Source organism: Pseudomonas sp. GW460-LB5, from assembly GCF_059423245.1.
In genome coordinates this window covers 1-45948 of sequence record NZ_JBWKXT010000053.1, presented here as the reverse complement: position 1 = coordinate 45948, position 45948 = coordinate 1, and the positions used below count along the sequence as shown (strand labels likewise).

38 protein-coding genes and 2 tRNA genes are annotated in these 45948 nt (G+C 61.5%); 28 read left to right on the top strand and 12 right to left on the bottom strand.

Going from position 1 to position 45948, the window contains the following annotated elements:
- Positions 1–229 precede the first annotated feature (229 nt).
- From AC07XM_RS24835 to AC07XM_RS24825, 3 genes are all read right to left on the bottom strand, one after another.
- Positions 230–3040, bottom strand: coding sequence for an FAD-binding and (Fe-S)-binding domain-containing protein (locus AC07XM_RS24835; RefSeq protein WP_023047601.1), 2811 nt, complete (start codon positions 3038–3040; stop codon positions 230–232).
- A 75-nt stretch (positions 3041–3115) separates the two neighbouring features.
- Positions 3116–4261: an FMN-dependent L-lactate dehydrogenase LldD gene (gene lldD, locus AC07XM_RS24830; RefSeq protein WP_019470436.1), complete on the bottom strand. Its 1146-nt coding sequence runs from the start codon at positions 4259–4261 to the stop codon at positions 3116–3118.
- A 63-nt stretch (positions 4262–4324) separates the two neighbouring features.
- Positions 4325–5995: a lactate permease LctP family transporter gene (locus AC07XM_RS24825; protein ID WP_016489185.1), complete on the bottom strand. Its 1671-nt coding sequence runs from the start codon at positions 5993–5995 to the stop codon at positions 4325–4327.
- A 254-nt stretch (positions 5996–6249) separates the two neighbouring features.
- Here AC07XM_RS24825 and AC07XM_RS24820 point away from each other — a divergent pair, with 254 nt between their 5' ends.
- Positions 6250–7017: an FCD domain-containing protein gene (locus AC07XM_RS24820; protein ID WP_016489184.1), complete on the top strand. Its 768-nt coding sequence runs from the start codon at positions 6250–6252 to the stop codon at positions 7015–7017.
- A 133-nt stretch (positions 7018–7150) separates the two neighbouring features.
- On the opposite strand, the gene smpB is transcribed toward AC07XM_RS24820, so the two are convergent.
- Complete coding sequence (gene smpB, locus AC07XM_RS24815; protein WP_016489183.1) at positions 7151–7633, bottom strand: SsrA-binding protein SmpB; 483 nt, start codon at positions 7631–7633, stop codon at positions 7151–7153.
- A gap of 163 nt (positions 7634–7796) precedes the next feature.
- Here smpB and AC07XM_RS24810 point away from each other — a divergent pair, with 163 nt between their 5' ends.
- Positions 7797–8231: a type II toxin-antitoxin system RatA family toxin gene (locus tag AC07XM_RS24810; RefSeq protein ID WP_016489182.1), complete on the top strand. Its 435-nt coding sequence runs from the start codon at positions 7797–7799 to the stop codon at positions 8229–8231.
- 63 nt (positions 8232–8294) lie between these two features.
- On the opposite strand, the gene AC07XM_RS24805 is transcribed toward AC07XM_RS24810, so the two are convergent.
- Complete coding sequence (locus AC07XM_RS24805) at positions 8295–8831, bottom strand: outer membrane protein assembly factor BamE (RefSeq protein WP_024717412.1); 537 nt, start codon at positions 8829–8831, stop codon at positions 8295–8297.
- Between the two features lie 97 nt (positions 8832–8928).
- Between AC07XM_RS24805 and fur the strand changes: the two genes are divergently transcribed.
- Positions 8929–9333, top strand: a complete 405-nt coding sequence (gene fur, locus AC07XM_RS24800) for a ferric iron uptake transcriptional regulator (protein WP_003249922.1) — start codon at positions 8929–8931, stop codon at positions 9331–9333.
- A gap of 107 nt (positions 9334–9440) precedes the next feature.
- Here fur and recN read toward each other — a convergent pair whose 3' ends face one another.
- Positions 9441–11114 (bottom strand): DNA repair protein RecN, encoded by a 1674-nt coding sequence (gene recN, locus AC07XM_RS24795; RefSeq protein ID WP_016489180.1) that lies wholly within the window; start codon positions 11112–11114, stop codon positions 9441–9443.
- 192 nt (positions 11115–11306) lie between these two features.
- Between recN and grpE the strand changes: the two genes are divergently transcribed.
- The 8 genes from grpE (at position 11307) to AC07XM_RS24755 (ending at position 21726) form a co-directional block, all read left to right on the top strand.
- Positions 11307–11864, top strand: coding sequence for a nucleotide exchange factor GrpE (gene grpE, locus AC07XM_RS24790; RefSeq protein ID WP_016489179.1), 558 nt, complete (start codon positions 11307–11309; stop codon positions 11862–11864).
- A gap of 101 nt (positions 11865–11965) precedes the next feature.
- The gene (gene dnaK / locus AC07XM_RS24785; protein ID WP_003249929.1) at positions 11966–13891 is read left to right on the top strand and encodes a molecular chaperone DnaK; all 1926 of its coding nucleotides are present in this window, start codon (positions 11966–11968) and stop codon (positions 13889–13891) included.
- 196 nt (positions 13892–14087) lie between these two features.
- The gene (gene dnaJ / locus AC07XM_RS24780) at positions 14088–15212 is read left to right on the top strand and encodes a molecular chaperone DnaJ (RefSeq protein WP_016489178.1); all 1125 of its coding nucleotides are present in this window, start codon (positions 14088–14090) and stop codon (positions 15210–15212) included.
- A gap of 13 nt (positions 15213–15225) precedes the next feature.
- Positions 15226–16029, top strand: a complete 804-nt coding sequence (gene dapB, locus AC07XM_RS24775) for a 4-hydroxy-tetrahydrodipicolinate reductase (protein WP_016489177.1) — start codon at positions 15226–15228, stop codon at positions 16027–16029.
- A 327-nt stretch (positions 16030–16356) separates the two neighbouring features.
- Entirely contained in the window at positions 16357–17493 is a 1137-nt protein-coding gene (carA, locus tag AC07XM_RS24770; protein ID WP_016391781.1) for a glutamine-hydrolyzing carbamoyl-phosphate synthase small subunit, read from the top strand.
- 105 nt (positions 17494–17598) lie between these two features.
- Complete coding sequence (gene carB, locus AC07XM_RS24765) at positions 17599–20820, top strand: carbamoyl-phosphate synthase large subunit (RefSeq protein WP_016489176.1); 3222 nt, start codon at positions 17599–17601, stop codon at positions 20818–20820.
- Positions 20821–20822: 2 nt separating this feature from the next.
- Positions 20823–21299 carry a transcription elongation factor GreA gene (gene greA / locus AC07XM_RS24760; protein WP_024717413.1) on the top strand — a complete coding sequence of 159 codons (477 nt, stop codon included), beginning with the start codon at positions 20823–20825 and terminating at the stop codon, positions 21297–21299.
- Positions 21277–21726, top strand: a complete 450-nt coding sequence (locus AC07XM_RS24755) for a hypothetical protein (RefSeq protein WP_019470448.1) — start codon at positions 21277–21279, stop codon at positions 21724–21726. The genes greA and AC07XM_RS24755 overlap by 23 nt, the downstream gene beginning before the upstream one ends.
- 12 nt (positions 21727–21738) lie before the next feature.
- On the opposite strand, the gene AC07XM_RS24750 is transcribed toward AC07XM_RS24755, so the two are convergent.
- On the bottom strand, positions 21739–22047 hold the full coding sequence (locus tag AC07XM_RS24750; protein WP_016489174.1) for a YhbY family RNA-binding protein: 309 nt from the start codon (positions 22045–22047) through the stop codon (positions 21739–21741).
- 102 nt (positions 22048–22149) lie between these two features.
- Between AC07XM_RS24750 and rlmE the strand changes: the two genes are divergently transcribed.
- The 16 genes from rlmE (at position 22150) to AC07XM_RS24670 (ending at position 38116) form a co-directional block, all read left to right on the top strand.
- Positions 22150–22776: a 23S rRNA (uridine(2552)-2'-O)-methyltransferase RlmE gene (rlmE, locus tag AC07XM_RS24745; RefSeq protein ID WP_012274251.1), complete on the top strand. Its 627-nt coding sequence runs from the start codon at positions 22150–22152 to the stop codon at positions 22774–22776.
- Positions 22777–22979: 203 nt separating this feature from the next.
- Positions 22980–24884 carry an ATP-dependent zinc metalloprotease FtsH gene (ftsH, locus tag AC07XM_RS24740; protein WP_016489173.1) on the top strand — a complete coding sequence of 635 codons (1905 nt, stop codon included), beginning with the start codon at positions 22980–22982 and terminating at the stop codon, positions 24882–24884.
- Positions 24885–24892: 8 nt separating this feature from the next.
- On the top strand, positions 24893–25744 hold the full coding sequence (gene folP, locus AC07XM_RS24735) for a dihydropteroate synthase (RefSeq protein WP_016489172.1): 852 nt from the start codon (positions 24893–24895) through the stop codon (positions 25742–25744).
- A 16-nt stretch (positions 25745–25760) separates the two neighbouring features.
- Entirely contained in the window at positions 25761–27101 is a 1341-nt protein-coding gene (gene glmM, locus AC07XM_RS24730) for a phosphoglucosamine mutase (RefSeq protein ID WP_016489171.1), read from the top strand.
- 65 nt (positions 27102–27166) lie between these two features.
- Complete coding sequence (tpiA, locus tag AC07XM_RS24725) at positions 27167–27922, top strand: triose-phosphate isomerase (protein WP_016489170.1); 756 nt, start codon at positions 27167–27169, stop codon at positions 27920–27922.
- A 4-nt stretch (positions 27923–27926) separates the two neighbouring features.
- Positions 27927–28325: a preprotein translocase subunit SecG gene (gene secG / locus AC07XM_RS24720; protein ID WP_016489169.1), complete on the top strand. Its 399-nt coding sequence runs from the start codon at positions 27927–27929 to the stop codon at positions 28323–28325.
- 21 nt (positions 28326–28346) lie between these two features.
- Positions 28347–28432, top strand: a tRNA-Leu gene (locus AC07XM_RS24715).
- A 100-nt stretch (positions 28433–28532) separates the two neighbouring features.
- Positions 28533–28609, top strand: a tRNA-Met gene (locus AC07XM_RS24710).
- A 130-nt stretch (positions 28610–28739) separates the two neighbouring features.
- A complete protein-coding gene (gene rimP / locus AC07XM_RS24705) occupies positions 28740–29198 on the top strand; it encodes a ribosome maturation factor RimP (RefSeq protein ID WP_024717415.1) in 459 nt (152 codons plus the stop codon).
- 59 nt (positions 29199–29257) lie between these two features.
- Positions 29258–30739 (top strand): transcription termination factor NusA, encoded by a 1482-nt coding sequence (gene nusA / locus AC07XM_RS24700; RefSeq protein WP_016489167.1) that lies wholly within the window; start codon positions 29258–29260, stop codon positions 30737–30739.
- Positions 30740–30766: 27 nt separating this feature from the next.
- Positions 30767–33295, top strand: a complete 2529-nt coding sequence (infB, locus tag AC07XM_RS24695; RefSeq protein ID WP_070086914.1) for a translation initiation factor IF-2 — start codon at positions 30767–30769, stop codon at positions 33293–33295.
- A gap of 116 nt (positions 33296–33411) precedes the next feature.
- Positions 33412–33810 (top strand): 30S ribosome-binding factor RbfA, encoded by a 399-nt coding sequence (rbfA, locus tag AC07XM_RS24690; protein WP_016489165.1) that lies wholly within the window; start codon positions 33412–33414, stop codon positions 33808–33810.
- Positions 33811–33813: 3 nt separating this feature from the next.
- Positions 33814–34731 carry a tRNA pseudouridine(55) synthase TruB gene (gene truB, locus AC07XM_RS24685; protein WP_016489164.1) on the top strand — a complete coding sequence of 306 codons (918 nt, stop codon included), beginning with the start codon at positions 33814–33816 and terminating at the stop codon, positions 34729–34731.
- A 147-nt stretch (positions 34732–34878) separates the two neighbouring features.
- Positions 34879–35148 carry a 30S ribosomal protein S15 gene (gene rpsO, locus AC07XM_RS24680; protein ID WP_016489163.1) on the top strand — a complete coding sequence of 90 codons (270 nt, stop codon included), beginning with the start codon at positions 34879–34881 and terminating at the stop codon, positions 35146–35148.
- Positions 35149–35397: 249 nt separating this feature from the next.
- Positions 35398–37503 (top strand): polyribonucleotide nucleotidyltransferase, encoded by a 2106-nt coding sequence (pnp, locus tag AC07XM_RS24675; RefSeq protein WP_060518476.1) that lies wholly within the window; start codon positions 35398–35400, stop codon positions 37501–37503.
- A gap of 262 nt (positions 37504–37765) precedes the next feature.
- Positions 37766–38116, top strand: coding sequence for a BON domain-containing protein (locus tag AC07XM_RS24670; protein WP_016489161.1), 351 nt, complete (start codon positions 37766–37768; stop codon positions 38114–38116).
- 77 nt (positions 38117–38193) lie between these two features.
- On the opposite strand, the gene AC07XM_RS24665 is transcribed toward AC07XM_RS24670, so the two are convergent.
- A complete protein-coding gene (locus AC07XM_RS24665) occupies positions 38194–38496 on the bottom strand; it encodes a heme-binding protein (protein WP_016489160.1) in 303 nt (100 codons plus the stop codon).
- Between the two features lie 60 nt (positions 38497–38556).
- On the opposite strand from AC07XM_RS24665, the gene AC07XM_RS24660 reads away from it, so the two are divergent.
- Positions 38557–38970 (top strand): VOC family protein, encoded by a 414-nt coding sequence (locus AC07XM_RS24660; protein WP_010955354.1) that lies wholly within the window; start codon positions 38557–38559, stop codon positions 38968–38970.
- 59 nt (positions 38971–39029) lie between these two features.
- On the opposite strand, the gene AC07XM_RS24655 is transcribed toward AC07XM_RS24660, so the two are convergent.
- The 4 genes from AC07XM_RS24655 to AC07XM_RS24640 form a co-directional block, all read right to left on the bottom strand.
- Positions 39030–41966 carry a DUF748 domain-containing protein gene (locus AC07XM_RS24655; protein WP_102689861.1) on the bottom strand — a complete coding sequence of 979 codons (2937 nt, stop codon included), beginning with the start codon at positions 41964–41966 and terminating at the stop codon, positions 39030–39032.
- A 78-nt stretch (positions 41967–42044) separates the two neighbouring features.
- Positions 42045–42914 carry an oxygenase MpaB family protein gene (locus AC07XM_RS24650; RefSeq protein ID WP_016489159.1) on the bottom strand — a complete coding sequence of 290 codons (870 nt, stop codon included), beginning with the start codon at positions 42912–42914 and terminating at the stop codon, positions 42045–42047.
- 42 nt (positions 42915–42956) lie between these two features.
- Entirely contained in the window at positions 42957–44891 is a 1935-nt protein-coding gene (acs, locus tag AC07XM_RS24645) for an acetate--CoA ligase (RefSeq protein ID WP_016489158.1), read from the bottom strand.
- Positions 44892–45089: 198 nt separating this feature from the next.
- Positions 45090–45948 (bottom strand): glucose-6-phosphate isomerase (locus AC07XM_RS24640; protein ID WP_495045681.1); only part of this gene is annotated, 859 nt, incomplete at its 5' end.

Below are 45948 nucleotides of genomic sequence, written 5' to 3'. Positions count from 1 at the left end.
ATGTTGGGGTGGGGGATGGCACCGGCTTTGCCGGTGTTCGCGGCTGAAGCCGCTCCCACAGGGATCGTGCTTGGCTCGGGTATGCGCTGTACCTGTGGGAGCGGCCTTGTGTCGCGAAAGGGCTGCAGAGCAGCCCCGGGGATCTATGCAGCGCTGCTGAGAACCTGGGGCCGCTTTGCGGCCCGATCGCGACACAAGGCCGCTCCCACAAGGGTGAAGGTGTCTGCCTTTAGATGCTGCGTGGCCGGGTAACACGGTCTACCAGGTAGACCAGGCCGTGGTAGTCGATGCCGCTGTGGCTCGACAGGCCTATTTCGCAGGTGCGGCTGGTGGAGATGCCTTCGCTGCAATACTGCACCGCATCCTTCAGGCTGCGCAGCGAGTGGGCGTTGAGCTCGGGGGTGGTGAAGCCTTTGTCACCGGCAAACCCGCAGCAATGGATGCCTTCGGGGATTACCACCTGTTTGCTGCAGCGCCGCGCCAGGTCGATCAAGGCCTGGCTTTCGCCCAGGTGTTGGGTGCTGCAGGTCACGTGCACGGCTACCGGCTCGTCCTGGGGGGTGAACTCCAGGCGGTCGAGCAGGTGGGTGCGGATGAAGCGCACCGGGTCGTACAGGTCCAGCCGGGTTTCGCCCAGGTCTTGCACCAGGCGCAAGGTGCAGGGGCTTGTGTCGCAGTAGATCGGGTCAAGGCCGCCGCGGCTGGCGTGCAGCAGGGCGGTGATCAGCTCCTGGCGCTTGTGCTCGGCCTGCTCGGGGTAACCCTTGGAGGCGAAGGGCTGGCCGCAGCACAGGCTGTCGGCGTTGTCGGGGAACACCACCTGGTAACCGGCCTTTTCCAGCAGGGCGCGGGTTTTGTCCAGCAGCGAGCTTTGCTCGCGGTCGGCATAGGCCGGGCCCATCACCCGTGACACGCAGGCGGCCAGGTACACCACGCGGGGGCGGGCGTCGTTGCTGGCCGGGCCGAAGCTGATCGGGCGCAGGGGTTGTGGCATGGCCGGGGTCCACTGGGGCAGGCGGCCTTTGCTGGCTTTGCTCAGCGAGGCGCTAAGGCGGCCCAGGCGCGGGGCGCCGAGCAGCTTGCGTGCAGTGTTGGCGGCTGTGAGGGTAAGGCGGGCGCCACCCAATGCGGTGTGGAAGTGCTCGGCCAGCCAGTCGGCGGTCTTGTTGTGCTCGGCGGCCTGGCTGCGCAGTTTTTTCACCAGCTCGCCGGTGTTGATACCGACCGGGCAGCGCTGGGCGCACAGGCCGGTGGCGGCGCAGGTGTCGATGCCTTGGTACTGGTAGGTCTGCATCAGTTCGCGGGTGTCGATGCCGGCGCGTTGCTTGGCCTGGATGTCACGCCACATGACGATGCGCTGGCGTGGGCTGAGGGTAAGCCCCTTGGACGGGCACACCGGTTCGCAGAAGCCGCATTCGATGCACTTGTCGACGATTTCGTCGGCGGCAGGCAGCGGCTTGAGGTTTTTCAGGTGGATGTCCGGATCGATGCTCAGCACCACGTCGGGGTTGAGGATGCCGTTGGGGTCGAGCAGGCGCTTGAGCTTCCACATCAGCTGGTAGGCGTCATGGCCCCACTCCAGTTCCACGAACGGTGCCATGTTGCGGCCGGTGCCGTGCTCGGCTTTTAGTGAACCGCCAAACTCCACGGCCACCAGGTGCGCCACGTCGTCCATGAAGGCCTGGTAACGGGCGACTTCCTCGGCGCTGTTGAAGCCTTGGGTGAAGACGAAGTGCAGGTTGCCTTCCAGCGCGTGGCCAAAAATGATCGCTTCGTCATAGCGGTGCTTGTCGAACAGCAGGATCAGGCGGTTGACGCCTTCGGCCAGTTGCTCGACGGGGAAGGTCACGTCTTCGATGATCACCGTGGTGCCGGTCTGGCGCACGGCGCCGACGGCGGGGAAGGTGTCCTTGCGGATTTTCCACAGCTGGTTGTACACGGCCGGGTCTTCGCTGAAGTCCACTTGCTGTTCCAGCGGGAAGTCGGCGATCGAGGCCATTACCTGGTGCAATTGCTCGTGCAGCAGGCTCTGGCTGGCGGCGCGGGACTCGATCAGCAGGGCGCAGGCGTTGTCTGACAGGCCTTTTACCCACAGCGGCATGCCGGGCATGTTCTGCACCGAGCGCAGGCTGCGGCGGTCGAGCAGTTCCACGGCCGAGACCGGCTGCTGCTTGAGCACGGGTACCGCGCGGCAGCAGCTTTCGACGCTGGGGAACACCAGCAGGGCGCTGGCCTTGTGCGGGTGGTCGGGCACGGTGTTGTAGGTGACGGCGCTGATGAAGCCCAGCGTGCCTTCGGAACCGACCAGCAGGTGCTGCAGGATGTCCAGCGGCTGGTCGTAGTCCACCAGTGCGTTCAGCGACAGGCCGGTGGTGTTCTTCAGCCGGTATTTGTGCCGGATGCGCTCGGCCAGCGCGGTGTTGGCGCGGGTCTCGCGGGCCAGGCGGGCCAGCGATTCCAGCAGCGCGGCGTGGCTTTTTTCAAAGGCGGCGACGCTGGCCGGGTCTTCACTGTCCAGGCGGGTGCCGTCGGCCAGCACCAGGCGCAGGCCGGCCAGGGTGTGGTAAGTATTCTGCGCGGTGCCGCAGCACATGCCGCTGGCGTTGTTGGCAACGATGCCGCCAATTTTGCAGGCGTTGATCGAGGCCGGGTCGGGGCCGATCTTGCGCCCGAAGGGGGCCAGCCAGGCGTTGGCCTGGGCGCCGATCACGCCGGGTTGCAGGCGGATCTGCTCGCCCTGGCCACGGATTTCGCGGCCGTTCCAGTTATCGCCGAGCACAATCAGCACCGAGTCGGTGATGGCCTGGCCAGACAGGCTGGTGCCGGCGGCGCGGAAGGTGACCGGCACCCGCTCGCGCTGGGCCAGTTTGATCAGGCCGACCACTTCGTCCTCGGACTCGACGCGCACCACCAGCTTGGGGATCAGCCGGTAGAAGCTGGCGTCGGTGCCAAAGGCCAGGGTGGACGTGGGGTCGTCGAAGCGGCGTTCGGCGGGTATCAGGCGCTCGGCATCACGCAGGAACGCGGCGGGCAAGCTCATGCAGTCTCCTCGCGGGGCTGTGGCGTCTGTGCGCCACATGCCCCGGGTCAATCAGGCGGTGTTTCTTGCAGGCGGTCAGGCGCCCAGTTCGCGTACCAGCGAGTCACGGGTGATCTCGCTGATCGACTTGGCGCCGGTCAGCACCATGGCCACGCGCATTTCCTTCTCGAACAGCTCAAGCAGGTTCTTCACCCCGGCCTGGCCGTGCACGGCAAGGGCATAGAGGAAGGCGCGGCCGATCAGTACGGTGTCGGCACCCAGGGCGATCATGCGCACCACGTCGAGCCCACTGCGGATGCCGGAGTCGGCCAGAATCTTCAGGTCACCTTTGACGGCGTCGGCAATGGCCGGCAGGGCGCGGGCGCTGGACAGCACGCCATCGAGCTGGCGGCCGCCGTGGTTGGACACCACAATGCCGTCGGCGCCGAACTTGACCGCATCGCGGGCGTCATCGGCATCCAGAATGCCCTTGATGATCATCGGGCCGTCCCAGTACTCGCGGATCCACTCCAGGTCTTTCCAGGAGATGGACGGGTCGAAGTTGTTACCCAGCCAGCCGATATAGTCGGCCAGGCCGGTGGGGTTGCCGCGGTACTTGGAGATGTTGCCCAGGTCGTGCGGGCGGCCCATCACCCCAACATCCCACGCCCACTCGGGGTGGGTCATGGCTTGCAGCACGCGGCGCAGCGGGCCGTTGCGGCCGCTCATGCCCGAGTGGGCATCGCGGTAGCGGGCGCCGGGTACCGGCATGTCGACGGTGAACACCAGGGTCTTGACCCCGGCGGCCTTGGCCCGCTCCAGGGCATTGCGCATGAAGCCGCGGTCCTTCAGCACGTACAGCTGGAACCACATCGGCCGGTCGATGGCCGGGGCCACTTCTTCGATCGGGCACACCGACACGGTAGACATCGTGAACGGGATGCCGTGGGCGGCCGCTGCACGCGCCGCCTGCACTTCGCCACGGCGGGCGTACATGCCGGTGAGGCCGACCGGGGCCAGGGCCACCGGCATGCTCAGGGTTTCGTCGAACAACTTGGTTTCCAGGCTGAGCTCGGACATGTTGTTCAGCACGCGTTGGCGCAGGGCAATACCGGCCAGGTCCGACACGTTGTGGCGCAGGGTGTGCTCGGCGTAGGCGCCGCCGTCGGCGTAGTGGAACAGGAAAGGAGGCAGCTTGCGTTGGGCCGCGGCGCGATAGTCGGTAGAGGCAGAAATGATCATGGATTCTCGCAGCGTTGCTTGTGGGGAGTGCCGGGCGCGCGATGGCGCCCGGCCCCTTTCACTTTAGTGATGAACCAGCATGCCGGTCAGCCAGTAAGCCTGCACCAAGGTGATCAGGCCCACGATGGTGGCAAAGAACAGGCTGTGCTTGACGGTGAAGCGGAACAGGTCGGATTCCTTGCCCACCAGGCCGGTGGCGGCGCAGGCCACGGCAATGGACTGGGGCGAGATCATCTTGCCGGTCACGCCGCCGCTGGTGTTGGCCGCTACCAGCAAGGTGTCGTTGACGCCGATCTGGTGTGCGGTGGTGGCCTGCAGCGAGCTGAACAGGGCGTTGGACGAGGTGTCCGAACCGGTCAGGAATACGCCCAGCCAGCCAAGGAACGGCGAGAAGAACGGGAACGCGGCACCGGTGCCGGCCAGTACCAGGGCCATGGTCGAGGACATGCCCGAGTAGTTGGTGACGAAGGCGAAGGCCAGCACCATGCCGATCGACAGGATAGGCCAGCGCAGCTCCCAGAAGGTCTCTTTGAAAGTGGTCAGACCAGTTTTGAAGTTGATCTTCAGCACTGCCATGGAAATCAGCGCCGAGAGGAAGATCGCGGTGCCGGTGGCGGAGATCGGGTCGAGCTTGAACACTGCTGGCATGGCAGTGGGCGCGGCAACGATCGGTGCGGTCTTGATCACCAACTGGTCGAGGTGCGGGATGGCGAAGTTGAACACGAAGTTGTACATCGCGCCGCCCGGGGCGAACGCTGCCTTGAACGGCTTCAGGGTCCAGATGGTGACCAGTACGGTCAGGATCAGGAACGGCGACCAGGCCTTGAAGATTTCGCCAAAGCTGTAAGGGCTAGGCTGGCTGCCGCTTGGCTGCACAACGGCTGCGCCGACGCTGCCTTTGGCTTCGCTGAACGAACGCTTTGGCTGCCAGACTTTCAGGAACAGGGTGAGGCAGATCAGGCTGGCCAGCGCCGAGGTGATGTCGGGCAGTTCAGGGCCGATGAAGTTCGAGGTGAAGTACTGGGTGACGGCGAAGCTCAGGCCGGCGACCAGGGCGGCAGGCCAGGTTTCTTTCACGCCACGTAGGCCGTCCATCATGAACACCAGCCAGAACGGCACGAACAGCGACAGCAGCGGCAGCTGGCGGCCAGTCATGGCGCCGATGTGGAAGGCGTCGATGCCGGTGACCTGGCCGGCCACGATGATCGGGATGCCCAGGGCGCCGAAGGCCACGGGGGCGGTGTTGGCGATCAGGCACAGGCCGGCGGCGTACAACGGGTTGAAGCCCAGGCCCACCAGCAGCGCGGCAGTGATTGCCACGGGGGCGCCGAAGCCCGCCGCGCCTTCGAGGAAGGCACCGAAGCAGAAGCCGATCAGCAGCACTTGCAAACGCTGGTCGTCGGTAATCGACAGCACCGAGCTGCGGATCACTTCGAACTGGCCGCTCTTCACCGTGAGTTTGTACAGGAACACCGCGGCAACGATGATCCAGGCAATCGGCCAGAGGCCGTAGAGGAAGCCGTAACCCGCGGCGGCGAGGGCCATGTCGACAGGCATCTGGAAGGCGAAGATCGCCACCAGGATCGACAGGGCAAGGGTGATGCTGCCCGCTACGTGGCCTTTCAGGCGGAACACGGCGAGGGCAAGGAAGAAGAACACGATAGGGATGACTGCCGCCAGTGCGGACAGGCCAAGACTACCAAGCGGGCTATAGAGTTGTTGCCAGGTTTGCATATGGGGTGGCCCCTAATTGTTGTTGGTCAGCACTGGCATTGGATAATTGGTAAGACCAATTTACAATGGCTGGTCGCTAGGTTAAAAGCGCTGTCGTGGGTGTGTCAATTTGTCCTGTGCAAAACTTTGGTCGCGTGCCGATGAGCGGGCGCCTGATGCGCTGGCAAAATCGCGGCTTGATGGGTGTTTGCGCGGCCTGGATCGGCGAGAATAGGCGCCCCTGAAATTTGCCGGGGGTTTGTGGAGAGCATGTGATGGTTTTTGATCAGGTCCGCCAACGGCGCCTGTCCGACGACATCGTCGATCGGTTGGAAGGGATGATTCTGGAAGGCACGCTGACCTCGGGGCAGCGGCTGCCGGCCGAACGCGCCCTTGCCGAGCAGTTCGGCGTGTCCCGCCCGTCACTGCGTGAGGCGATCCAGAAGCTGGTGGCCAAAGGGCTGCTGGTCAGCCGCCAGGGCGGGGGCAATTTTGTTGCCGAGTCGCTGGGCTCTACCTTCAGCGACCCACTGCTGCAGTTGCTTGAGCACAGTGCCGAGGCGCAGCGCGACCTGCTCGAATTTCGCCATACCCTGGAGGCGTCGTGCGCCTACTACGCCGCCCAGCGCGCCACCGACCCGGACCGGGCGCGTTTGAAGGCGGCCTTCGATGCGTTGCAAGACTGCTACACCCGGGTCGATGAAGTGACCCGCGCGGAGGAGGGCGCGGCGGATGCACGCTTTCACCTGGCGATTGCCGAGGCCAGCCATAACGCGGTCTTGCTGCACACCATTCGGGGCTTGTTCGACCTGCTCAAGCGCAACGTGGTGACCAACATTGGCGGCATGTATCAGCAGCGCACCGAAACCCGGGACATGCTGATCAGTCAGCACCGGGAGCTGTACCTGGCGATTGTCGAGGGCAGGGCGGAAGATGCGCGGGAAGTGTCCAGCCGGCACATTCTGTATGTGCAGGAGGTGCTGGAAGAAGCGCATGAAGAGGCGCAGCGCGTGGCGCGCGCGGAGCGGCGCAGCGGGCGCTGAGGTTTGTATAAGCAGTGCTGGCCTCTTCGCGGGGCAAGCCCGCTCCCACAGGACCCTCACAGCTTTCAAGGGCTGTGAAGGCCGTGTGGGAGCGGGCGTGCCCGCGAAGAGGCCGGAACAGGCTAAAGACCGATTAGTCTTCCTTGCCCTTGTTCCGCACAACCCGCTGCAGCTCGCGGTTGGAATCGCGTTCGCGCACGGTGTCGCGCTTGTCGAATTCCTTCTTGCCCTTGCCCAGTGCGATTTCGCACTTGATCAGGTGCTTGCTCCAGTACAGCGACAACGCCACGCAGGTGTAGCCTTTTTGCGCTACAGCCGCTTCCAGCCGCTCGAGCTCACGCTTGTTCAGCAGCAGCTTGCGGGTGCGGATGGGGTCGGCGATGACGTGGGTGCTGGCAGTGGTCAGCGGGGTGATGTGGCTGCCGAACAGCCAGGCCTCACCGTCCTTGAGCAGCACGTAACTGTCAACGAGGTGCGCCTTGCCAGCTCGCAGGCTTTTTACTTCCCAGCCGGAAAGGACCAGCCCGGCCTCGAACTTGTGTTCGATGAAGTAATCGTGTCGCGCTTTTTTATTCTGCGCGATGGTCCCGGTCGGATGTTTTTTTTGCTTAGCCATAGGGGCGGCATTATAGGCAAAGCCGCGCGTCGTTCGCTATGGGATTTCGGTGTGCTTGAGCCACCGGAATGAATACCGGACAATACAAACCCTGTCATACGCACAGAACCTGTTTTCGGCACGCTGCGAAGCGAAGCCACCCAGCCTTGGAAGTGACGCCTGGATGACTACCCATATTCAACGCTCCGCCCTGCTGCCATACCCCGCCCAGGCGCTCTACGATCTGGTCAACGATGTGGCCAGCTACCCAGAGTTTCTGCCGTGGTGCTCGGCCTCGACGGTGATCGATGCCAGTGATACGCACATGCATGCCAAACTGGAGGTGGCCAAGGGCGGCATGAGCCAGTACTTCGTCACGCGTAATGTGCTGGTGCCGGGGCAGTCGATCGAGATGAACCTTGAAGAGGGGCCTTTCACGCAGCTGCATGGCGTGTGGGTGTTCAAACCGTTGGGCGAAAAGGCCTGCAAGATCAGCCTGGACCTGTCCTTCGATTATGCCGGGCCGATTGTGCGCGCCACGTTGGGCCCGCTGTTCAATCAGGCGGCCAACACACTGGTCGACGCGTTCTGCCAGCGTGCCAAGCAATTGAATGGCTGACGGATAAGCCGCAAACAAAAAGCCCGGACCAGGTCCGGGCTTTTTTGCATCTGCTGTTCCCGGTTAACGGGTTTCCAGCGGTGCCGGGGTCGGGACCGGGGTGGTCTCGATGGTGTCGATTTCGCGCTGAATGGCCTCTTCAGTCGAACCAGGCTTGGCTGGTTTTTCTTCAGGCTGCGCTGCTGGCTGTTCGGTCTGGCCTGGCTCGGTGGCCGGGCTGACGGTGGTGTCGCTGCTGCCACCGAGGATTTCCTGGTCGCGGCTGACGCCTGGCATGAAGTCGCCCGACAAGCTGACCAGTTGGTCGCTTTCGTTGAAGAAGATGCTCATGCGCTCTTGCTGGCGTTTACCACCACCCGGCTGCAGGCTGTACAGGTAATCCCAACGGTTGGTGTGGAAGGTGTCCTGAATCAGCGGGTTGCCCATGATAAACCTTACTTGCCGGCGGGTCATTCCCGGGCGTAATTGGTCTATCATGTCCTGCGTGACGACATTGCCCTGCTGGATGTCGATTTTGTAAACCCCGGGAAACGAGCAACCGGCGAGTGCGAGCAGTCCCACTAGGGTGAGGCTGGTTAGCAAGAGCTTGGTGTTTTGCATCGGTGGGCGACTTCCACTATCTTGGCTGGACAACGTAAACCCCGATCATACCCGTATTAAGAGAAGCTGCGAAGCAGCATCGGCGAGAAAGCTGACCATGGTTGAAAATAGCGAATTGCGCAAAGCCGGTCTCAAGGTGACCCTGCCTCGAGTCAAGATCCTTCAGATGCTCGATTCCACCGAGCAGCGTCACATGAGTGCCGAGGATGTTTACAAGGCACTGATGGAAGCAGGCGAGGACGTAGGCCTGGCCACCGTCTATCGCGTACTGACCCAGTTCGAAGCGGCGGGGCTGGTGGTTCGCCACAACTTCGACGGCGGCCATGCAGTGTTCGAGCTGGCCGATGGCGGTCACCACGACCATATGGTGAACGTGGATACCAGTGAAGTCATCGAGTTCATGGATGCCGAAATCGAGAAGCGCCAGCGCGAAATCGTAGCCGAGCATGGCTTTGAGCTGGTGGACCACAATCTGGTCCTGTATGTGCGTAAGAAGAAGTAACGGTTTTTATCGTTATGAATGACAAAGGCGACCTTCGGGTCGCCTTTGTGCTTTCTGCTTCGGGCAGATTAATTTGCTTGCCGGCGATAGGGCCAGTACAGGTAGCATCAGGCCTTGCCAGAAACCACCATCTTGCGCGCATGCGCCAGGGATTCCTTGGTCAGGTCAATGCCGCCCAGCATTCGCGCCACTTCCTCGACCCGCTCACGCTTGCCCAGGCTGGCCACGGCGGTGTGGGTGGTGTCGCTGTTGCGCACCTTGTGCACAAACAGGTGGTGATGCCCTTGCGCAGCGACCTGTGGCAAGTGGGTCACGGTCAGTACCTGGCCGCGCTCGCCCAGGCGGCGCAACAACTGGCCGACAATTTCGGCCGTAGGGCCGCCAATACCTACGTCGACTTCGTCGAACACCAGGGTAGGTATGCGTGATGTCTGCGCGGTAATCACCTGGATCGCCAGGCTGATACGCGACAGTTCGCCACCTGAGGCCACCTTTGCCAGGCCCTTGAGCGGTTGGCCGGGGTTGGCGCTGACCAACAGTTCGATCTGCTCCAGGCCATGCGGTGACAGGTCTGCGCCCTCGGTGGGAGTGAGCTCGATACGGAACCGCCCGCCGGGCATGCCCAGGCGCTGGATTTCCTGCTCGACGGCGCCCGCCAGTTGCTGCGCGGCTTGCTGGCGCAGGGCGCTGAGCTCGCGAGCCCGCTCTTTATAGTGGTGTGCGAAAGCGGCCAGTTCTTCGCCTAGGCGCTCGATCGACTCATCACTGGCGTTCAGGCCTTCGATCTCTTCCATCAACTGTTGTTGCAGGTGAGGCAGTTCAGTGGGGTGCACGCGGTGTTTGCGTGCCAGCGTATAAATGGTGTCCAGGCGCTCTTCCAGTGCTTGCAAGCGCATCGGGTCGGCGTCGAAATTGTCGAGGAAGCGATTGAGTTCGCCCACGGCTTCCTCGACCTGAATCTGTGCGCTGGCGATCAGGTTGGCTGCTTCGCTGAGTGCCTTGGGCGAGTGGGTAGCGGCACCCAGGCGGTTCAGGCTGGAGGTGAGGGCGCTGAGCACGTTGCCCGAATCGCTTTCACTGCACTGGTCGATCACCTGGCGACAAATGCCGAACAGGGCTTCGGCGCTGGTCAGGTTCTTGTGTTCCTGTTCCAGTTGCTCCAGTTCGTGCTCACCCAGGCCAAGGTTGTCCAGCTCTTCCAGCTGGTAGCTGAGCAGTTGATGGCGGGCACGCTGCTCGTCACCCGAATTGGACAGCCGCTCCAGCTCTAGGCGGGTCTGGTTCCAGCGCTTGGCGGCCAGGTGCACCTGGCGGGCCAGGTCGACGGCGCCGGCGTACTCGTCGAGCAGGCGGCGGTGGGTGTCGGTCTTGAGCAGCGATTGGTGCTCGTGCTGGCTGTGGATATCGATCAGCAGCTCGCCCAGCGCCTTGAGGTCGCCCAGCGGGCACGGCGTGCCATTGATGTAGCCGCGGCTGCGGCCTTCAGCGGTGATTACCCGGCGCAGGATGCACAGGCCGTCGTTGTCCAGGTCGCGTTCGGCCAGCCAGGCGTGGGCCTCGGGGATGTCTACCAGGTCGAAGGTGGCGAGGATGTCCGCCTTGTCGGTGCCAGGGCGCACCACGCCACTGTCGGCCCGATCGCCCAGGGCCAGGCCGAGGGCGTCGAGCATGATCGATTTGCCAGCGCCGGTCTCACCCGTGATGACGGACATGCCGCGGGCAATTTCGAGGTCGAGGTGCTCGACGATGGCGTAGTTGTGAATGGACAGGTGCACCAGCATGGGGGCGGCTCCCGAAAGTCAGGTCTGGTTATTTATACAGTACTTTTTTCGGGCCTGCCAATGCCCTTCACAGAATCTGTTGCAGTGGGGAAAAGCACCTTGCCCCCTTGAAGCTGGTTTTTCCGGCCCCATATAGCCGACATCACAGGCGAGCCTGGCTCGCAGTCTACAAAATTGCGCAGGAGAGACCCCATGGCTGATGAACAGCTGAACGAGAAAGACCTTAACGTGGAAGAAACCGGTGCAGGTACTGCAGCTGACACCCGTGTTCTGGAGCTCGAGGAACAGCTGGCCGCAGCCAAGGACCAGGCGCTGCGCGCCGTTGCCGACGTGCAGAACGTGCGCCGTCGTGCCGAGCAGGATGTGGAGAAAGCCCACAAGTTTGCCCTGGAGAAGTTCTCCAGCGACCTGCTGCCGGTGATCGACAGCCTGGAGCTGGCCCTGGCCCACTCCAGCGCCGAGGACGAGCACGTCAAGCAGATCCGCGAAGGCGTCGAGCTGACCCTGAAGATGTTCCAGGACACCCTCAAGCGCTACAACCTCGAAGCGGTCGACCCGCACGGCCAGCCGTTCAACCCTGAGCACCACCAGGCCATGGCCATGCAGGAAAACGGCGAAGTCGAGCCAAACAGCGTGCTGAATGTGTTCCAGAAGGGTTACCTGCTGAACGGCCGCCTGCTGCGCCCCGCCATGGTGGTGGTCAGCAAGGCGCCGAGCGCGGCGCAACCCTCGATCAATGAAAAGGCTTGAAATCCATCGGGGCATCCCCATCTAGGTGTCAAGCCTTCAAGTATTACCGCAGTTGGCCAAAGTAGTCGCTGCTACCAAATTCAAGTTTCGGGAGAGTTAACATGGGTAAAATCATCGGTATCGACCTGGGGACCACCAACTCGTGCGTCTCCATTCTGGAAAACGGTAACGTCAAGGTCATCGAAAACGCCGAAGGTGCGCGTACTACCCCTTCGATCGTGGCCTACGCCAACGATGGCGAAATCCTGGTAGGTCAGTCGGCCAAGCGCCAGGCTGTGACCAACCCGCACAACACCCTGTTCGCAGTGAAGCGCCTGATTGGCCGCCGCTTCGAAGAAGATGTCGTGCAAAAAGACATCAAGCTGGTGCCGTACAAGATCGTCAAGGCGAACAACGGTGACGCCTGGGTCGAAGCGGCTGGCAAGGAAATGGCTCCGCCGCAAATCAGCGCCGAAGTCCTGAAGAAAATGAAGAAGACCGCCGAAGACTACCTCGGCGAGCCAGTGACCGAAGCGGTCATCACCGTTCCGGCCTACTTCAACGACAGCCAGCGTCAGGCTACCAAAGACGCCGGTCGTATCGCTGGCCTGGACGTAAAGCGCATCATCAACGAGCCGACCGCCGCTGCACTGGCGTACGGCATGGACAAGGCCAAGGGCGACCACACCGTCATCGTTTATGACCTGGGTGGTGGTACCTTCGACGTTTCGGTCATCGAAATCGCCGAAGTCGACGGTGAGCACCAGTTCGAAGTACTGGCTACCAACGGCGACACCTTCCTGGGTGGCGAAGACTTCGACATGCGCCTGATCGACTACCTCGTCGACGAGTTCAAGAAAGAGTCGGGCATGGACCTGAAGAACGATCCTCTGGCCCTGCAGCGCCTGAAAGAAGCCGCAGAAAAAGCCAAGATCGAACTGTCGTCCGCTCAGTCGACCGACGTCAACCTGCCGTACATCACTGCAGATGCCACCGGTCCTAAGCACCTGAACGTGAAGATCTCCCGCGCCAAGCTGGAGTCGCTGGTCGAAGACCTGGTCAAGCGTACCATCGAGCCTTGCCGCATCGCCCTGAAAGACGCCGGCATCGACGCCAGCAAGATCGACGACGTGATCCTGGTCGGCGGTCAGACCCGTATGCCGCTGGTGCAGAAAGAAGTAGCCGACTTCTTCGGTAAAGAAGCCCGCAAGGACGTCAACCCGGACGAAGCCGTTGCCATGGGCGCTGCCATCCAGGGTGCTGTTCTGGCCGGTGACGTGAAAGACGTGCTGCTGCTGGACGTCAGCCCGCTGACCCTGGGTATCGAAACCATGGGCGGCGTGATGACTGCGCTGATCGAGAAGAACACCACCATCCCGACCAAGAAGTCGCAGGTGTTCTCCACTGCCGATGACAACCAGGGCGCCGTGACCATTCACGTACTGCAAGGCGAGCGTAAGCAGGCTGCGCAGAACAAGTCGCTGGGCAAGTTCGACCTGGCTGACATTCCGCCAGCACCGCGTGGCGTTCCACAAATCGAAGTAACCTTCGACATCGACGCCAACGGCATCCTGCACGTAGGCGCGAAAGACAAGGCTACCGGCAAGACTCAGTCGATCGTGATCAAGGCCAACTCCGGCCTGTCGGACGAAGAGATCGAGCGCATGGTGCGTGACGCCGAGGCCAACGCCGAGGAAGACCGCAAGTTCGAAGAGCTGGCCGCGGCCCGTAACCAGGGTGATGCACTGGTTCACTCGACCCGCAAGATGGTCGCTGACGCGGGTGACAAGGTCACCGCTGAAGAGAAAACTGCCATCGAAGCGGCTGTGGTTGCCCTGGAAGCCGCCGTCAAAGGCGACGACAAGGCTGCCATCGATGCCAAGGTCGAGGAGCTGTCCAAGGTCTCTGCCCCGGTTGCCCAGAAAATGTACGCCGAGCAGTCGGCTGAACAGCCTCAGGGTGGCGCGCAGCAGGCCGAGCCGGAAGCCAAGCACGATGACGTGGTTGACGCCGAGTTCGAAGAAGTGAAAGACAACAACAAGCAGTAATCCCTGCATGTTGTCGGCCAGCTCACCGCCGTTTGGCGGTGAGCTGGTAGGATGTCGCCGCGCGGGGGCTTGCTCCCGCGTTGGCGTATCTGGAATTCGAGAATTTTTACAGCATCTGTCAGCCACCTTTGGAGGCGCAGGCAGGTGCTGATGGCGCGGCGCAGATGCCAGACGCCCAACAAGGTGCAAATGACCTATGTCCAAGCGTGATTATTATGAGGTTCTGGGCGTCGAGCGCGGCGCCAGTGAGTCTGACCTCAAAAAGGCTTACCGCCGTTTGGCGATGAAGTACCACCCGGACCGCAACCCGGGTGACAAAGAGTCTGAAGACAAGTTCAAGGAGGCCAACGAGGCCTACGAAGTGCTGTCTGATGCCAGCAAGCGCGCGGCGTTCGACCAGTATGGCCACGCAGGTGTCGACCCAAGCATGGGCGGTGGTGGTGCCGGCTTCGGTGGCGCCAACTTCTCCGATATCTTCGGTGATGTGTTCAGCGACTTCTTCGGTGGCGGCCGCGGTGGCGGCCGTGGCGGTGCCCAGCGCGGCAGCGACCTGCGCTACACCCTGGAGCTGAACCTGGAAGAAGCGGTGCGTGGCACCACGGTCAGCATCCGTGTGCCCACCCTGGTCAACTGCCAGCCTTGCGATGGCTCTGGCGCCAAGAAGGGTTCGACCCCGTCCACCTGCCCGACTTGTGGTGGCATCGGCCAGGTGCGCATGCAGCAAGGCTTCTTCTCGGTGCAGCAGACCTGCCCGCGCTGCCATGGCCAAGGCAAGATCATCACCGACCCGTGCGCCTCGTGCCACGGCGAGGGCCGTGTCGAGGAATACAAGACGCTGTCGGTCAAGGTGCCGGCAGGTGTCGATACCGGTGACCGCATCCGCCTGTCGGGCGAGGGCGAGGCCGGGGCCCATGGTGGCCCGACTGGCGACCTGTACGTGGTGATCAGTGTGCGTGAGCACGAGATCTTCCAGCGCGATGGCAAGCACTTGTACTGCGAAGTGCCAATCAGCTTCACCGATGCCGCCCTGGGTGGCGAGTTGGAAGTGCCGACCCTCGATGGCCGCGTGAAACTGAAAATTCCGGAAGGTACCCAGACGGGCAAGCAGTTCCGCCTGCGTGGCAAGGGCGTGGCGCCGGTCCGCGGTGGTGGTGCCGGTGACCTGCTGTGCCGGGTGGCGGTGGAAACCCCGGTCAACCTCAGCCGCCGTCAGCGCGAGCTGCTCGAAGAGCTGCGTGACTCGCTGGAAGGCGACAGCTCCCACTCGCCCAAGGCCAGTGGCTGGTTCGATGGCGTGAAGCGCTTCTTCGGCGATCTCTGACAAGGAACAGGCTATGCGACGTATTGCAGTGATGGGTGCGGCAGGGCGGATGGGCAAGACCCTTATCGAAGCCGTGCAGCAAACCCCGGGTGCCGGGTTGACGGCGGCGATCGATCGTCCTGATAGTTCGCTGGTCGGGGCTGACGCCGGTGAGCTGGCGGCACTTGGCCGGATTGGCGTGCTGTTGTCCGATGATCTGGCCAAGGTCGCCGATGAATTCGATGTGCTCATCGACTTCACTCACCCCTCGGTCACCCTGAAAAACCTGGCGTTTTGCCGCAAGCACGGCAAGGCGATGATCATCGGCACCACCGGTTTTACAGCTGAAGAGAAGCAGCTGTTGGCCGAGGCCGGCAAGGACATTCCAATCGTGTTCGCCGCCAACTTCAGCGTGGGTGTAAACCTTAGCCTGAAGCTGCTGGACATGGCAGCGCGGGTGCTGGGCGATGATGTCGACATCGAGATCATCGAGGCGCACCACCGGCACAAGGTCGATGCACCTTCGGGCACTGCGCTGCGCATGGGTGAGGTCGTTGCCAATGCGCTGGGCCGAGACCTGCAGGAAGTGGCCGTGTATGGTCGTGAGGGGCAGACCGGCGCGCGTGATCGCAAGACCATCGGTTTCGCGACTGTGCGGGCTGGTGATGTGGTGGGTGACCACACCGTGCTGTTCGCTGCCGAAGGCGAGCGCCTGGAAATTACCCACAAGGCTTCCAGTCGCATGACCTTCGCCAAGGGCGCCGTGCGTGCGGCGCTGTGGCTGGATGGGCGCGCGCCTGGCCTGTACGACATGCAGGATGTGCTCGAGCTGCGCTAAGCCGTTCGAGTGGTGTTGGCTTCTTCGCGGGCTTGCCCGCTCCCACAGGCATTGCGCAGGTCTTGGGGTCTGTGGTGGTCCTGTGGGAGCGGGCGAGCCCGCGAAGAAGCCCGCGCCGATGTCAGTCTGTCGCATTGATGTGTTTTAGAGACACATATGCGGTAGACCGAAAACGCACTTTTCTGTAAGCTACAGCTTTAGTGTGTCCACTAAAAGCGCGCAGCGAATTGAATTCAGCACATGAAAGCGGGGTGACGTGTCCATACGTCACTCCGCTTTTTTGCAACCTGCGATCGCCCTTTCATGCTTGATTTACGGGAGGTCTTCTTGACAAAGCCAGCCATACTCGCCCTTGCCGACGGCAGTATTTTTCGCGGTGAAGCCATCGGTGCCGACGGTCAGACCGTTGGTGAGGTGGTGTTCAACACCGCTATGACCGGCTACCAGGAAATCCTTACAGACCCTTCCTACGCGCAGCAAATCGTTACCCTGACCTATCCGCACATCGGCAACACCGGCACTACGCCGGAAGATGCCGAGTCGAACCGCGTCTGGTCCGCTGGCCTGGTCATCCGTGACCTGCCGCTGCTGGCCAGCAACTGGCGCAACACCCAGTCGCTGCCTGAGTACCTCAAGGCCAACAACGTTGTTGCCATCGCCGGCATCGACACCCGTCGCCTGACCCGTATCCTGCGTGAAAAAGGCGCTCAGAACGGTTGCATCCTCGCCGGTGACAACATCAGCGAAGAGGCAGCCATCGCCGCCGCCCGTGGCTTCCCTGGCCTGAAGGGCATGGACCTGGCCAAGGTCGTTTCCACCAAGGAACGTTACGAGTGGCGCTCCAGTGTGTGGGAGCTGAAAACCGACAGCCACCCGACCATCGAAGCTGCCGACCTGCCGTACCACGTGGTCGCCTTCGACTACGGCGTCAAGCTGAACATCCTGCGCATGCTGGTTGCCCGTGGCTGCCGCGTGACTGTGGTGCCGGCCCAGACCCCGGCCAGCGAAGTGCTGGCACTCAACCCGGACGGTGTGTTCCTGTCCAACGGCCCTGGTGACCCCGAGCCGTGCGACTATGCCATTCAGGCGATCAAGGAAATTCTCGAAACCGAGATTCCGGTATTCGGCATTTGCCTCGGCCACCAACTGCTGGCCCTGGCGTCCGGTGCCAAGACCGTGAAAATGGGCCACGGTCACCACGGCGCCAACCACCCGGTCCAGGACCTGGATACCGGCGTGGTCATGATCACCAGCCAGAACCACGGTTTTGCTGTTGACGAAGCCACCCTGCCGGGCAACGTTCGCGCCATCCACAAGTCGCTGTTCGACGGCACCCTGCAGGGTATCGAGCGCACCGACAAGAGCGCGTTCAGCTTCCAGGGCCACCCTGAAGCGAGCCCTGGCCCGACCGACGTCGCGCCACTGTTCGATCGTTTCACCGATGCCATGGCCAAGCGCCGCTGAGCATCCTGCTTCAAGGCCCCGGGCCGGCTCGCGCCGCGCCCGGAAGCGCCTGACCCAGATTGTTCAAAGCGGCTTGCCGACTGACCCCGGATTTGAGTGACCACCATGCCAAAACGTACAGACATCAAAAGCATCCTGATTCTCGGTGCCGGCCCGATCGTGATCGGCCAGGCCTGTGAATTCGACTACTCCGGCGCCCAGGCCTGCAAGGCCCTGCGCGAGGAAGGTTTCCGCGTCATCCTGGTGAACTCCAACCCAGCCACCATCATGACCGACCCGGCCATGGCCGACGCCACCTACATTGAGCCGATCAAGTGGCAATCGGTGGCCAAGATCATCGAGAAAGAACGCCCGGACGCCGTCTTGCCGACCATGGGCGGCCAGACCGCACTGAACTGCGCGCTGGACCTGGAGCGCCACGGCGTTCTGGAGAAGTTCGGCGTAGAGATGATCGGTGCCAACGCCGACACCATCGACAAGGCTGAAGACCGCTCGCGCTTCGACAAGGCGATGAAGGACATCGGCCTGGAGTGCCCCCGCTCCGGTATCGCCCACAGCATGGAAGAGGCCTATGCGGTCCTCGAGAAGCTTGGCTTCCCGTGCATCATTCGCCCGTCGTTCACCATGGGTGGCACTGGCGGTGGTATCGCTTACAACCGTGAAGAATTCGAAGAAATCTGCACCCGCGGTCTGGACCTGTCGCCGACCAAAGAGCTGCTGATCGACGAATCGCTGATCGGCTGGAAAGAGTACGAGATGGAAGTGGTCCGCGACAAAAAGGACAACTGCATCATCGTTTGCTCGATCGAAAACTTTGACCCGATGGGCGTGCACACTGGTGACTCGATCACCGTTGCTCCCGCGCAGACCCTGACCGACAAGGAATACCAGATCATGCGCAACGCCTCGCTGGCGGTGCTGCGTGAAATCGGTGTTGAAACCGGCGGTTCCAACGTGCAGTTCGGTATCTGCCCGAACACCGGCCGCATGGTCGTCATCGAGATGAACCCGCGGGTATCGCGTTCGTCCGCCCTGGCTTCGAAGGCTACCGGCTTCCCGATCGCCAAGATCGCCGCCAAGCTGGCCATCGGTTACACCCTCGACGAACTGCAGAACGACATCACCGGCGGCCGCACCCCGGCTTCCTTCGAGCCGTCGATCGACTACGTCGTCACCAAGCTGCCGCGCTTTGCCTTCGAGAAATTCCCGAAAGCCGACGCCCGCCTGACCACCCAGATGAAATCCGTGGGTGAAGTCATGGCCATCGGCCGTACCTTCCAGGAGTCCCTGCAGAAAGCCCTGCGCGGCCTTGAAGTGGGTGCCTGTGGCCTGGACCCGAAAGTCGACCTGGCCAGCCCGGAAGCTGCCGGCATCCTCAAGCGCGAGCTGACCGTGCCGGGCGCCGAGCGTATCTGGTACGTGGCTGACGCCATGCGTTCGGGCATGACCTGCGAAGAGATCTTTGCCCTGACCGGCATCGACATGTGGTTCCTGGTGCAGATGGAAGATCTGATCAAGGAAGAAGAGAAGGTCAAGACCCTGGCCCTGTCGTCGATCGACAAGAGCCTGATGCTGCGCCTCAAGCGCAAAGGTTTCTCGGACCAGCGCCTGGCTGTGCTGCTGGGTATCACCGACAAGAACCTGCGCCGTCACCGTCACAAGCTCGAAGTGTTCCCGGTGTACAAGCGCGTCGACACCTGCGCTGCCGAGTTCGCCACCGACACTGCCTACCTGTACTCCACCTACGAGGAAGAGTGCGAGGCCAACCCGTCGACTCGCGACAAGATCATGATCCTGGGTGGCGGCCCGAACCGTATCGGCCAAGGCATCGAGTTCGACTACTGCTGCGTACACGCCGCCCTGGCGCTGCGTGACGACGGTTACGAGACCATCATGGTCAACTGCAACCCGGAAACCGTCTCCACCGACTACGACACTTCTGACCGCCTGTACTTCGAGCCGCTGACGCTGGAAGACGTGCTGGAAGTGTGCCGCGTCGAGAAGCCAAAAGGCGTGATCGTCCATTACGGCGGCCAGACCCCGCTGAAACTGGCCCGCGCCCTGGAAGAAGCCGGCGTACCGATCATCGGTACCAGCCCGGACGCCATCGACCGCGCCGAAGACCGTGAGCGCTTCCAGCAGATGGTTCAGCGTCTGAACCTGCTGCAGCCGCCAAACGCCACCGTGCGCAGCGAAGAAGAAGCTATCCGCGCTGCTGGCAGCATCGGTTACCCGCTGGTGGTGCGCCCGTCGTACGTACTGGGCGGCCGCGCCATGGAGATCGTCTACGAACTGGACGAGCTCAAGCGCTACCTGCGTGAAGCCGTGCAAGTGTCCAACGACAGCCCGGTACTGCTCGACCACTTCCTCAACTGCGCCATCGAGATGGACGTGGATGCGGTGTGCGACGGCACCGACGTGGTGATCGGCGCCATCATGCAGCACATTGAGCAGGCCGGCGTTCACTCCGGTGACTCGGCGTGCTCGCTGCCACCTTACTCGCTGAGCAAGGAGGTGCAGGACGAAGTCCGCGTACAGGTCGCAAAAATGGCCCTGGAGCTCGGCGTTGTCGGCCTGATGAACGTGCAGCTGGCCCTGCAGGGCGACAAGATCTACGTGATCGAAGTCAACCCGCGCGCCTCGCGTACCGTGCCGTTCGTGTCCAAGTGCATCGGCACTTCCCTGGCCATGATCGCCGCCCGCGTAATGGCCGGCAAAACCTTGAAAGAGCTGGGCTTTACCCAGGAAATCATCCCGAACTTCTACAGCGTCAAGGAAGCCGTCTTCCCGTTCGCCAAGTTCCCAGGGGTTGACCCGATCCTCGGCCCTGAGATGAAATCGACCGGTGAAGTCATGGGTGTCGGTGACACCTTCGGTGAAGCGTTCGCCAAAGCCCAGATGGGTGCCAGCGAAGTGCTGCCGACCGGTGGTACCGCGTTCATCAGCGTGCGTGACGACGACAAGCCGCAAGTGGCTGGCGTTGCCCGCGACCTGATCGCCCTGGGCTTCGAAGTGGTTGCAACTGCTGGCACTGCCAAGGTTATCGAAGCGGCAGGCCTGAAAGTGCGCCGTGTGAACAAGGTGACCGAAGGCCGCCCGCACGTGGTCGACATGATCAAGAACGACGAAGTGTCGCTGATCATCAACACCACCGAAGGCCGCCAGTCGATTGCCGATTCCTACTCGATTCGTCGCAATGCGCTGCAGCACAAGATTTACTGCACCACTACCATTGCGGCCGGTGAAGCCATCTGCGAGGCGCTGAAATTTGGTCCGGAAAAGACCGTTCGTCGCCTGCAAGATCTGCATGCAGGACTGAAAGCATGAGCATTACCAAGTACCCGATGACCGTCCAGGGCGCTCGCGCCCTGGAAGAGGAGCACCTGTTCCTGAGCAAGACCGAACGCCCGCGCCTGAGCCAGGCGATTGGTGAGGCACGCGAACTGGGCGACCTCAAGGAAAACGCCGAATACCATGCCGCCCGTGAAGAACAGGGCATGGTCGAGGCGCGTATCCGCGATATCGAAGGCCGTTTGCAGAACTCGGTCGTAATCGACGTGACCACGATCCCCCACACCGGCAAGGTGATTTTCGGTACCACCGTGGTACTGGCCAACACTGAAACCGATGAAGAAGTGACCTACCAGATCGTCGGCGAGGATGAAGCCGACGTGAAACAGGGCAAGCTCTCGAGCGGTGCGCCGATTGCCCGTGCCATCATCGGCAAGGAAGAAGGTGATACTGTCGTCGTCAAGACGCCTAGCGGCACGGTCGAGTACGAGATTGTCGAAGTCAAGCACATCTGACCGGCGCCTGCGGGCGCCATCCCTCGAGGGGATCCTCTGGCAACTGGCCCAGGTTTTCTGGGTCGGTGGCTTATGGGTGTTCCATGTGGGGCTGGTGCCTGCGCTCAAGGTCAGTGGCCTGGCCCCGCTGCTGGTGCAGGATATCGCCGGGCAGATCGACCGCTGGTTGATCGGCGTGGCGTTGCTTGGCTTGTTGACCCAGCTGGCAGTGCTGGCAAGGGTGGACGGCCTGGCGGCCTGGTGGCGGCAGTTCCGTGGCCAGATGCTGTTGCTCGGCTTCGGTGCCTGCGTGGGGTATTACACCTTGCGCTACGGTATTTCCGTGGGTGAGCGCTGGCAGATGTTCTGCTTCCTGGTCCTGGGCTTTTCCGGCATCGTGCTGGTGGCCCAGCCGGTGCCGGTCAGGGCGCGCTCATCGCGCCACTGACCGGAGCCACCGTTACTTGTAGCGGTGGATATTGGACAGCTGCTTGTTCGGCTGTGGGTTCTTGCGGTAAATCAACGCTTTTTTGCCGATGGTCTGCACCAGCTCGGCACGGCCGGCCTTGCACAACTCGGCAATGGTTGCTGCACGTTCTTCACGGTCTTCCGAACGAATCTCGACCTTGATCAGCTCATGGTCGACCAGCGCACGCTCCAGTTCGGCGACTACGCCTTCATTCAGACCGTTCCCGGCAACGATCAGGACCGGCTTCAGGTCATGACCAATGGACTTGTATTGCTTCTTCTGCTCGTTATTGAGCGGCATAATCTGACCCTTTCCGTCTGATTCTGTAAAATTGACGGGCATTTTACCCGAGGGCCACCGGCTCCGCCCAGTCAATCACGACGCATATCATCGAGGTGCCCCGTGGTACAACGTTCCAAAAGCAGCGCAAACTGGCTGCGAGAGCATTTTAACGACCCTTTCGTCAAACAGGCGCAGAAGGATGGCTACCGCTCGCGTGCGAGCTACAAACTGCTGGAGATTCAGGAAAAGGACCGGCTGATCCGCCCGGGCATGAGTGTTATCGACCTCGGCGCGGCGCCTGGTGGCTGGTCGCAGGTGACCAGTCGTCTGATTGGTGGCCAGGGGCGCCTGATTGCTTCCGACATTCTGGAAATGGACTCGATTGCGGATGTGACCTTCATTCAGGGTGACTTCACCCATGACGAAGTGCTGCAGCGCATTCTCGAAGCGGTCGGCGATTCGCACGTGGACCTTGTGATTTCCGACATGGCCCCCAATATGAGTGGTACGCCCGCGGTAGATATTCCACGGGCCATGTTCCTTTGCGAGTTGGCGCTCGATCTGGCAACCCGCGTACTCAAGCCTGGCGGCGATTTCCTGATCAAGATTTTCCAGGGCGAAGGTTTTGACGTGTACCTGAAGGACGTGCGTAGCAAGTTCGACAAGGTGCAGATGCGCAAGCCATCGTCGTCACGGGACCGTTCCCGTGAGCAATACCTGTTGGGCAGGGGCTTCAAAGGGGCATGAAAGGTGTGAAGCGGGGTGGCCGATAGTTAATTCCAATCGGCCACTGCGTCAGGATCGTCCGAACTTCGTGTAGTCTAGCTTTCACAAAGGGTTACAGACGGTGCCTGCGGCTGCGTAGGTAATGTAGTAAGTTAGGGCGATGAATATCATGCGAGGCACGGCTGCGTCGTGCGCCGGCCTCAGAGGGTAGCGAATTGAACGACATGGCAAAGAATCTGATCCTGTGGTTGATCATCGCAGCTGTCCTGGTGACAGTGATGAACAACTTCTCCAGCCCTAACGAGCCGCAGACCCTCAACTATTCCGACTTTATCCAGCAGGTCAAGGATGGCAAGGTCGAGCGTGTGACCGTCGACGGCTACATCATTACCGGCAAGCGCGCCGACGGCGACAGCTTCAAGACCGTGCGCCCGGCCATTACCGACAATGGCCTGATCGGTGACCTGGTTGACAACCACGTGGTTGTCGAAGGCAAGCAGCCAGAACAGCAGAGCATCTGGACGCAGTTGCTGGTCGCCAGCTTCCCGATCCTGGTGATCATCGCGGTGTTCATGTTCTTCATGCGCCAGATGCAAGGCGGCGCGGGTGGCAAGGGCGGGCCGATGAGCTTCGGCAAGAGCAAGGCGCGCCTGCTGTCCGAAGACCAGGTCAAGACCACATTGGCCGACGTTGCAGGTTGCGACGAAGCCAAGGAAGAAGTGGGCGAGCTGGTCGAGTTCCTGCGCGATCCGGGCAAGTTCCAGCGCCTGGGCGGTCGTATCCCCCGCGGCGTGCTGATGGTCGGCCCGCCCGGTACCGGTAAGACCCTGCTGGCAAAGGCCATTGCGGGCGAGGCGAAAGTACCGTTCTTCACCATTTCCGGTTCGGACTTCGTTGAAATGTTCGTCGGTGTCGGTGCCAGCCGCGTGCGCGACATGTTCGAGCAGGCCAAGAAGCACGCCCCGTGCATCATTTTCATTGACGAGATCGACGCCGTCGGTCGCCACCGTGGCGCCGGCATGGGCGGCGGTCACGACGAGCGTGAGCAAACCCTCAACCAGTTGCTGGTAGAGATGGATGGCTTCGAAATGAACGATGGCATCATCGTCATTGCCGCTACCAACCGCCCTGACGTACTCGACCCGGCGCTGCTGCGCCCTGGCCGCTTCGACCGCCAGGTGGTGGTAGGCCTGCCAGACATCCGTGGTCGCGAACAGATCCTCAAGGTGCACATGCGCAAGGTCCCGATTGGCGAAAACGTCAACCCGGCGGTCATTGCCCGTGGTACCCCCGGCTTCTCCGGTGCCGACCTGGCCAACCTGGTCAACGAGGCCTCGCTGTTTGCTGCGCGTTCCAACAAGCGCCTGGTCGAAATGAAAGAGTTCGAACTGGCCAAAGACAAGATCATGATGGGCGCCGAGCGCAAGACCATGGTCATGTCCGAGAAAGAAAAGAGGAACACTGCGTACCACGAGGCGGGGCATGCCATCGTTGGTCGCCTGGTGCCTGAGCACGACCCGGTCTACAAGGTTTCGATCATTCCGCGCGGTCGCGCCCTGGGCGTGACCATGTTCCTGCCGGAAGAAGACCGCTACAGCCTGTCCAAGCGTGCGCTGATCAGCCAGATCTGCTCGCTGTACGGTGGCCGTATCGCTGAGGAAATGACCCTGGGCTTCGATGGCGTCACCACGGGCGCTTCCAACGACATCATGCGGGCCAGCCAGCTCGCTCGCAACATGGTGACGAAGTGGGGCTTGTCGGAAAAACTCGGCCCGTTGATGTATGCAGAAGAAGAGGGTGAGGTGTTCCTGGGTCGTAGCGCGGGCAGCCAGCACGCCAGTGTTTCCGGCGAGACTGCCAAGCTGATCGACTCTGAAGTGCGCAGCATCATCGACCAGTGCTACGCCACCGCCAAGCAGCTGCTGATTGAAAATCGCGACAAGCTCGAGGCGATGACTGAAGCGCTGATGAAGTATGAGACCATTGATGCCGATCAGATCGATGACATCATGGCTGGCCGTACGCCACGCGAACCGCGTGATTGGGACGACGACAAGCATTCGGGCACACCTGCTGCCCAGGATGATCGCCCTGAATCGCCAATTGGCGGTCCGGCAGCTCAACACTAAGGGCGTTTATGAGCTCAGTGCAGTACCCGACCCGGTTGCCTTGCGGCAACCGGGTTCTTGATTTGTCGCGTACCCATGTCATGGGTATTCTCAATATCACCCCCGATTCCTTCTCCGATGGCGGGCGCTTCAGTCAGCGCGACGAGGCACTGCGCCATGCCGAAGCGATGGTTGCGGCCGGCGCCACGCTGATCGACATCGGTGGTGAGTCCACGCGCCCCGGCGCGCGAGCGGTATCGGTGACCGAGGAGCTGGAGCGTGTGGCGCCGATGGTGGAGGCCATCAACAGTCGCCTCGATGTCGTCATTTCGGTCGATACCTCGACGCCTGCCGTCATGCGTGAATCGGCGCGCCTCGGTGCCGGGTTGATCAACGACGTACGTGCCCTGGAGCGCGATGGCGCCCTGGACGCCGCTGCGGATACCGGCCTGCCGGTGTGCCTCATGCACATGCGCGGCGAGCCGGGTAACATGCAGGACGACCCGCACTACGATGATGTGACCGCTGACGTCACGCGTTATCTTGAGCAGCGGATGGCCGCCTGTGCTGCAGCGGGCATCGATGCGAACAGAATCATCCTTGACCCGGGCTTTGGTTTCGCCAAGACACTGGCGCACAACCTGAGCCTGTTCAAGCACATGGAAGCGCTCTATCGCCTTGGGCGCCCGCTACTGGTGGGCGTATCACGAAAGAGCATGATCGGCCTGACGCTGGAACGTCCGGTCGGCGAGCGCTTGTACGGCAGCCTTGCGCTGGCGGCGTTGGCCATGACTAAAGGGGCGAGCATCCTTCGTGTCCATGATGTGGCTGAAACTGTCGATGTGGTACGCATGATTGCTGCGGTGCAAAACGCCGAATAAGAACATTGGAGTCCCTATGAGCAGAAAATACTTTGGTACCGACGGCATTCGTGGCCGCGTCGGCGAATTCCCGATCACGCCTGACTTCATGCTGAAGCTTGGTTGGGCGGCCGGCATGGCGTTCCGCAAGCAGGGCCATTGCCGGGTGTTGGTGGGCAAGGACACGCGTATTTCCGGCTACATGTTCGAGTCTGCACTCGAAGCCGGCCTGGCTGCGGCAGGTGCCGACGTCATGCTGCTGGGGCCAATGCCTACACCGGCCATCGCCTACCTGACTCGCACCTTCCATGCCCAGGCTGGCATTGTCATCAGTGCTTCGCACAACCCGCACGAAGACAATGGCATCAAGTTTTTCTCGGGCCAGGGCACCAAACTGCCAGACGAAGTCGAGCTGATGATCGAAGAGCTGCTCGACCAGCCGATGACGGTTGTCGACTCGGGCAAGCTGGGCAAGGTTTCGCGCATCAACGATGCGGCCGGCCGCTACATCGAGTTCTGCAAGAGCAGCGTGCCTAGCAGCACCAGCTTCGACGGCCTCAAGCTGGTGGTCGATTGCGCCCACGGTGCAACCTACAAGGTGGCGCCGAGCGTGTTCCGTGAGCTGGGCGCCGATGTGACCGTGCTGCATGCGCAGCCAGACGGCCTGAACATCAACGAAGGTTGCGGCTCGACCCACATCGAATCGCTGCAGGCCGCCGTACTGGTTGGCCATGCCGACCTCGGCATTGCCTTCGACGGTGACGGCGATCGCGTGTTGATGGTCGACCATACTGGCGCCATCGTCGACGGTGACGAGCTGCTGTTCATCATTGCCCGCGACCTGCACGATCGTGGCAAGCTGCAGGGCGGGGTGGTGGGTACGCTGATGAGCAACCTGGGCCTGGAGCTTGCGCTGAAGGACCTGGATATTCCGTTCGTACGGGCCAAGGTCGGCGACCGCTACGTCATGGCCGAGCTGCTGGAGCGTGAGTGGCTGATCGGTGGTGAAAACTCCGGGCACGTCGTGTGCTGCAACCACACCACCACCGGTGACGCGATCATTGCCGCGCTGCAGGTGCTGATGGCGCTCAAGCGCCGTGGCGAAACCCTGGCACAGGCCCGTCAGGCCCTGCGCAAGTGCCCGCAGGTACTGATCAACGTGCGCTTCGGCGCCAGCAAGGTCGACCCGCTGGAGCACCCGGCAGTCAAGGAAGCCAGTGCCAAGGTGACCGAGGCACTGGCGGGGCGCGGCCGTGTTCTGTTGCGCAAGTCGGGTACAGAGCCGCTGGTGCGGGTTATGGTCGAAGGCGAAGACGAAAGCCAGGTGCGCACGCACGCTGAAGCGTTGGCCAAACTGGTCGGCGAAGTTTGTGCCTGAAGGCGCTTGCCAGCGCAGATCTGGTTGGGTAAGATCTGCGCCCACTTTGACCGACGAGGTAAAGCATGCGTCGCCCTATGGTAGCTGGTAACTGGAAGATGCACGGTACCCGCGCTAGCGTCGCTGAGCTGACCGAAGGCTTGAGCAATCTCGCCTTGCCGAGCGAAGTGGAAGTCGCAGTGTTTCCATCGGCCCTGTTCATCAATCAAGTGATCGATGGCCTGGCGGGTAAAGAAATTACTGTCGGTGCACAGAATTCTGCTGTACAACCCGAACAGGGTGCGCTGACCGGGGAAGTTGCTCCGGAGCAGCTGGTCGAGGCAGGTTGCAAGTTGGTGTTGGTTGGCCATTCGGAGCGTCGCCAGATCATTGGTGAAACCGACGAAGTGCTCAATCGCAAGTTTGCAGCGGCCCAGGCCAAAGGTTTGAAGCCAGTGCTTTGCATAGGGGAAACCCTTGAAGAGCGCGAGGCTGGCAAAACGCTTGAAGTTGTCGGGCGTCAACTAAGCAGTATCATCGAGGCATTCGGTGTTAAGGCTTTTGCCAATGCAGTAATTGCCTATGAGCCTGTATGGGCCATCGGCACCGGCCTCACGGCCACGCCACAGCAGGCCCAGGATGTGCACGCCGCCATCCGCAGCCAGCTGGCGGCAGAAGATGCTGAAGTAGCTGCGAAGGTGCAGTTGCTCTACGGCGGCAGCGTGAAGGCGGCCAATGCGGCCGAACTGTTCGGCATGCCGGATATCGATGGGGGTCTCATTGGTGGGGCTTCCCTGAACGCAGACGAATTCGGTGCAATTTGTCGCGCCGCAGGAAACTGAACAAATGCTGGAAACAGTCATCGTTGTTTTTCATCTGTTGGCAGCGCTGTCGCTTGTAGTGCTGGTTCTGTTGCAACAGGGTAAGGGTGCGGAAGCAGGTGCATCTTTCGGCGCGGGTGCTTCAAACACCGTGTTCGGGAGCCAAGGCTCTGCAACGTTCCTAAGTAAATTCACTGCTATACTCGCTGCCACTTTCTTTTTGACAGCACTTGGGTTAGGATACTTCGCGAAGCAACAAGCTCACCAGCTTAGCCAAGCAGGTCTTCCAGATCCAGCAGTGCTAGAAGTGAAAGAGCCGCAAAAACCGGCAGTTAATGATGATGTACCGGTGCTCCAACAGCAGAAGAGCGAAACCACCAATAACACTGGTGATGTACCTCCTCCGGCTCAAGAGCAGAAGTAACGGGTTTCAAGTAGTAATATTGCCGAGGTGGTGGAATTGGTAGACACGCAACCTTGAGGTGGTTGTGCCCATAGGGTGTAGGGGTTCGAGTCCCCTTCTCGGTACCAATTGAAGCTTGAGAGCCCGCTTTAGCGGGCTTTCTTGTAGGTGAACGTTTGGATTTGACCCTTAACAGGGTTCGGTCTTATACTTTCGCCCCAGCTTTGTCGCGGGGTGGAGCAGCTTGGTAGCTCGTCGGGCTCATAACCCGAAGGTCGTTGGTTCAAATCCAGCCCCCGCAACCAGCTTCAGCGGAGCCCCTTTTCAGGGGCTTTTTGCTAACCGAACAGTTTTCGGCGTCGTTGTCCAACGGCGCTTTCAGGGATGGGCGCTTTGCCCATTTTTTATTTGCACAGCATGCACGAGGGGGTTCAGGTGTCGAGCAAGCTAGAACAGTTGCAGGCCTTGTTGGCCCCGGTTGTCGAGGGTCTGGGCTATCAGTGCTGGGGGATCGAATTCGTTTCCCAGGGTAAGCATTCGGTACTGCGCATCTACATCGACAAAGACGGCGGCATCCTGGTGGAGGACTGCGAAGCGGTCAGTCGTCAGGCCAGCGCCATTCTCGATGTGGAAGATCCAATCAGCAGTGAGTACACCCTCGAGGTGTCTTCTCCAGGCATGGATCGCCCACTGTTCACTCTGGAACAGTTTGCCTCGCATGCCGGCGAACAAGTGAAGATCAAGCTGCGCTCACCCTTCGAGGGTCGTCGTAACTTCCAGGGCCTTCTCCGCGGTGTGGAGGAGCAGGATGTGGTTGTCCAGGTGGACAATCAGGAGTTCCTGTTGCCGATCGACTCGATCGACAAGGCCAATATTATTCCCAGTTTTGACTGAGACGTGCCGGGCCCGGCGGACTATCCGGGCCCAATGGCTTGCGCAAGGCGAGGCGTACGATGAGCAAAGAAGTACTGCTGGTTGTTGAATCGGTATCCAACGAAAAAGGTGTACCGCCCGGCGTCATTTTCGAAGCGCTGGAGGTGGCCCTGGCCACTGCGACCAAAAAACGTTTTGAAGACGAAGTTGATCTGCGTGTGGAAATCAACCGCCACACCGGTAGCTACGAGACCTTCCGTCGCTGGACCGTGGTCGACGAAGCCGATCTTGACGACCCGGCGATCGAAACCTGGTTGGACAAGATCAAGGACACTCATCCGGAAGCCAAGATTGGTGACGTGATCGAGGAGAAGATCGAGTCCATCGAGTTCGGTCGTATCGCCGCCCAGACCGCCAAGCAGGTCATCGTGCAGAAGGTCCGTGAGGCCGAGCGTGCCCAGGTGGTCGATGCCTACCGCGAACGCGTAGGCGAGATCATTTCCGGTACCGTCAAAAAGGTTACCCGCGACAACGTCATCGTTGACCTGGGCAACAACGCCGAGGCCTTGCTGGCCCGCGAAGATATCATTCCGCGCGAAACCTTCCGTGTGGGTGTGCGCCTGCGTGCACTGCTCAAGGAAATTCGCACTGAAAACCGTGGTCCTCAGCTGATCCTGTCGCGCACCGCGCCACAGATGCTGATCGAGCTTTTCCGCATTGAAGTGCCGGAAATTGCCGAGGGCCTCATTGAAGTCATGGCTGCCTCCCGTGATCCGGGTTCGCGAGCCAAGATCGCCGTCCGCTCCAAGGACAAGCGCATCGACCCGCAAGGCGCCTGTATCGGCATGCGTGGTTCGCGCGTCCAAGCTGTATCCGGGGAGTTGGGTGGTGAGCGTGTGGATATCGTCCTCTGGGACGATAACCCGGCGCAGTTCGTCATCAACGCCATGTCGCCGGCTGAAGTCGCGGCGATCATCGTTGATGAAGATGCCCATGCCATGGACATCGCCGTCGCCGAGGATAACCTGGCCCAGGCCATTGGTCGTGGCGGTCAGAACGTTCGTCTTGCCAGTCAGTTGACCGGCTGGACGCTGAACGTGATGACCGAGAAGGACATTCAGGCCAAGCAGCAGGCCGAAACCGGTGACATCCTGCGCAATTTCATTGATGAGCTGGAAGTCGACGAGGAGCTGGCCCAAGTGCTGGTCGACGAAGGCTTTACCAGCCTCGAAGAAATTGCCTACGTACCGTTGGAAGAAATGCTCAACATCGATGGCTTTGACGAAGATATCGTCAATGAGCTCCGCGCTCGAGCCAAGGACCGTTTGTTGACCAAGGCCATCGCTACCGAAGAAAAACTGGCAGACGCCCACCCGGCCGAAGACCTGCTCTCTCTTGAGGGTATGGACAAAGACCTGGCGGCTGAACTGGCGGTGCGCGGCGTGGTTAACCGCGAAGACCTGGCCGAGCAGTCGATCGACGATCTGCTCGACATCGACGGCATCGACGAAGAGCGTGCCGGCAAGTTGATCATGGCCGCCCGAGCCCATTGGTTCGAGTAATTAGGCGCGGCCTGAGGAGAGAAGTGCATGACGCAAGTCACGGTGAAAGAACTGGCCCAAGAGGTCGAGGCACCGGTAGAGCGCCTGCTGCAGCAGATGCGTGAGGCAGGTCTGCCGCACACCGACGCCGGTCAGGTAGTGACCGACAATGAGAAGCAGACCCTGTTGACTCATTTGAAGAGCAGCCACAAGAGCAAGGCGGAAGAACCGCGCAAGATTACCTTGCAGCGCAAAACCACCAGCACCCTGCGTGTCGCCGGTAGCAAGAGCATCAGCGTAGAAGTACGCAAGAAGAAAGTATTCGTGCAGCGCAGCCCGGAAGAAATCCAGGCTGAGCAGAAGCGTGAAGTGGAAGAGCGCCGCGCGGCTGAAAACGCCGCTCGCGACAAGGTTGACGCCGATGTTCGCCAGCGCAACGAAGATCAGGCTCGCCGTCAGGCAGCCAACTCTGCTGTAGCCGCCCCTGCGCCTGCCGCCAAGCCAGAGCCGGCACCTGCCGCTGCCCCGGCCCCGGTAGTCGCCGACGCCCCGGCCTCCGAAGACGCTGCAGCCCGTGCTGCCGAGCGCAAGAAGGACGAGACCCGTCGCAACGAAAGCCGCACCCGTGATGACGATCGTCGTCGTGGCGAGGCGCCTCGTGTGTCGATCAAGGTCAAGGTCAAGGAAAAGGAAAAGGCGCCGACTCCGCGTGCTGCTCCGCGTACCACCGACGAAGAGAGCGATGGCGCTCGTCGCGGCCGTGGTGGCAAGGGCAAGCTGAAGAAGCGTAACCAGCATGGTTTCCAGAACCCGACCGGCCCCGTCATCCGTGACGTGACCATCGGCGAGACCATCACGGTTTCCGAACTGGCCAACCAGATGTCCGTCAAGGGCGCTGAAGTCGTCAAGTTCATGTTCAAGATGGGCACCCCGGTTACCATCAACCAGGTGCTCGACCAGGAAACCGCTCAGCTGATCGCAGAAGAGCTGGGTCACAAGGTCACCCTGGTCAGCGATACCGCCCTGGAAGACTCCCTGGCCGAATCGCTGAAATTCGAAGGCCAGACCGAGTCGCGTGCGCCGGTGGTCACTGTCATGGGTCACGTTGACCATGGTAAGACCTCGCTGCTCGACTACATCCGTCGTGCCAAGGTTGCCGCTGGCGAAGCCGGTGGTATCACCCAGCACATCGGTGCCTACCACGTGGAAACCGATCGTGGCATGGTCACCTTCCTCGACACCCCGGGCCACGCAGCTTTCACCCAGATGCGTGCACGCGGTGCCAAGGCGACCGACATCGTCATCCTGGTGGTGGCAGCGGACGACGGCGTGATGCCACAAACCCGCGAAGCCGTTCAGCATGCCAAGGCAGCTGGCGTTCCGTTGGTAGTTGCGGTGAACAAGATCGACAAGCCAGGTGCTGACCTCGATCGCATCCGCAACGAACTGTCCGTCGAAGGTGTTACTTCCGAGGACTGGGGTGGTGACACTCCATTCGTCAAGGTTTCGGCGAAGATGGGTACCGGCGTCGACGAACTGCTCGAAGCCGTCCTGCTGCAGGCCGAGATCCTCGAGCTGACCGCAACCCCGACCGCTCCAGGTCGTGGCGTAGTCGTCGAATCGCGCCTGGACAAGGGCCGTGGCCCAGTGGCCACCATCCTGGTTCAGGACGGTACCCTGCGTCAGGGCGACATGGTGCTGTGCGGCTCCAACTATGGCCGCGTGCGTGCCATGCTGGACGAGAACGGCAAGCCTGTGAAGGAAGCCGGCCCGTCTATCCCGGTCGAGATCCTTGGCCTGGACGGTACTCCGGAAGCCGGTGACGAGCTGTCCGTGGTTGCTGACGAGAAGAAAGCCCGCGAAGTTGCCATGTTCCGTCAAGGCAAATACCGTGAGGTCAAGCTGGCCCGTGCTCATGCTGGCAAGCTGGAAAACATCTTCGAGACCATGGGTCAGGAAGAGAAGAAGACCCTCAACATCGTCCTCAAGACCGATGTGCGTGGTTCCCTGGAAGCGTTGAACGGGTCGCTCGCCGGCCTGGGCAACGACGAAGTCCAGGTGCGCGTGATCGGTGGTGGTGTTGGTGGTATCACCGAAAGCGACGCCAACCTGGCGCTGGCTTCGAATGCAGTACTGTTCGGCTTCAACGTGCGTGCCGATGCCGGCGCGCGCAAGATCGTCGAGCAGGAAGGTCTGGATATGCGTTACTACAACGTGATCTACGACATCATCGAAGACGTCAAGAAGGCCCTGACCGGCATGCTCGGCAGCGATGTTCGCGAGAACATCCTGGGTGTCGCCGAAGTGCGTGACGTGTTCCGTTCGCCGAAGTTCGGCGCCATCGCTGGCTGTATGGTCATCGAAGGTACCGTGTACCGTAACCGTCCGATCCGCGTTCTGCGCGAAGACGTGGTTATCTTCGAAGGCGAGCTGGAATCGCTGCGTCGCTTCAAGGACGACGCCGCCGAAGTGCGTAGCGGCATGGAGTGCGGTATTGGCGTCAAGAGCTACAACGACGTCAAGGTCGGTGACAAGATCGAAGTCTTCGAGAAAGTCCAGGTGGCTCGTACCCTTTAAGGGCGAGCAAGCCGCAAACCTCCGCTACAGGGCGGTTTGCGGCACCTCTTCAGGTAGCGCCCGGTCAGGCATTGGTCTGACCGGGCGTTTGCCGCTTTAAGTTACAGGTAGCAAAAATGGCCAAAGAATACAGCCGTACCCAACGTATCGGCGATCAGATGCAGCGCGAGCTGGCCGAGCTGATCCGTCGCGAAGTCAAGGATCCACGTGTCGGTCTGGTTACCATCACCGCCGTGGACGTCAGCCGTGACCTGGGCCATGCCAAGGTGTTCATCACCGTCATGGGCGAGGAAACGCCAGATGCCGTGAAGCAGTCGTTGAAGGCACTGAACAGTGCTGCCAGCTTCCTGCGTCTGCACCTTGGCCGCTCGATGCAACTGCGCAGCGTGCCGCAGCTGCACTTCCACTTCGATGAAAGCGTCAGCCGCGGTGTGCACCTGTCGGCGCTGATCGAGCGTGCAGTGGCCGAAGACCGCCTGCACAAGGATACCGACGAGCTGGACACCAAGGAGTAAGCGGTGGCCCAGGTCAAACGTATCCGCCGCAATGTCAGCGGCATCATCCTGCTCGACAAGCCTTTGGGCTTTACGTCCAACGCCGCCCTGCAAAAGGTGCGCTGGCTGCTCAACGCGGAAAAGGCCGGCCATACTGGCAGCCTCGACCCGCTGGCAACCGGCGTGCTGCCACTGTGCTTTGGCGAGGCGACCAAGTTTTCGCAGTACCTGCTCGATTCCGACAAGGGCTACGAAACCGTCATGCAGATGGGGCAGACTACCAACACCGGCGATGCCGAAGGTGAGGTGCTGCAGACCCGCGAGGTGACCGTTGGTCGTGCCGACATCGAGGCAGTACTGCCACGATTTCGTGGCCCTATCAGCCAGATACCGCCGATGTACTCGGCGCTCAAGCGTGACGGCCAGCCACTTTACAAGCTGGCGCGTGCAGGAGAGGTAGTGGAGCGCGAGGCGCGTTCTGTTACTATTAACCGCTTGGAGTTGCTGGAGTGTGAAGGCACCCGTGCACGGCTGAGCGTAGGATGCAGCAAAGGCACCTATATCCGCACCCTGGTGGAGGATATCGGCGAGGCCCTTGGTTGCGGCGCCTATGTCGCCGAACTGCGCAGGACCCAGGCCGGGCCCTTTGCGCTGGCACAGACGGTCACGCTCGAAGCGCTCGAACAGGCCCATGCCGAAGGTGGCAACGAAGCGCTCGATCGCTTCCTGATGCCCTCGGACAGCGGTCTGCAGGACTGGCCCATGGTGTGCCTGTCCGAGCACAGTGCGTTCTACTGGCTGCATGGGCAGGCAGTACGCGCGCCGGACGCGCCACAGTTTGGCATGGTCCGGGTACAGGATCACAATGCGCGCTTCATCGGTATCGGTGAAGTGAGCGAAGACGGGCGTATTGCGCCGCGTCGGCTGATTCGGTCGGAATGACCGAAACCGCGGGGTGAGGCTTCGGCCGAGCCCTACGGAATCAAGGGTGGCTGTCAGTAGGCACGGTCACACCTTTCTTATTAATACAGGGATTTGTCCCTGGCCTATTGGACCCCGCTTGCGGGATCCGTTATCAGGAGAAGCCAAATGGCCCTCAGCGTTGAAGAAAAAGCTCAAATCGTTACCGACTACCAGCAAGCTGCTGGCGACACTGGTAGCCCGGAAGTTCAGGTTGCTCTGCTGACCGCGAACATCAACAAGCTGCAAGGCCACTTCAAGGCCAACGGTAAAGACCACCACTCGCGTCGTGGCCTGATCCGCATGGTAAACCAGCGTCGTAAGCTGCTGGACTACCTGAAGGGCAAAGACACCACTCGTTACAGCGCCCTGATCGGTCGCCTGGGCCTGCGTCGCTAATAGCGGCCTGGTCAGTGGTGTGCATGGCGTGTCTCATGCATTGGCAGCGCTGCCTGGCAGCGTTGTCTATGGGCATGCCATGCGTATCTCCGAGGTTGGCAGCCTGGTGAAGTGGAGCGCTTTGCGCTCTTCAACCAGGCTCCCAGCCTCGTGTTGTATCTGGACGGTCAATGGGGCCGATTCCCCGTTCTGCCCACACATTCGCAAGAAACCAGTTCCCCCAAGAGCCACTGAAAAAGGTAGGAAACCGTGAACCCGGTAATCAAGACATTCCAGTTCGGTCAGTCGACCGTTACTCTCGAAACGGGCCGTATTGCCCGTCAGGCAACCGGCGCCGTGCTGGTTACCGTCGACAACGACGTCACCGTGCTGGTGACCGTGGTAGGTGCCAAACAGGCTGATCCAGGCAAGGGTTTCTTCCCGCTGTCGGTTCACTACCAGGAAAAGACCTACGCCGCCGGCAAGATCCCGGGTGGCTTCTTCAAGCGTGAAGGCCGTCCTTCCGAGAAAGAGACCCTGACCTCGCGCCTGATCGACCGTCCGATCCGTCCGCTGTTCCCGGAAGGCTTCATGAACGAAGTGCAGGTCGTCTGCACCGTGGTTTCCACCAGCAAGAAGACCGACCCGGACATCGCCGCGATGATCGGTACCTCGGCTGCCCTGGCCATTTCCGGTATTCCGTTCGAAGGCCCGATCGGCGCCGCCCGCGTTGCCTTCCACGAGAGCACCGGCTACCTGCTGAACCCGACCTACGAGCAACTGGCTGCCTCGAGCCTGGACATGGTCGTTGCCGGTACCTCCGACGCCGTACTGATGGTTGAATCGGAAGCTCAAGAGCTGACCGAAGACCAGATGCTGGGTGCCGTACTGTTCGCCCACGACGAATTCCAGGCTGTTATCCAGGCTGTCAAAGAGCTGGCTGCCGAAGCTGGCAAGCCAACCTGGGACTGGAAACCTGCCGTTGCCAACACCGAGCTGTTCAACGCTATCCGCGCCGAGTTCGGCGAAGCGGTTTCGCAGGGCTACACCATCACCGTCAAGGCTGACCGCTATGCGCGCCTGGGCGAGCTGCGTGATCAGGCCATCGCCAAGTTCTCCGGTGAAGAAGGCCAGCCTTCGGCTGCCGAAGTAAAAGAAATCTTCGGCGAAATCGAATACCGCACCGTTCGCGAAAACATCGTTAACGGCAAACCGCGTATCGATGGCCGCGACACCAAGACCGTTCGTCCGCTGAACATCGAAGTAGGTGTTCTGCCGAAGACCCACGGTTCGGCGCTGTTCACCCGTGGCGAGACTCAGGCACTGGTCGTTGCGACCCTGGGTACTGCCCGTGACGCACAGCTGCTGGATACCCTCGAAGGCGAGAAAAAAGACCCGTTCATGCTGCACTACAACTTCCCGCCGTTCTCGGTAGGTGAGTGTGGCCGTATGGGTGGTGCTGGCCGTCGCGAAATCGGTCACGGTCGTCTGGCTCGTCGTTCGGTACAGGCCATGCTGCCGGCCGCTGACGTGTTCCCGTACACCATTCGCGTCGTTTCGGAAATCACCGAGTCCAACGGTTCCAGCTCCATGGCGTCGGTGTGTGGCGCTTCCCTGGCGCTGATGGACGCGGGTGTGCCGATGAAGGCACCGGTTGCCGGTATCGCCATGGGCCTGGTCAAGGAAGGCGAGAAGTTCGCCGTTCTGACCGACATCCTGGGTGATGAAGACCACCTGGGCGACATGGACTTCAAGGTAGCCGGTACCGCCAAAGGCGTGACCGCGCTGCAGATGGACATCAAGATCAACGGCATCACCGAAGAGATCATGGAAATCGCCCTGGGGCAGGCCCTGGAAGCGCGCCTGAACATCCTCGGCCAGATGAACCAGATCATTGGTCAGTCGCGTACCGAGCTGTCGGCCAACGCCCCGACCATGATCGCGATGAAGATCGACACCGACAAGATCCGTGACGTCATCGGTAAAGGCGGCGCCACCATTCGTGCCATCTGTGAAGAGACCAAGGCTTCGATCGACATCGAAGACGACGGCTCGATCAAGATCTTCGGCGAAACCAAGGAAGCGGCAGAGGCTGCCAAGCAGCGCATCCTGGGCATCACCGCCGAGGCCGAAATCGGCAAGATCTACGTCGGCAAGGTTGAGCGTATCGTCGACTTCGGCGCCTTCGTCAACATCCTGCCTGGCAAGGACGGCCTGGTGCACATCTCCATGCTGAGCGATGCTCGCGTCGAGAAAGTCACCGACATCCTGAAAGAAGGCCAGGAAGTCGAAGTACTGGTACTGGACGTGGACAACCGCGGCCGTATCAAGCTGTCGATCAAAGACGTTGCCGCGGCCAAGGCCTCGGGCGTCTAAGCGACTGCCACGCTACACAGAAAGGGCCCTTCGGGGCCCTTTTTTCATGGGGTACGGGAACCTTTTGCGGACTTGCATCTTGCATGCAGGTTTACCGCGCTGATTGCAAAATGCACGACATTGAGTTTGATAGCAATTAGCTAACTTGTTGATTTTAAAGGGAACAAGCGAAGCGGGAAAGCTGGCACAGCCCATGCAACTACCTTCATACCTGCCGCCAGGACATACGGCGCAGACCTTTCGAAAAACAGGAGTGACCCACATGAAGAAGTTCGCCATTGCTGCCGCTACTGCTACCGCTCTGACCCTGACCATGGCTAACGCGGCATTCGCCCAACAGTCCACCCAGGCCCCGATGACGCTTGCGGCCGGTGAGGTGACCAAAGCCAAGGAAGCCACTTCCGATACCTGGATCACCACCAAGGTCAAATCGGACCTGCTGACTGAGAAAGGCATCCCGGGTTCCGACATCAAGGTTGAAACCAACAAAGGCGTCGTGTCGCTGTCGTCGACCACCGCCGTGACCGAATCGCAGAAAGAAATGGCGATTGCTATCACCAAGAAAATCAAAGGCGTGAAGGCCGTTTCGGCCGATGGCCTGAAAGCCGAATAAGGATTGTCCCGTCGGCCAAACGGATTTGGCCACTTACACATAAAGCCCCGGCGTGAGCCGGGGCTTTTTCATACCTGCTAGTACACCGGGTTGCGTGCGATCACATCGCTTTCGAAGCATTCCTGCTCGGCGATTAGCGGTTCTACCAGTGGGCGGCTGTCGCGAAAGTGCGCGGTCTGGGTATGGGCTTCATACGCGGCATCGTCGCGATAGATTTCGTACAGGTAAATAAGCTCTGGGTCGACCCGGTCCTGCGACACATCGAACACCAGGCAGCCTGGCTCGCTGGCGACGGAAGCGGCGGCATTGACCTTGATCGCTGCCAGAAAGGCCTCCGCGCAACCAGGCTTTACACGGGTCTTGATGAACAGGCTATACACAAGTCGCTCCTTTTGTTTTAAATTCAATTATGAATTGTATACAAAAATGGAGCTCCGCCAATGTCTGAATTGCCCGCACGTCCTGGCCGCCTGAATGGCCTGCGCCATATCGCCTTGCTGGTACCCAACCTGGAGGAATGCGAGCGCTTCTACGTCGATGTGCTGGGGATGGAAGTACTGAACCGCGCCAATGAAGACCTGGTGTACCTCACCTGCGGCAACGACAACCTTTCGTTGGGGCGTGGGGCGGGGGCGGCCAATGGGCTGCAGACTCTGGATCACTATGGGTTCATTGTGGACAGCGTGGAGGAGCTGGAAGCGTGGTACCAATACTTCAAGGCCCATGGCGTGACCTTGCTCGACCGGCCGTTCAACCATGGTGACGGGGCGCGCAGCTTCCACTTGCTGGACCCGGCGGGGAACAAGGTGCAGCCGCTGTACCACCCGGCGGTGTCGGGGCAGCGGTTGGTCTGAAGCCAGTGCCGGCCTCTTCGCGGGCGCGCCCGCGAAGCGGCCAAGCCTGCTAGAGGGGTTTACTCGGCATCCAGATGCATCGGCGTCACCACCCGCCCATCGCTTTCAGGCTGGCCCAGGCTGGTATCGATGAAATACACCCGGTCATCTTCCAGCTTGCCCTTGTCCACCAGGTAATCCTTGATGCTGCTGGCCCGCTCCTGGCCCAGTGTGCGCAGCAGGGCGGTGCTTTCGGCCCACGACTTGATCACTGCCTCGCGTAGCCTGGTGGTGCGTTCTTCGCGGCCCAGTTGCTCCCATTCGGCAGGCGGCTGCTGTTTCAGACGGGTGCGGTAGATGCCTTCAAGCATTGCCGGTTTGTCGCTGTCGTCGACCACCAGCATCGAAGCATTGGCCGGCACTTTGTCACCGCGGCGCTGCAGGATCTTGTACCAGGTGGACTGGTACTCGCGCTCCAGGCGTTGCTGGGCGATCAGTGGGCCGTCGCTGGCCTGGGCGCTGGTGCCTTCGATTTCCAGGCGCAGTTCGGGGCGCTCTTTCAGCGCCGCAGCCAGCTTGTCCAGTGACGACTGGGCATCGCCCGAGAGTTCGCTGGAGCCTGGGGCAAACGCCACGTTACCCAGGTCTTGCGAGCCCCCGCCGGTAATCAGCCCACCAATGAACTTGAACGGTGCCTGCGCCGCGCGCAGTACCAGGTTGCGCAGTGTTTGCCACACAATCGGCATTACGCTGAATTGCGGGTTGTTGAGGTCACCCGTCACCGGCAGCTCGATCGAGATCTTGCCCTCGGTATCCTTCAGCAGTGCCACTGCCAGGCGGATCGGCAGGTCTACGGCGTCCGGGCTGTCGACTTTTTCGCCCAGTTGCAGCTGCTCCACCACTACCTTGTTCTCGGCCTTGAGCTGGCCGTTGGTAATCAGGTAGTGCAGGTCGAGGTTGAGCCGGCCCTTGCGGATGCGGAAGCCGGCAAACTTGCCGGAATAGGGCGTCAACGTGGTCAGCTCGACCCGTTTGAAGCTGGTGGCGATGTCCAGGCTCGCCAATGGGTTGAACGGGTTGAGTGCGCCCTTGATGGTCACCGGTGCGTAACGGTCGACCTTGCCCTTGACGTCAACTTTGGCCGGCAGCGGCTTGCGGTTGTCGATGGTGCCGATCTGGCCGTTGAGCTGTTGAACGGCGGTGGCGAAGTTCGGGGTGAGCGACAGGTCTGCGAAGTTGGCCGAGCCATCATTGATGTCGATCTGGCCGATGTGGATGCCCAGGGGCTTTTCGTTGCTGGCCGAGGCCGGCTTGGCATGGCTGCTCGCCGGGGCCCCGGCCGGTTGCGGGACCAGCAGGTCATTGACGTTGGTGGTGCGGTCTTCGTTGATGATGAAACGCGCATACGGCTGCAGCAGGGTGACCTTGTCGATCGACAGTGCATCGCCGTGCACGTAGGACAAGCCGTCGACATTCACCTGCTGCCATTTAACGAAGTCGCGGCTCTTGATGGTGTCCAGGGTATGCAACTGGTTGACCTGCGCTTTGCCGGTAATAGTGAAAGCCAGTGGCGCGGTGTTCTTCAGGTCGACCTTGAGGTCGCTGGCGAGCATGCCGCTGCGCAGCTCCAGCAGGATGAACGGGTTGATATAGGCCTGTGCCACACGCAGGTCGATGTCGCGGGTGCTCACATCCAGCTTGGCCCATATCGGCGCCAGGTTGACCTGGCCGGCCGCCTGCAGCTTGCCTTGCCTGCCTACGCCGGTGTCGAGCTTAAGCGTGAAGGGTGACTGGTTGAGGCTGTCGAAACCTTGCAGGTCGGCGTTGAGCGGGCCAATGTCCAAGGCTACCGGTTCTTTCTGGCTGCGGTCTGCCAGGTGCACCAGGTAGTTGCGCAGTTGCACGTCCTTGAGCAGCACTTGCCAAGGTTTGCCTGGCTCCTTGGCAGCTTTCTCTTCAGGCGTAGGCTCGGCGGCAGCGGGCTCGGCTTTTTCCTTTGGCGTGGCCTTGGCCGGTTGGCTGGCGAACAGCTTCTGCCAGTCGAGCTGGCCGTCTTTTTCAAGCGCCGCCCAGGTTTCCAGTTTTTCGCTGCGGATCTTGCCGACACTGACCCGTTGCTTGACCAGGTCGACGGAGGTTTCGCTCACGTCCAGGCTGGCCAGGCGCGCCAACGGGCGGCCATCCGGTGCCTTGATGGCGAACGGCGCGATGCGCACCGACACGTCATCCAGCAGCAGCTCGGTCTGTTTGGCGAGGTTGAGCGTGTAATGCGCATCAAGGCTGAGCACGCCATCTTCCAGCACCAGTGGCACGGCATCGCGCACGTAGGGCCAGAACAGCTTCATCTTGGCGTCGGTAACCTTCAGTGTGCCTTCGGAAGCGATCGGCGACAGGCTCAGGGTACCTTTCCAGTCGATCCGTCCACCATTGGGGCCGTTGGCCACCAGCGTCATGTCGGCATTGTCGTTGGGCAGCGTGCTGAGGTTTTTCAGCTCCAGGTTCATGTTGTCGTAGAGAAACTCGATTGGCTCGCTGGGGCGCAGGTCCTCGAAGTGCAGGTAGCCATCGACCAGCTTGATGCTGCCAATGCGTAGCGGGAACGGGTCGCTGGGCGGCTCGTCGGGTTTGGCCTCACTGGCTGGCAGCTTGAACAACCCGGTGAGGTTGAGGGCACCGTCCTTGGCGAACAGCACCTCGTTGCGTGGTTTGTCCAGCTCCACCGCTTGCACATGCAGGGCTTTGGTCCACAGGCTGTCGAGCGAAACGTTAGCGTACAGACGCTCGAAACCGACCTGCTCCTTGCCCGGCTCGCCGATCTGCAGGCCCCACAGCGTCAGCTCAAGGCTGAAGGGGTTGAGTTCGATCCGTTCGAGGTGGGCCGGCACGGTGGCGTACTGGGCCAACTGCTGGTTGGCGACGCGCAGCGCGACACCAGGAAGAATGAGGAAGCCGAGCAGGCTATAGAGGGCTACCAGGGCCACGATTGCGCCGGCGGCGCGGGTCAGTCCTTTGTACATGTGTCGCTTCGTCTGTCTAAGCAGGAGTGCTTGGAGTATGGCACGTTAAATCAGTTCCGCAGGCGCGACCACTTGGCCTCATTCGATGCCCATGCGCCGTTTGGCCCGATGCGCCGAGCCGTCGCGCATGGCCCAGCGCAGTACCGGTGCGGTGCGTTGCAGGCCCAGGCGAATCAGGCGCTGTTGCAAGGCTCCGTGCTGCAGGCCGAGCATGGCCTGTGCCCAGCCCGGCAGCAGGTCGATACCGGCGTGCAGCATCAGCTTGCCAACTGGCTGTGCCAGGCGGCTGGGGGCAGGGGCGTCGAGCAGGATCTGTATGACTTCATGGCTGCGCGTATCGCAATGCAGCTGCGGGCGCATGCGTTGCAGGTAGTCTTCGACCTGCTGACACGAACGTGGCACGTCACGGGCGCCAAGGCGCTCGGCGATCAGGGCGATTTCGTTGTAATAGGCATCCTGCTCGGTGCGCGGCAGGTGCGGGTTGCGATAACGCAGGTGGGCGGCGAGGAAACTGCTGACCTCCGCCACATGCACCCAGGTCAGCAGGTCCGGATCGCTGGCTGCGTAGGGGCGGCCGTCCGGTGCCGTGCCGGTGACCTGCAGGTGAATGGTGCGCACCTTGTCGATCAGCCATTCGGCATCGCCGGTGGCACCAAAGGTGGTACCGGAAATGAACTGGCTGGTGCGGCGCAGACGGCCGAGCAGGTCTTCACGGAAATTGGAGTGGTCCCACACGCCGGCCAGGGCCAGCGGATGCAGCAGCTGCAGCATCAGCGCGCTGATGCCACCGACCAGCATGCTGGGGAAGTCGCCATGTACCTGCCAGCTGATGCTGTGCGGGCCGAACAGGCCCGGGTCGCCCTTGGGCGATTCCAGGTCGAGCTGGCCGAGGGCCAGCCCGGTGAGGCTCATGACCTGGGTTTCGATGCGGCGACGAAGGGCTTCCATGGCGACCTGAGGTTCAGGGCGGCCATGGACAGTGGCCGCCGGTTACTGGTTGAGGCGTTTATCGATCAGGCCCTGTACCACGCTGGGGTCGGCCAAGGTCGAGGTATCGCCAAGGTTGTCCAGCTCGTTGCAGGCGATTTTGCGCAGTATACGCCGCATGATCTTGCCTGAGCGGGTCTTGGGCAATGCGGGCGCCCACTGAATCAGCTCGGGCTTGGCGAAACTGCCGATTTCCTTGCTGACCAGGGCCAGCAGTTCGGCCTTGAGCGCATCGTCCGGGGTCACGCCATTCATGGGCGTGACGAAGGCGTACACGCCCTGGCCCTTCAGGTCGTGAGGGTAACCGACCACCGCTGCCTCGGCGACGCGGTCATGCAGCACCAGCGCGCTTTCCACTTCAGCGGTGCCGATGCGGTGCCCTGACACGTTGATCACATCGTCGATGCGCCCGGTGATCCAGTAGTCGCCATCGGCATCGCGGCGGGCTCCGTCGCCGGTGAAGTAATAGCCGGGCATGGGCTTGAAGTAAGTGTCGACCATGCGCTGGTGGTCGCCATAGACGCTGCGGATCTGGCCAGGCCAGCTGGCCTTGATGACCAGCAGGCCAGCGCCGGGGCCTTCGATCAGCTGGCCTTTTTCGTCCAGCAGTGCCGGTTGCACGCCGAACATGGGCTGAGTGGCGCAGCCGGGCTTGAGCGATTGCGAGCCGGGAAGCGGGGTGAGCATGATGCCGCCAGTTTCGGTCTGCCACCAGGTATCGACGATGGGGCAGCGTTTTTGCCCCACTTCCTCGAAATACCATTCCCATGCTTCGGGGTTGATCGGCTCGCCGACGCTGCCCAGCAGGCGCAGGCTTTTGCGCGAAGTGCCCTGGAGCGGTGCGGACCCCTCGCGCATCAGTGCGCGCAGGGCGGTCGGTGCGGTGTAGAAGATGTTCACCTGATGCTTGTCCACCACTTGCCAGAAGCGCGAGGTGTCCGGGTAGTTGGGCACGCCTTCGAACATCAGCGAGATCGCGCCATTGGCCAGCGGGCCATAGACGATGTAGCTGTGGCCGGTAACCCAGCCTACGTCGGCGGTGCACCAGAACACCTCGCCGTCGCGGTAATCGAACACTACCTTGAAGGTCATCGTCGCCTGCAGCAGGTAGCCGCCGGTGGTGTGCAGCACGCCTTTGGGTTTGCCGGTGCTGCCGGAGGTGTAGAGGATGAACAGCGGGTCTTCGGCCTCCATCGGCTCGGGTGGGCAGTCGTCGCCGGCTTTGTCGGTCACCTCGTGGTACCAGACGTCGCGGCCTTCGGCCCAGCTCACATCGCTGCCGGTGCGGCGTACCACGAACACGCTGCTGACCGCGGGGCAGCTGGCCAGGGCCTTGTCGACGTTCTGCTTCAGCGGGATGCGCTTGCCACCGCGCACGCCTTCATCGGCGGTGATCACAGTGCGGCAATCGGCGTCGAGGATGCGGTCACGCAGGGCGTCGGGGGAGAAACCGCCGAACACCACCGAGTGGATGGCACCGATGCGGGTGCAGGCGAGCATGGCGAAGGCGGCTTCGGGGATCATCGGCATGTAGATGCATACCCGGTCGCCTTTTTTCACGCCGCGGGCCTTCATCGCATTGGCCAGGCGGCAGACCTGGCGGTGCAGTTCGCGGTAGGTGATGGCCTTGGCGTCGTGGGGATCGTCGCCTTCCCACAGCAGCGCGGTTTGCTCTGCGCGCTGGGCCAGGTGACGGTCGATGCAGTTGTAGCTGACGTTGAGCTGAGCGCCGTCGAACCAGCGAGCCTTGCCGGTGTTCAAGTCGCATTGCTGCACGCTTGACCAGGGCTTGACCCAGTCAAGGCGCTTGGCCTGTTCGGCCCAGAAGGTGTCAGGGTCGTCGACTGACTGGCGGTAGAGGCGGCGGTAGTCGTCGGGGGTGAGGGTGGCAGACTGGCTGACGGCCAGTGCCTGGGGGTAATTACGGATATCGAACATGGCGGGTGGTCCTGCTCTTGTAAGGGGCGATGGACTGCAACGGCTATTCGATAGGACAGTGTAGCTGGGAGCGGTGTTCAACCTGTGCTGGCCTCTTCGCGGGTGAACCCGCTCCCACAGGGACCGCACGATGCTTGGAACTTGTGCAGTACCTGTGGGAGCGGGTTTACCCGCGAATAGCCCCGTGCAGGCGTTAGCTCACCCGCGGTGACGGCCGCGGAAGTAGTTGATCAGGCCTTGGGTGGAGCCGTCTTCGGCGCTGTCTTCCAGGGTGCCAACCAGGCGTTGGTACACACCCTTGCCCAGCTCTTTGCCCAGCTCCACGCCCCACTGGTCAAAGGCGTTGATGCCCCAGATGACGCTCTGCACGAACACCTTGTGCTCATACATTGCCACCAGCGCGCCGAGGCGGCGTGGGCTGATGCGCTCCACTACCAGGGTGTTGCTAGGGCGGTTGCCCGGGATCACCTTGTGCGGGGCCAGCTTCTCGATGTCCGCTTCGTTCAGGCCTTTGCTGCGCAGTTCGGCCTCGGCTTCTTCGCGTGTCTTGCCCTGCATCAGCGCCTGGCTCTGCGACAGGCAGTTGGCGTACAGCCACTGATGATGGTCGGCCACCGGGTTGAAGCTCACGACCGGCACGATGAAGTCGGCCGGAATCAGCTGGGTGCCCTGGTGCAACAACTGGTGGTAGGCATGCTGGCCGTTACAGCCGACGCCGCCCCAGATCACCGGGCCGGTGGCGGTTTTCACCGGGGCGCCGTCCTGCAGCACGCTCTTGCCGTTGGACTCCATGTCCAGCTGCTGCAGGTGCTTGGTAATGTTGCGCAGGTAGTGGTCGTACGGCAGGATCGCGTGGCTGCTCGCGCCCCAGAAATTGCCATACCACACACCCAGCAGGGCCAGCAGCACCGGCATGTTCTTGTCGAACGGCGCGGTCTGGAAGTGCTGGTCCATGGTGTGGGCACCTGACAGCAGCTCCTTGAAGTTGGCGGTGCCGATGGCCAGGGCAATGGGCAGGCCGATGGCCGACCATAGCGAATAGCGCCCACCCACCCAG

Coding starts and splice junctions, on each gene's coding strand:
- dnaK (WP_003249929.1), top strand. CDS start 11,966: ATGGGTAAAATCATCGGTATCGACCTGGGGACCACCAACTCGTGCGTC.
- AC07XM_RS24820 (WP_016489184.1), top strand. CDS start 6,250: ATGGTTTTTGATCAGGTCCGCCAACGGCGCCTGTCCGACGACATCGTC.
- ftsH (WP_016489173.1), top strand. CDS start 22,980: ATGGCAAAGAATCTGATCCTGTGGTTGATCATCGCAGCTGTCCTGGTG.
- carB (WP_016489176.1), top strand. CDS start 17,599: ATGCCAAAACGTACAGACATCAAAAGCATCCTGATTCTCGGTGCCGGC.
- AC07XM_RS24670 (WP_016489161.1), top strand. CDS start 37,766: ATGAAGAAGTTCGCCATTGCTGCCGCTACTGCTACCGCTCTGACCCTG.
- acs (WP_016489158.1), bottom strand. CDS start 44,891: ATGTTCGATATCCGTAATTACCCCCAGGCACTGGCCGTCAGCCAGTCT.
- grpE (WP_016489179.1), top strand. CDS start 11,307: ATGGCTGATGAACAGCTGAACGAGAAAGACCTTAACGTGGAAGAAACC.
- folP (WP_016489172.1), top strand. CDS start 24,893: ATGAGCTCAGTGCAGTACCCGACCCGGTTGCCTTGCGGCAACCGGGTT.
- secG (WP_016489169.1), top strand. CDS start 27,927: ATGCTGGAAACAGTCATCGTTGTTTTTCATCTGTTGGCAGCGCTGTCG.
- AC07XM_RS24835 (WP_023047601.1), bottom strand. CDS start 3,040: ATGAGCTTGCCCGCCGCGTTCCTGCGTGATGCCGAGCGCCTGATACCC.
- dapB (WP_016489177.1), top strand. CDS start 15,226: ATGCGACGTATTGCAGTGATGGGTGCGGCAGGGCGGATGGGCAAGACC.
- rpsO (WP_016489163.1), top strand. CDS start 34,879: ATGGCCCTCAGCGTTGAAGAAAAAGCTCAAATCGTTACCGACTACCAG.
- AC07XM_RS24655 (WP_102689861.1), bottom strand. CDS start 41,966: ATGTACAAAGGACTGACCCGCGCCGCCGGCGCAATCGTGGCCCTGGTA.
- glmM (WP_016489171.1), top strand. CDS start 25,761: ATGAGCAGAAAATACTTTGGTACCGACGGCATTCGTGGCCGCGTCGGC.
- AC07XM_RS24810 (WP_016489182.1), top strand. CDS start 7,797: ATGACTACCCATATTCAACGCTCCGCCCTGCTGCCATACCCCGCCCAG.
- AC07XM_RS24750 (WP_016489174.1), bottom strand. CDS start 22,047: ATGCCGCTCAATAACGAGCAGAAGAAGCAATACAAGTCCATTGGTCAT.
- dnaJ (WP_016489178.1), top strand. CDS start 14,088: ATGTCCAAGCGTGATTATTATGAGGTTCTGGGCGTCGAGCGCGGCGCC.
- AC07XM_RS24805 (WP_024717412.1), bottom strand. CDS start 8,831: ATGCAAAACACCAAGCTCTTGCTAACCAGCCTCACCCTAGTGGGACTG.
- rbfA (WP_016489165.1), top strand. CDS start 33,412: ATGGCCAAAGAATACAGCCGTACCCAACGTATCGGCGATCAGATGCAG.
- recN (WP_016489180.1), bottom strand. CDS start 11,114: ATGCTGGTGCACCTGTCCATTCACAACTACGCCATCGTCGAGCACCTC.
- lldD (WP_019470436.1), bottom strand. CDS start 4,261: ATGATCATTTCTGCCTCTACCGACTATCGCGCCGCGGCCCAACGCAAG.
- smpB (WP_016489183.1), bottom strand. CDS start 7,633: ATGGCTAAGCAAAAAAAACATCCGACCGGGACCATCGCGCAGAATAAA.
- infB (WP_070086914.1), top strand. CDS start 30,767: ATGACGCAAGTCACGGTGAAAGAACTGGCCCAAGAGGTCGAGGCACCG.
- AC07XM_RS24660 (WP_010955354.1), top strand. CDS start 38,557: ATGTCTGAATTGCCCGCACGTCCTGGCCGCCTGAATGGCCTGCGCCAT.
- AC07XM_RS24650 (WP_016489159.1), bottom strand. CDS start 42,914: ATGGAAGCCCTTCGTCGCCGCATCGAAACCCAGGTCATGAGCCTCACC.
- tpiA (WP_016489170.1), top strand. CDS start 27,167: ATGCGTCGCCCTATGGTAGCTGGTAACTGGAAGATGCACGGTACCCGC.
- fur (WP_003249922.1), top strand. CDS start 8,929: ATGGTTGAAAATAGCGAATTGCGCAAAGCCGGTCTCAAGGTGACCCTG.
- AC07XM_RS24825 (WP_016489185.1), bottom strand. CDS start 5,995: ATGCAAACCTGGCAACAACTCTATAGCCCGCTTGGTAGTCTTGGCCTG.
- nusA (WP_016489167.1), top strand. CDS start 29,258: ATGAGCAAAGAAGTACTGCTGGTTGTTGAATCGGTATCCAACGAAAAA.